Origin of the sequence: Streptomyces sp. CB02414, from assembly GCF_001905385.1 — a bacterium.
In the GTDB taxonomy this organism is placed as follows: domain Bacteria; phylum Actinomycetota; class Actinomycetes; order Streptomycetales; family Streptomycetaceae; genus Streptomyces.
The window spans coordinates 1,088,578-1,143,684 of record NZ_LIPF01000001.1; the positions used below are offsets into that span (position 1 = coordinate 1,088,578).

Below are 55,107 nucleotides of genomic sequence, written 5' to 3' on the forward strand. Positions count from 1 at the left end.
CGGCGTCGCGCGGTGGCGCTGTGCGCGCCCGCTCAGCCCGCCAGGTGTCCCAAGTCGTTCCAGCTCTCCAGAGCCGGTTCCCCGTACGCCCACCCCAGCACCGACAGCGATGTCGGGTTCAGCCGTATCCGGGCCGCGAAGTCCAGCGGCAGGCCCAGCCACCGCGCGCCGATCGACCGCAGGATGTGCCCGTGGGCGAAGACCAGGACGTCCCGGTCCGCCTCCCGCGCCCAGGCGACGACCTCGTCCGCACGCGCGGTGACGTCCGCGAGGCTCTCCCCCTGCGGCACCCCGTCCCGCCAGATCAGCCAACCGGGCCGGACGGCCTGGATCTCGGCCGGCGTCATGCCCTCGTACGCCCCGTAGTCCCACTCCATCAGCGTGTCCCAGGTCCCGGCCCGCTCGCCGAAGCCGGCGAGTTCGCAGGTCTCACGCGCGCGGGAGAGCGGACTGGTGCGCACCTCGACGCCGGGCAGTCCCTCCAGCGGAGCCCGGTGCAGCCGCTCGCCGAGCAGTTTCGCGCCGCGCCGGCCCTCCTCGAGGAGCGGCACATCGGTCCTGCCGGTGTGCTTGCCGGACAGCGACCACTCGGTCTGTCCGTGCCGGGCCAGCAGGATGCGCGGTGCCATGAAGGGGGCCTTTCCGGGAGAAATGTCTGAGCGGACACCTCCATCATCGCGCACGCCCCGTACGGGCAACCCGGGGGGCGATGCCCGCGTCTATCAGGGCCGAGGGCGCTCCGTGAAGCGGGCGCGCGCAGGCCGTAGAGTGGCACGTCCGTGTCAACGAGGCGCAAGCGAGAACGAAGGGGGAGGGCGATCGGATTGCCGCACACCGAGGCACCGGGCACCGAGGCGACCCCGGCGACCCCGAAAACTCGGCTGCGCTGGTGGACCGAGCTGCCGCTCATCCTCCTGGTCTACGCCTGCTACTCCGCGGGCCGTCTCCTCGTGCGGGGCGACGTCTCCGACGCCGTCGACCACGGCCTGGCCATCCTGCGCATAGAGAAGGCGCTGTACCTCAACGCGGAGCACCCGCTCAACCGTCTCTTCACCAGCGAGCCCTGGATCGGCATTCCGGCGGACTTCTGGTACGCGTCGCTGCACTACCTGGTCACCCCGGCGCTCCTGGTCTGGATCTTCCGCTCCCGCGCGGTGCGCTACCGGGCCGCCCGGACCTGGCTGATGACGTCCACGTTCATCGGTCTCATCGGCTTCACGCTCCTGCCGACCTGCCCGCCCCGGCTGCTGGAGGCGAGCCACGGGTTCGTCGACACGATGGCCCAGTACAGCTCGTACGGCTGGTGGGGCGGCGAGGCGAGCGCGCCGCGCGGTCTGGGCGGGATGACCAACCAGTACGCGGCCATGCCGAGCCTGCACGTGGGCTGGTCGCTGTGGTGCGGGGTGATGCTGTGGCGCCACGGCGGCACGCGCGCGGCCAAGGTGGCCGGCGTCGTCTATCCGCTGGTGACCACGATCGTGGTGATGGGCACCGCCAACCACTACTTCCTCGACGCGGTCGCGGGCGCTGCCGTGATGGGCGCGGGGCTGCTGCTGACGCCGTTCGTGATGCGGACCTCGGACCGGGCGCGGGCCCTGTTCGCGGCACGCTTCGCGACGCGCACCGGGGCCGGCTCGGCGGCCGCGCCCGACGCGCCCGGCTCTGCCGACGCACCGGTCACCGAGGGCGCGGGTTCCCCGATTGTCAGTGGTGGATGCCAGACTTCCGCGGGTGAGCGATTTCCACGGCAGCGCGAGCAGCGGCCGGCACGAGGAGCCGAGCCGGACCCCTCCCCCTCGGACGCGGGGGACGAGACTCCGGCACCGGCTCGCTGAGCTGCGCGGCCCGGACGTACCGGCCAAGGCGCTCGACGCACGGGCGCTGGCCGCCCTCGCCGCCAACCCGGGGTGCCGGCGGCGGGCGATCCTCGACGGTGCCGGGGTGGACAAGGCCTCGCTGGCGAGCGCGCTGGGGTCGCCGTCGGTCTTCGGGCAGTCGCAGTTCGCGTTCACGCGCGGCAACGCCTTCGAGGCGCGGGTCAAGGCGGACGGCGGCGCCGAGCTGCTGCGGCTGGTGCACGAGAAGCTCGACCGGGGCGCCGAGCCGCCCGCCGGCGCGCACGTGCCCGACCTGTCCGCGACCGGCCCCGAGGGCCGCGCCGCCCGTACGGCGCTGGCGCTGCGGGAGGCTACCGCCGGTTCGGTCGGCACGCCCGGCCTTCCCGGCACGTGGACACTCCTCGACCACCCGATGCTCGCCCTGGACGTCGCCGGCTCCCCCGCCTTCCTGGAGCCGGACGCCGTGGTGGTGCATCCGGACGGCAGCTGGACGGTCGTGGAGATCAAGTCCTTCCCCATGCTGGACGGCTCCGCCGATCCGGCGAAGGTGGGCGCCGCCGCGCGGCAGGCCGCGGTGTACGTGCTGGCCCTGGAGCGGGTCGCCGCCCGGCTGGACCCCGCCCCGCGCGTGCGCCACCGTGTCCTCCTGGTCTGCCCGAAGGACTTCTCCAACCTGCCCACCGCCTCCGCCGTCGACGTGCGCAAGCAGCGCGCGGTCACCGGCCGGCAGCTGGCCCGGCTGACCCGCATCGAGGACATCGCGGACACGCTGCCCGAGGGCGTCTGCTTCTCCCCCGGGCTGCCGGCCGAGAAGCTGACGGCCGCCGTGGAGGCGGTCCCGGCGACGTACGCGCCCGAGTGCCTGTCCGCCTGCGAGCTGGCCTTCCACTGCCGGGCCCGGTCCCGTGAGGCCGGCGCGGTGACGTCGCTGGGCCGCCCGGTGCGGGCGGAGCTGGGCGGTCTGTCGACGGTCGAGGACGTGCTGGCGGCGGCCCGCGGCGAGGCCGGTGACCCGGACGACCCGGCGGTGGCCGCGCTGCGCAGGGCGGCGGAGCTGCGGTCGGAGGCCCTCGCGGCGGCCGGCGCCGGGACGCGGGAGGCGGCCCCGTGTCTCTGATCACCACCCTCGCCCGGCTGGAGGCCGTGCGCACCGGCCGCGCCCAGCCGGCCGCCACCGTCCGGCACCGGCACCTGTCCGACCGTCCGCTGGTCTTCGTGCCGCTGATCACCGCCGGTGAGGCCGGTGCCCCGCTCGGCGCCCTGGTCGGCGCCGACCGGGACGCGCCACACCTGCTGGTCGTGGCGCAGCCCCGCGACCGCGACCTGCGGTTCGCGTTCCTCGCCGAGCTGGCCGGCATCGTGCTGCCGCACGTCGAGGCGTACGCGGACAGCGTCGAGGCCGCCGAGCGCACCGAGACCGACCCGGAGACGGGCAAGCGGGTCAAGGTCGAGGTCGACCTGTGCGCGGACGCCGCGCAGCTGATCGTGCCGTCCCGCGCGGGCGTCGACTTCGTACGGCTGCTGGGCCGGTCGATGCGGTTCCGGCGTACGGCGGAGCAGGACCCCGAGACTCCGCACCCCGCGCCGCCGAGGGTGCCGCTGCTCGGCCGCTGGCTGACCCACTACGGCGAGCGGGCCCGGGTCCCCGGCTCCTCCCTGCTCCTCGCCATGACCGATCTGCTGGGCCGGCACTGGGCGACCGGCCAGTCCACGCTGGAGGACCAGCACCTGGGCGCGCTGCTCGCCTGGATCGCCCCGGACGGGGCGGGACGGACCGGCGCGGAGGCCGCCCGCCGGGCCGAGCTGGCCCGCGACGCCGACGGTCAGCTGCTGTGCCCGCCCGCGGGCCCGGCCACCGACCCGGCCTTCGACAACAAGCTGCTCGCCCCCGCCATCGAGCGCTACGACCGGGCCCGCACCGCGCTCGCCGCCGCCGAGGACGGTGTGGAGGCCGACGACCGGCTCGGTGCGCTCACCGCCGCCGAGCGGGAGATCCGCACGCTCGTCGAGAGCCGCACGCGGCCCACCTGGGACGCGGTGTGGCGGGGCCTGGACCTGCTGCGGGAGCTGCCGGCCGGCGCGCATGTCGAGGACCGGTGGACCCGCGACCGCTGGTCCTTCACCTCCCACCGCGACCGCATCCTGTCCGGCGAGCCCCCGCAGCCGCGCCGCGACGACGCGGTGACCGCGGCCAACAAGCTCGCCACGCGGGAGCGGGAGCAGGCCCGGCTGGAGGCCCAGGAGGCCCTGGACGATCCGCTGGTGATGGCCGGGCGGCGGCTGGCCGGGGAGGCGTTCGCCGGGGAGGTCACCGACGTCGTGATGGCGTACAGCGAGAGCAAGCGGCCGAGCCCGCGCCCGCTGGTGACGGTCCGCACGGACGACCGGCCGCACCTGGGCGAGCGTGTGAAGGTCTACCGGTCGCTGGGCGGCAAGCCGCAGACGGCCGAGTTCGTCGAGCAGGAGGAAGAGGGGGTCCTCGTGCTGCGTGTCGTGGACAAGATGGGGCGGGGCCGGGAGCCCGAGGCCGGTTCGGTGCCGGAGAAGGGCGACCGGGTCTGCTTCACCCTCTTCGAGCACGAGCAGCGGGGCGGGGCGAAGCTGCCCGACCCGGACCAGACCCCGTGGACGCACGGCGGGCCGCCCGGTGAGGCGGCCGCGGTGCCGGAAGCCGCGGACGCCCAGACGGAGGAGGACGTCCTGTGACCGCCGACACGGCCACCGCCCCCGCCGTCGCCCCGGCCTTCGACCCGGGTGCCGAGGCCGCCCGCGCGACCGCCGCGATCCTCCACGACACGCTGCACGGCACCGAGCGCGGCGTCGTCGTCGACTCCCCGCCCGGCGCCGGCAAGTCCACGCTCGTCGTGCGGGCCGCGTTGGAACTGGCGGAGGCGGGCCGCCCGCTGATGGTCGTGGCGCAGACCAACGCCCAGGTCGACGACCTCGTCCTGCGCCTCGCCGAGAAGAACCCGGACCTGCCGGTGGGCCGCCTGCACAGCAGCGACGCCGACCCGTACGACAAAGCGCTCGACGGCTTGGACAACGTACGCAAGTCGGCGAAGGCCGCCGATCTCGCCGGGCAGGCCGTCGTGCTGTCGACGGCGGCGAAGTGGGCGCACGTCAAGGTGGACGAGCCGTGGCGGCACGCGATCGTCGACGAGGCGTACCAGATGCGCTCCGACTCGCTGCTGGCGGTCGCCGGGCTGTTCGAGCGGGCGCTGTTCGTGGGCGACCCCGGTCAGCTGGACCCGTTCGCGACGGTCGGCAGTGAGCAGTGGGCGGGCCTGTCCTACGACCCGTCCGCCTCGGCCGTGACGACGCTGCTGGCCCACAATCCGGCCCTGCCGCAGCACCGGCTGCCGGTGTCGTGGCGGCTCCCGGCGTCGGCGGCGCCGCTGGTCTCCGACGCGTTCTACCCGTTCACGCCGTTCCGCAGCGGCACCGGTCACGGCGACCGGAGTCTCGCCTTCTCCGTCCCCTCGGACGGCTCGGGTCCCGACCAGGTGATCGACGAGGCCGCCCGCTCGGGCTGGGGCCTGCTGGAGCTGCCCGCGCGGCACACGCCGCGCACCGACCCGGAGGCGGTGCGGGCGGTGGCGGAGGTGGTCCGGCGGCTCCTCGACCGGGAGGGCGCGGCGACGTCCGAACGCGCGCCGGATCCCGTTCCCCTGACCGCCGGCCGCGTCGCCGTCGGCACGGCGCACCGCGACCAGGCGGCGGCGGTACGGGCGGCGCTGGCCGGCCTCGGGGTGACCGAGGTGACCGTCGACACGGCGAACCGGCTCCAGGGCCGCGAGTACGACGTGACGGTCGTCCTGCACCCGCTCTCGGGCCGCCCCGACGCCACCGCCTTCCACCTGGAGACCGGCCGCCTGTGCGTCCTGACCTCCCGGCACCGGCACGCGTGCGTCGTGGTGTGCCGGGAAGGGGTCGGCGAGCTGCTGGACGACTACCCGTCGACGGAGCCGGTCCAGCTGGGCACGCTGGTGAAGTTTCCGGACGGGTGGGAGGCGAACCACGCGGTGCTGGCGCACCTGGCGGAACACCGGGTGCCCTGGCGGGTCTGACCCCCGGAGGCGTCGTTTCCCTTAGGGCTAAGATTTCAACACCGAACACATGCCGCGAGGGGAAGACATGGCTCAGGGCAGGGCGGCGAAGCGGCCGGACGCCGTTGCGGGGATCGTCGAGGACTGGGCCCGGGAGCGGCCCGAGCTGGACACGTCGCCGTTGGAGGTGCTGGCCCGGCTGCACCGGTCGTACCTGCAGTACCAGTCGCGGATGACCTCGCGGCTCGACGAGCACGGCGTGTCCGTCGCCGGGTTCGACGTGCTCACCGCGCTGCGCCGGGCCGGCGCCCCGTACCGGCTGACCGCCGGGCAGCTCGCGGACTCCGGGCTGATCTCCTCGGCCGGAGTGACCCTGCGGCTGGACCGGCTGGAGAAAGACGGTCTGCTGGTGCGCGAGCGCGACGCCGGTGACCGGCGCGTGGTGTACTCGCGGCTCACCGAGGCCGGGCTGGCGAAGGTGGACGAGGTGTTCGCCGAGCACCTGGAGAACGAGCGCCGGATGCTCGGCGGGCTCTCACCCGCCGAGCGCCGTCAGCTGGGCCGGCTGCTGGGGAAGCTGGAGCGGTCCATCGTGGACTCCGACGATCTCCCGGCTCAGCGCGCCGCGACCGGCTGAGCCTTCGACTGCCGGCCGGCCTGGGCCTGGTAGAGGCGCCGCAGGCGGACCACGCCCAGGTCGTGCTGGTAGAGGTTCTCCCGCTGGTCGGCGTCGGCGGGCATGGCTTCGAGGATGACCCGGTCCTGCTCCAGGACCTCCCAGTGACGGGCCTCGATGAGCGTCTTGTAGAGGAACCGCCAGGTGTCGCGCTGCCAGTCGCTCACCTTGCGGTAGCGCCAGAAGAAGACGCCGGTGCGGCCCGCGTCGACGGGGCAGGCCATGCCGACGATGCCGAAGGGGCCGCCGGGGCCGGCCGACGGCGGGTAGGGGATGGACAGGTCCACCCAGTCGACGCCGGTGTGGCACAGCTCCACCCAGTCGAAGTTGACGCCCCGCTGGTCGGTCTTCTCGAAGAAGTAGCCCCGCTCGGTCTCCCGGATGCGGAACTTGGCCGTCGTGTCCCCGGCGAACATCGTGTGCGACTCGGAGTGCAGGAACGCGCCGTGCATCGGGTCGAGCAGGTTCTCCATGGCGAACCGCCACGGCACGTTCCACTCGGCGTAGCAGAGGAAGGCGGAGATCTCGTCGTCGGCGAGCGGCTCGGGGAGGGTCAGTTCCACCGGCTCCGGGTGCTCCTCGTCGCCGAAGTAGGCGAGGATCGCGCCGCCGACCTCGCGGACGGGCAGCGAGGTGACGAGGGTCTTGCCCTCCAGGTTGCAGCCGGGCAGGCCGGGGACGGAGGTGACCGTGCCGCCGCCGTCGATCTCGACGCCGTGGTACCAGCAGGCGACCCGGTCGCCGAGGTGCTTGCCGAGGGAGAGGGGCGCGCCGCGGTGGGGGCAGCGGTCGGCGAGCATGGAGAGGCCGCCGTCGGACTTGCGGAAGAGCAGCCAGTTCTCGCCGAGGGCGGTCACCCTGCGCATGCCGCCGGGCTCGACGAAGCTCGACGGTACGACGGGGTGCCACTGGTTGCGCAGGCCGTGGGCGTAGATGTGGTCGGCGGTGTCGCGGGTGGAGAGAGTGGTGGAGTGGGTCGTCATGTCAGGCTCCCAGGCGGTGCATCTCGGCGCGGAAGGACTCCTCGGTCCAGGGCTCGCCCGTGGGGGTGCGCAGCTGGCGGGAGTTGAGGCCGTCGATCACGTCGGGCAGTTCGTGGCCGTCCTTGGTGAAGATGTCCTCGAGGGTGCGCGCGAGCTTGATCTCGTACGGGGTGGGCTCGTGGTCGCGGGTCTGGTGGGGGGCCAGGTACGGCCAGGGGGTCTCGGGCACGGCGTTTCTCCGTAGGTGGTCAGAGGTTCAGGACGAGGCGGTCCGAGGCGCAGCGCGAGACGCAGATCATCATCGTCTCGCCGGTGGCGCGTTCGGCGTCGCTGAGCAGGAAGTCGCGGTGGTCGGGGGTGCCGGCCAGGACGCGGGTCTCGCAGGAGCCGCAGATGCCGTCCCGGCAGGAGGAGGCGACGGCGAGACCCGCGTTCTCGGCGGCCTCCAGGATGGAGGTGCCGGGGCCGACGTTCAGGGTCACGCCCGACGTACGGCATTCGACCTCGAAGGCGCTGTCGTCGCCGTCGTCGCGTGCGGTGGCCGGGGCGGCGAAGCGCTCGGTGCGCAGCCGCCCTTGAGGTGCCGCCTCCTCGACGGCCTTCAGCAGTGGCTCGGGACCGCAGCAGTACACGAGCGCGTCGGACGGAAGGTCCGCGAGGACGCCCGCCACGTCGATGTGCCCCTGCTCGTCCTGCGGTACGAGGGTCACCTCGCCGCCGCCGAGCGCGGCGAGTTCGCCGCCGAAGGCCATCGAGGCGCGAGTACGGCCGCCGTGGACCAGCCGGTACGGGGTGCCGTCCCGGTCGGCGCGGTGGGCCATCGCCAGGATCGGCGTGATGCCGATGCCGCCGGCGACGAAGAGGTAGGAGGCGGCCGGTTCGAGGGCGAAGTGGTTGCGCGGCCCGGCCACCCGCACAGTCTGGCCGGGCCGCACCTTGGTGTGCACGTGGCGCGAACCGCCCCGTGACGCCGGCTCGTTGAGGATGCCGAGCCGGTACACACCCGTCTCCTCCGGGTCGCCGCACAGGCTGTACTGGCGTACGTGGCCGCCCACGTGCAGGTCCAGGTGGGCGCCCGGTGTCCAGGCGGGCAGCGGTTTGCCGTCCGGGTGGACCAGTTCGACGGAGAGGACTCCGTCCGCCTCCCAGGTGGTGCGGTGGACGAGGAGGTCCAGTTCCTGCTCTTCGGTGGCGTTCATGTCGGCGGGCCTCCCTACCGGGCGGGGATCTTGACGGGCGGGGTGAACGGGTTCTTCATCGGGCCGAGCGCGGCCAGGTCGACCTCGACGAGGGTCGGCCCGTCGGAGGCGACGGCCGCGTCGATCACCTTCGCGGCCTCGCTCGCGTCGCCGATCCGCGCGTACGGGAGGGAGCAGGCGGCGGCGAGCTGGGCGAAGTCGGGCGTGAACAGGTCGACGCCGGAGCGGCGTTCGGTGTAGGTGGCCTGCATGTTGCGCAGCACGCCGTACCCGCCGTCGTTGAAGACGATGAGCGTCAGCCGGGGACGTTCCTGGGCGAGGGTGAGCAGTTCGCCGAGGTGGACGGCGAGCCCGCCGTCCCCGGCGATGACGACGGTGGGATCGTCGGGACGGGCGAGGGCGGCGCCGATGCCCATGGCGAGGCCCTGGCCGATGCCGCCGCCGCGCGGGAAGACGTTGGCCCGCGGATCGTGGATGGGCAGGAGGCGGTTGCCCCAGGCCGACGAGGGGATGGTCACGTCCCGCGCGACGACCGCGCCGCGCGGCAGGGCGGCGGCGAGGCCGTCGCAGATCGCGGCCTGCGGTCCGATGCCGTCATGCAGGGCGGCCCGCACCTGCTCCCGCACCTGCCGGACCCGGTCCGTCCACTCGGTGTCGGCCGGTACGGCGGCCTCCGTGAGGCGCGGCAGGACGGCCGCGGCGTCACCGTGGAGACCGTGGCGGGCGGGGTACACGCGGCCGAGGGCGGCGGCGTCGACGTCGATCTGGAGGTGCGCCTCGGGGAGCCGGAGGCCGTAGTCGGCGGTCTCGTTGGAGCGGAAGTGGGTGCCGACGGTGACCAGGACGTCGGCGTCCGCGAGGAGGGCGCGGGCGGCTGGCGTGGTGGCGAAGTTGCCGATGACCTGGCCGTGGTCCTCGGGCACGGAGCCCCGGCCGGAGTTGGAGGTGAGCAGACCGGCGCCGGTCGCCTCCAGCAGGGCGAGGAGCTGGTCGCGGGCGGTGTTGGCGCCGCCGCCGGCCCAGATCAGCGGGCGCCGGGCGGAGGCGAGCAGGTCGCGTGCCGCGGCCAGCCGGGACGCGTCCGGCACCGGGAGGCCGGCGACCGGGGCCTCGTCCCCCTCGTCCTCCTGGACCGCGTACTGCAGGTCGATCGGCCACTCCACGCTCGCGGGCCCGCCCGGCGCGGTGAGCGCGGCGGCGGACGCCTCGCGCAGGACGCGGCCCGCGTCCCGGGCGGAGGTGACGGTCGCGGCGTACGTGGAGACCGCGGCGAGCATGCCGAGCTGGTCCTTGGTCTCGTGGATGAAGCCGCGCCCGCTGCCCAGGTACGCCGACTCGACCTGCCCGGTGATGTGCAGCACCGCCGTCCCGGACGACAGGGCCTCGATCAGGGACCCGGCCGCGTTGCCCGCGCCGGTGCCGGTCGAGGTGAGCGCGCAGCCGATCGTGCCGCGGGCCCGGCCGTAGGCGTCGGCGGCGTTGACGGCGCTCGCCTCGTGGCGCACCGGCACGAACCGCAGCTCCGGGTCGGCGTCGACGGCCTCCACCAGCGGCAGGTTGTGCACGGACACGATGCCGAAGACGGTGTCGACGCCGAGGGACTTGAGGTGGGCGGCGAGGAGTCCGCCACCGTGGTCGTAACGCATGCGTACTCCTCAGAGGATGCCGCGGCCGACTCCGCCGCAGACGTCGATGCTGGTTCCGGTGATGTAGGAGGCGCGCGGGGAGAGCAGCGAGACGATCGCGTAGGCGACCTCCTCGGCGCGGCCGAGCCGCCCCAGTGCGATGCCCCGGTCGGCGGCGATCTCCGCCTGCCACTCCTCGTACGTCAGCCCACTGTCCGCCGCGGCGTGGCGGCGGGTCCACTGGCCGGTGTCGACCAGGCCGAGGCAGACGGAGTTGACGCGGATGCCCTCGGGGGCGAGTTCGCGGGCCAGGGAGGTGGAGAGGTTGAGGATGCCGGCGCGGGCGGCGCTCGTCGTGATCAGCCGGGTCTCGGGTTGCTTGGCGAGGACGGCGTTGACGTTGACGACGGCGGCGGCGTCGGAGACGCGGAGGTGGGCGCGGGCGGCGGCGAGGGGGTTGAGGACGCCCGCGAACTTCAGCTCCAGCTCGTCGCGCCAGTCGTCCTCGGTCGTCTCGTCGAGGGTCTTCATGCGGGACTGTCCGGCGTTGTTCACGAGCCCGTCGAGTCGTCCGCCGAAGCAAGCGGCGGCGCGCTCGGTGAAGTCCCGTACGGCGTCGGCGTCCCGGACGTCGCAGACGCCGGTGTACAGCCGGTCCGTACCGGCGCCGAGGCCCGCGGCGGCCTTGGCCAGCCGGTCGGCGTCCCGCCCGCAGGTCGCGACGCGGGCGCCTTCCGCGAGCAGGGCGCGGACCGTGGCCAGGCCGACGCCGGAGCTGCCGCCGGTGACCAGGACGGTGCGGTCGGCGAGGCCGAGGTCCATGAGTACTCCTAGGCGGTGGGGAGGTGGTTCAGTGCATGGTGAAGCCGCCGTTGACGGCGACCACCTGGCCGGTCAGGTAGCGCGACTCCTCGCCGAGCAGGTGGGAGACGAGCCCCACGAGGTCTTCGGGCCGCTGCGGCCGGGAGATCGCGCGCTGGGCGGCGTACAGGGCGTGCCGCTCGGCCGGTACGGTCTCGGTCGCCTCGACCTCGGTGAGGCCCGGCGCCACCGCGTTGACGGTGATGCCGCGCTCCCCCAGCTCGCGGGCCATCGCCCGGGTCAGGGCGATGACGGCGCCCTTGGAGGCGATGTAGTGGGCGAGGCGCGGGGAGCCGTAGAGGGCCGCGTCGGAGGCGATGTTGACGATCCGGCCCGGGCCGGACATCAGGGGCAGCAGGTGCTTGGCGACGAGCCAGGGGCCGCGCGCGTTGACGGTCATCAGCCGGTCCCAGGTCTCGACGTCGATGTCCTGGAACTCCCGGCCGCCCACGCCGTTGGCGAGGGCCGCGTTGTTGACCAGCCCGTACACCGGGCCGCCGGGTGCGACGCGGGCGGCCAGTGCCTCGACGGAGGCCGGGTCGGCGACGTCCAGCGGTACGAACTCCGCCGCGCCACCGGACTCCCGGATCGCCGCCGCCGTACGGGAGCCCCACTCCTCGTTCAGCTCGGCGACGACGACCCGGTACCCGTCGGCCGCCGCCCGGCGGGCCATGGCCTCCCCCAGGCCACGGCCCGCGCCGGTCACGACGACCGTGCGGCGCCCGGTCGCCGGGTCAGTCACGGGTGACGCCGTACAGCGGGGAGTACTCGGGGTAGGTCGGCACCTGCGGCTTCTGCGTGCCGATGATCACGCAGAACAGCGCGTCGGTGTCGCCCTCGTTCTTCAGCGACCGGGTCACGCCGGCCGGCACCACGATCATGTCGCGGTAGCCGAGGGTGCGGTACTCGGCCTCGTCGGGGCCGCGGTGGATGCCGACGCGGACCTCGCCCTCCAGGACGAAGAAGGCCTCCTCCACGTCGTGGTGGGTGTGGGCGGGGCCCTCGGCGCCGGGCGGCAGCAGCATGTTGGAGAAGGTGAAGCCGCCGGAGGGGAGGATGCGGCCGTCGTTCTCGTGGTTGCCGGTGGCGCCGGAACCGACGTAGCGGATCTGCGCCCGCTTGTACTGCGGGCCCGCCTTCTCCTGGAAGGACAGGGTGCCCCAGTCCGGCTCGCGGGAGGCCTTGGAGGCGATCAGGGAGTCGGTGTACTTGGCGAGGTCCCCGTTGTTGTCGTACTCGTCGGTGGTCAGCGGCATGGTGGTCAGCCCTTCGTGGTCGTGCGGGTGTTGGTGACGATGTGCAGGTGGGAGAGCAGCCAGGCGTTGAAGTGCTCGGGCTGTTCCTGGTTGGCCAGGTGACCGGCGTCCTTGACGATCACGTAGGCGGTCTTGTGGAGTCCGCCGGCCAGGACCTGTGAGGCTTCGGGGCCGGTGATCCGGTCCTTCTCACCGCACAGGACGAGGGTGGGCGCGGTGACCCGGTCGAGTTCGCCGCGCAGGTCGGTGCGGGCCATGGATTCGGCCGCCGACCGGTAGCCGGGCGACCGGACCGAGTCGGCCATGGTGTCGACGACCCGCCGCACCAGCTCGGGCGGCGCGTCCTCGGACAGCAGCCGGGGGCCGCGCTGCTCCGCGAAGGCGCGCGGGCCGAGGCTCTCCAGTTCCGGGACGCGGGCGCGCATCGCGGCGGCCTTCTCGGGGCTGGTGCCGGAGCCTGGGGTGGAGTCGGCGACGGTGAGGGAGGCGACGAGGTCCGGGTGTCGGGTGGCGAGCCGGAGCGCGATCACGCCGCCCCAGGAGACGCCGACGACGTGGGCGTCGGTGCCGCGGGCGCGGATGATCTCGGCGGCGGTGTCGGCGTAGTCGTCGAGGGTGAGGTCGTGGTCCGGGTCGGCCGACTTGGCGTAGCCCGGTGCGTCCCAGGCGACAACCCGGTGGCCGGCCGCGAGTGCCTCGGTCTGCGGGGCGAAGGCGGCGGACGAGGAGCCGATGCCGTGCAGGCACAGGACCAGCGGCCCGTCGTCGCCGTTCTCCTCCAGGTGCAGCCCGGCGGGGTCGTAGGCGGTCACAGGATCTGCCCCCGGCGTCCGGTCAGGGCCGCGAGCGAGCGCAGCACGGCGTACGGGACGACCCTGCTGGTGGCCGGGTTGGCGGCGTCGGGGACGTGGCGGACCTCGAAGCGGTACGAGCCCTGCGGGCCGCTCGCCTCGATCACGTGGGAGGTGTGCGCGGCCGCCGGGTCGGCGACGACGCGGACCCGTACGGCGTCGAGGTCGCCGACCGCGAGCGCGACCGAGGCGGCGACGTTCGTGGACTTGGGGAAGCTGACCGGTACGTCGCGTGCGGTGCCGGACATGACCTCGACGGGCGTGGTCGTGGTCCGCAGCCGGGCGAGCATCTCCTCGTCCATCCAGGGCTGTTCGAGGGTGGACGGCAGCTTGGTGGTGGTGAGCGTGACCTCGCCGAGCGGGCCCATGGCGCGTACGGCCTGGAGCAGGTCGAGGCCGCCGACCGCGCCGCCGGTGAAGTACACCCGGCCGGGCCCGGTCGCGAGGAGCCGCTTGGCCAGGTCCTCGTCGGTCAGTGCTCCGGTGGACGCCACGAGCAGGTCGGTGCCGGAGGCGAGGATCGTCTCGCCCCATTCCCGTACGACGCCCTGGCCCGCGGCCTCGACGATCAGGTCGCAGGAGGCGAGGGCCTGTTCCACGGTGAGCTGGGGGGCGGGGACGGCGTCGCCGAGCGGGCGGTTGTCGACGATGCCCGTCAGTTCGGCGCCGGGCACCTCGCCCGCGGCGAGCGCGGCGCCGACGGTGCGGCCGATGGCGCCCCAGCCGATGAGGGCGACCTTGCGGGTGTGGGTTTTGACGGCGCTGCTCATGCCGCTGCTCCTTCCGGGCCGGTGACGGCGTCCACGGGCGGGGCGACGGGGCTGCCGTCGGGCGTGCCCGTCATGTGGGCGCGGATCCGCTGCGACGGCGGGCCGGCGGTCCCCCACAGGTCGGACAGCTCGGGCGTGCGCCGCCACACCTTGCAGATCCAGGTGTCCTCGACGATCTGGGCGACCTCGGTGGTGTACTCGCAGACCAGGCCGGTCGGGTCGGTGAAGTAGGAGAAGGTGTTGTTGCCGGGGCCGTGCCGGCCGGGCCCCCACTCGGGGTTGATCCCGTGGTGCCGGAGCCGGCCGAGGCCGCGCATGAAGTGGTCGATCGAGGTCATCTCGTAGGCGACGTGGTTGAGGGAGACCCAGGGCGCCTGGTTGAAGGCGACGCAGTGGTGGTCGGTGCCGCAGCGCATGAAGGCCATCTGGTGCTCGGACCAGTCGGAGACGCGCATGCCGAGGACGTCGCGGTAGAAGGCGACGGAGGCGTCGATGTCGGGGGTGTTGAGGACGGCGTGGGTGACGCCGACCGGCAGGGCCGCGTCCCGGCTGCGTTCGGTGACCGCCCAGGTGTCGGCGGACAGTTCGACCAGCCGCCCGTCGAGGTCGTGGAAGCGCAGGCCGTAGCCGCCGCCGACCTGGTCGAGAGGGCCGGGTTCGGTGACGAGCGGGATGCCGCGGGCGCTGAGGCGGCGGGCGGCCTCGTCGATCTCGGCGGGGGTGGCGAGGGCGAAGACGAGGCGGCCGAGGCCGATCCGGTCGGAGCGGGTCAGGCGCAGGGCGTGGTGCTCCTCGCCGGTGCCGCGCAGCCAGCTCGCGCTGTGCTCGGCCTCGACGACCTGGAGGCCCCAGACCTCCTCGTAGAAGTCGACGGCGTCGGCGAAGTTCGGGGTGAGCAGCTCGACGGAGCGCAGGGCGCGCAGCCGGCCGATCGGGGGGTGGGTCGCGGCGGAACCGGTCGGGGGGTGAGTCATGGCGGAATCTCCCGGGGTGGTGGGTCAGTTGGCCCAGGGCAGGGGCGCGGTGTCGATGCCCCAGTACAGGGACTTCTGCCGCTGGTAGGCGCGGATCAGGTCGCGGCCCTTCTCGGTGCCGAGCCCGGAGTCCTTCATCCCGCCGAAGGGGGTGGAGATGGAGAACTGCTTGTACGTGTTGATCCACACGGTCCCGGCCTCGATCCGCCGTCCGAGCCGCCAGGCGGCCCGCGCGTCGCGGGTCCAGATGCCGCAGGCGAGGCCGTAGACGGAGTCGTTGGCCTGGGCGACGAGTTCGTCCTCGTCGTCGTAGGGGAGGGCGACGAGGACCGGGCCGAAGATCTCCTCCTGGCAGACGCGGGCCGAGTTGGGCAGGGAGTCGATGACGGTCGGCAGGTAGTAGGCGCCGTTCGCGTACGGCTCGCCCTCGGGCGCGGATCCGCCGCACAGCACCCGGCCGCCCTCCGCGCGGGCGAGGTCGACGGCTGCGGCGACGGTGTCGCGGTGGGCGTGGTGGACGAGCGGGGCGACCTGGGTGTCGGGGGACGTGCCCGGTCCGACGCGCAGCTTCCGGACCCGCTCGACGAGTTCGCCGACGAAGGAGTCGTAGCGCGAGGCGTGCACGAAGAGCCGCGAACCGGCGATGCAGGACTGGCCGCTGGAGGAGAAGATCCCGTACATGACGCCCGCGAGGGCCTGTTCGGTGTCGGCGTCCTCGCGGACGATCGTCGGTGACTTGCCGCCGAGTTCGAGTGAGGCGGGAACGAGCTTGTCGGCGGCGGCGCGGGCGATGGCGCGTCCGGTGGCGGTGCCGCCGGTGAAGCCGATCCGGCCGACGAGCGGATGCCGGACGATGGCGTCACCCACGATCCGGCCTTTGCCCGGCAGGACGGCGAGCAGCGCGGTGGGCAGCCCCTCCTCGGTGAGGACCTGGTGGACGAGGCGCCCGAAGGCCAGGGAGACCAGCGGGGTCCACTCGGCGGGCTTGAGCAGGACCGCGTTGCCGCCGGCCAGCGCGGGGGCGACCTTCTGGGCGTCGGAGGCGATCGGCGAGTTCCAGGGGTTGATCGCCCCGACGACGCCGATCGGTTCGTACGTGCTCATCGTGACGTAGGGGCCGCGCGAGGGGGTGAGCGCGTCCTCGGCGGTCTCCAGGGCGGCGGCCGTGTACCGGAAGGTGGCGGCGGCGCTGAGCGCGAGGGCGCGGGTCTCGCCGAGGGTCTTGCCGGTGTCGGCGGTCTGGAGGGCGGACAGGGCGTCGGCGTGCTCCTCGATCAGGTCGCCGATCCGGTGCAGGACGCGGGCCCGCCGGTGCGGCGGCAGGTCCCGCCACTCGGGTGCGGCGGCCGCCGCGGCGGCGGCGTGCGCGGCCTCCTCCACGTCGTCCGGCGAGGCGGCTTGGACGGTGGTGATGACGCTGCCGTCGGCGGGGTCCACCGTGCGGATCGGCAGCCCGCCGCCGCGCCGCCAGTGCCCCGCGATGAGGATCTCGTCGACTGGAACGCGCGGCATGGGGGCCTCCGGAAAGGGACGGTGCGGGAACTCGCGGACACGGCGGGGGCGTTGCCCGAACCGCCATGTCTAGGCGCTAGAAATCTAAGCGCTTAACTAATTACCCCGCAAGGGACCGGCCGCGACGAATTTTTCGCGACGTCAGGACTAAGGCTTGCCTAACCTCCACCGACTACCGATAGAACTTAAGCCCTGAGACATTCAGCGCCTACATAAGTGGCCCGTCTCGTCCTCGCCGCACCTCTCCAGCCCTCATCGCCGCCCGGCACGCGGTTGCTCCGCCGTGCCGTGCGTCCCGAACCGGAGACCACACCCATGACGATCGACGCAGCCCGGGCCACCCCGGGCCCACAGGGCGACTCGGCCGCGCTCGCGGCCGCCATCGGCGCCCGGTTCGAACGCCTGCCGCTGTGCCGCTGGCAGGTGATGGTCCGGCTCGTCGTCGGCGCCGTCACCTTCTTCGAGGCCTTCGACCAGCTCCTGATCGCGTACGCCCTCCCCGAACTGCGCGACGAGTGGCACCTCGGCACGACGCAGGTCACCGCCCTGATGACGGTCGGCTCGATCGGCATGCTGATCGGCGCGCTGGCCTCGGGCAGGCTCGCGGACCGGATCGGCCGGGTGAAGGTCATCGCCGGCTGCATCGCACTGTCCGGCGTCTGCAACCTGGCCCTGACCCTGTGCACCTCCCCCGAGCCCTTCATGGCGATCCGGTTCGTCCAGGGCATGGCCATCGGCGGCGAGGTACCGATCGCGGCGACGTTCATCGCCGAGATCACCCGCGCCCACCAGCGTGGCCGCTTCGTCCTCCTGTACGAACTGGTCTTCCCGGCCGGCCTGACCGCGGGCGCCCTCCTCGCCGCGTGGCTGGTGCCGGTGCTCGGCTGGCGCTGGGTCTTCGGCCTGGCGGCGATCCCCGGCCTGCTCTGCTTCGCCCTCGCCCGCTGGGTACCGGAGTCACCCCGCTGGCTCGCCGACCACGGCAGGCACGACGAGGCCCTGGCGACGATGGCGTCGATCGAGGAGAAGGTCGAGCGGATCACCGGCACCCCGCTGCCCGAACCCGCCCCGGCGCGCCCCGCCCCGCCCGCACCTGCGAAGAGCGGCCTGCGCGAACTCCTGACCGGCAGGTACGGCAAACGCACCCTCGTGATCGGCCTGCTGTGGTTCACCGGCTACTTCGCGAACTACGGCATCACGTCCTGGCTGCCGACCATCTACGAGGACCACTTCGACCTCGACCTGTCCACGGCGCTCCTCTACTCGACGGTGACGAGCTGCGCGGGTCTGGCCGGCTGCCTGATCGTCGCCCTCACCGTCGACCGGGTCGGCCGCCGCAACACGGTGATCTGGTGCATGGCGGCGGCCGCGCTCTGCCTGCTCCTCCTCGGCCTGGCGGGCGGCGACTCGGCGACGGGCGTCCTGGCCTGGACCTCCCTGGCCGCGGTCTTCCTCTTCGGCTCCAACATCTGCCTCTACCTCTACACGCCGGAGCTCTTCCCCACCCGGATCAGGGCCCTGGGCTCCAGCGTGGGCGGCGCGATGAACCGCCTGGGCGTCATCCTCGGCCCGATCGTCGTGGGCGCCATCTACGCGGGAGGCGCCATCGGCACGGTGTTCGTGACCCTGGCGGCCGTCGCCCTCGCGGGTTCCCTGTCGGCGGCCGTCGGCGCCGAGGAGACGAGCGGCCGGACGCTGGAGGACGTCGCGCCGTAGGGCAGCCGCGGGGCCGGGAGGGCGGGGGCCTTCCGGCACGGCGAGGACGGAGTGAGGGAATCTGCCCTCCGGGGGCTCATATGAGCGACGGGATGACAGACGCGGCCGCGGTGTTCACGGCAGCGAGTGGTGGGCGTGGGCGATGCGGGTCGCGAGCCGGTGCACGAGCCGTCGGGCCGCCTCCGGTTCCACGACCTCGATGTGGTCGCTGAACTGAAGCAGTTGCCGCACGCCGTCCAGGTGGCCGTACGCCACGGTGATCTCGACCCGCCCGCCGTCGTCCGGCCGGTCACCCACCGTCCGGAGCCGGGCCCCCAGGATGCGGCGGGCCAGGTCGATGCTCCCGGCGTCGACCCGCGCCGTCACGACGACGTCCTGCCTGCTCTCCAACACCTCGCCCAGCTGCCGCGCCGTGCCGACGAGGTCGGCGCCGGGCCGAAGCCGCCGCTCGGCGTCCAGCACCTGCCAGCCCCCCAGACGAGTGAGGGCGAACAGACGCGGACACCCGTCACGATCGCCCACGAGATACCACCGCCCGGCCCGCTCCACCAGCCCGTAGGGGTCGACCACGAAGTCCTCGGCGACCGCCGCACCGCTGCGCCGGTAGCCGATCCGCAACCGCCTCCCCGTACGCAGGTCCCGCACCAGCGCCGCGACGTCGGGCAGGGGCGCGGCCTCCCCGAACCAGGGCCGGTTGTCGATGGCGATCACGTCCGCCAGGGACAGCGGCAGCTCCTCCCGGGCGGGCGACGGTGGCGACCGGCGCGGCGTCAGCTTGCGCAGCGCCGACCGGGCGGCCGCCTCCCCGCCGACACGCCGGGCCCGCTCGGGATCGAGCCCGACGGCCCGCAGCAGGTCCGCCTCGCCGGTCGTCAGCTTCGACAGGTCGGCCTGATCACCGGGCAGCAGGCTGATGCCGCCGTACTTGCCCCGCTCGGTGAAGACGGGAATGCCCGCGTCGACCAGCGCCCGCACGTCCCGCAGCACCGTCCGCGTCGAGACCCCCAGCTCCCGGGCGAGCGCGTCGGCGGTGGTCCGCGGGTGCGCCTGCAACGCAGCCAACAGCTCGATCAAACGCTGCGGTCGTCCCACGCGAAGCCCCTCCTCACCTGAACAGGACAGGTTCTGTCATGTTCCCACGCGAGGCTGACACCGACGGCCGGAACCGCCCGGCCCGAAAGGAGCCAGCCACCCATGTCCGCACCCAACCTCTTCCTCGTCTACGTCACCGACACCGAGCGCTCGACCGCCTTCTACTCGGACCTGTTCGACATGAAGCCGGTCATGGTCACCCCGCGCTACATCCCGTTCGAGGTCGCACCCGGAGTCGTGTTCGCCCTCTGGAGCGGCCAGACCGACCAGCTCCACCCCCAGACGCCGCGCACCTCGGAGATCGGCCTGATGCTCCCGGGCCCCGCCTCCGCCATCGACGCCCTCCACACCACGTGGACCGCCAAGGGCGCCACCGTCGTCGAACCCCCGCACGACGAGGTCTTCGGCCGCACCTTCGTCGTCGCGGACCCCGATGGCAACCTGATCCGGGTGGCGCCGGTCGACTAGGCGCACGGGCGATCAGGCACTTGCCCTCAACCAAACTCGAGGTCCTACGGTCTCCGCATGACCACGCGGCACGGACTCCGTGCCCGACGCACCAGGAGAGGACCCTCCATGACGACCCAGCAGCTCTCCGAGGCCGAACTCGCCGCACAGCCCGCGGCCTACTGGACCGGTGTCGCCTACGAGGCGCTCATCGCGTACACCCGGGCCCGGCAGGCCGAGAAGGGCTACACCCAGCCCCAGTTCTGGCTGCTGCGCAACCTGTCGGCGAACGACATCTCGCCCGACGGCGCGGGAATGACACTGCCCGAGCTGCGGGCGGCGATGGCCTCCTACGCCCGACCCGAGGACGACCTGGCGGCGGAGGCCGAGGTACTCCTGGAACGCGGCTGGCTGACCCGGGACACCGGGGACCGGCTGTGGCTCACCGAGGAGGGCGAACAGGCCCGCGTCGACCTCGCGCGCAACGCCCCCGCGATCCGCGCCGCCCTCCACGAGGGCATCGACGACGCGGACTACGTCACCACGGTGAGGGTGCTCCAGCGACTGATCCGCAACGCGGGCGGGAGCAACTGACAGCCCGGCCGGCGCGTCAGGCCGTACGTCTCGCCGCCAACTCGCACCATACGTACTTGCCCCGGTTGCCCTCACGGGACAGCGGCTGCCACCCCCACACGTCGGCACAGGCCCGGACCATCGCCAGCCCCCGCCCGCCCTCCCGGTCCACCACCCGGTCGAACGGCTGCGGCGGCTCGGGCGGCGACGGGTCCGCGTCCCAGGCCCCGATCCGCAACACGCCCGCCGCCCAGCGCACCCGCAGGGCGGCGGGCCCCTTGGTGTGCCGTACGGCGTTGGAGACCAACTCCGTCGCCAGCAGTTCCGCGAGGTCCACCAGCCGGATCAGTCCGTGCATGGTGAGGATCAGTCGGAGCGTACGGCGGCAGACAGTGACGGCTCTCGGGTCGTTCGGGATGTAGAGGGAGTACTCCCACGGTTCGCTTTCGGGCATGCGGGTTCCTTCGGAGACGTAGGGGATGAGGTGAGTGGGGCGCGGTGGCAGTGCCGCAGCCGCCGTGGCAGGGCGGCGCGGTGCGCTTCCGGTACCCGGTGTGGCGCAGTGTGTGCGCTGCATCACCGACGGTAGACCTTAGTTTTAAAGTCCGGCAAGCCCATCGCGTAATCTGACACCCGAACGAGCAAAGACGCCATGCGCGTTGAGCGAAGGGGCAGGGATGGGAACCAAGCGCGAAGCGACAGCACGACAGTTGCGCTTGGCGGCCGAACTGCGCAGGCTGCGTGAGGCGTCCGCCCTCAGCGCTCGCGAGGCGGCGGCACTGCTCGGCGTGAACTCCGTCCAGGTCAGTCAGATCGAGTCCGCCACTACGGGCGTCAGCGAGCAGCGGCTACGCCGCCTGACCACTCACTACGACTGCACGGACGCGGAGTTCGTTGACGCTCTGGTGACGATGGCGACCGACCGAACACGCGGCTGGTGGGAGGAGTACCGGACTCACCTGCCCACGTCCTTCCTGGACCTGTCCGAGCTGGAGTACCACGCCACCTTCCGCTGGGACGTGGATTTCCTGCACGTCCCTGGCCTTCTCCAGGTGGAGGAGTACGCACGGGCTCTCTTCTCCCGTCGAGTACCCGAACTCCCGGAAGAGGACCTGGAGATGCGAGTGCGGCATCGGATGCAGCGGCGCATGATCATCGATGGCGAGCGGGCGATCCCATACGAGGCACTGATTCACGAAGCCGCGTTGCGCATCCGAGTAGGTGGCCGCAGCACCTCGCGCGCTCAACTCGCCCACATCGTGGAACTTTCCGAGGCGGAACATGTGACGGTGCGCGTCATCCCGTTCGATCTGGAGGAGTTCGCCGACGTCACAGCCGCCATGGTCTACGCCGGTGGCGCCGTTCCGAAGCTGGACACCGTGGTGCGAGACGGCCCGCACGGCACTCTCTTCATCGACTCAGAGCCACAGCTGGGCGTCTTTCGAACACTCTTCCGTAGAGTGAAGGCGGTATCGCTCACTCCCGAGCGTTCGCGTGACTTCATCCACAGGCTGGTAAAGGAACTGTGAGGCATCCGGTGACCACCCCCGACAACTGGCGGAAGTCTTCTTACTCCGGCAGTGGCGACGGCAACGCCTGCGTGGAGATCGCCCACCGCCACTCCCACATAGCCGTCCGCGACTCCAAAACCCCCACCCGAGCCACCCTCACCTTCCCCACCCCCGCCTTCACCGCCTTCCTCACCTCCCTCAAGACCCCCGCCGGGGAATAACCGGAGACCGCCTCCTGTTACGTCGCGCAGCGAACGACACCGAACGTGACACCCGGGAGGCACCCCACCATGGCCCCAGACGCCGCAGACACCGCAGAGGAGATCCAGGGCACCGCCCACGGCACCGCCCCCGTCCCCCTCTCCGTGCTGGACCTGGTGACCGTCGGCGCCGGCCGTACCGCGACCGACGCCCTGCGGACCAGCGTGGACATCGCCCGCCTCGCAGAGAACCGCGGCTTCCACCGGTACTGGGTCGCCGAGCACCACTCGATGCCCGGCGTCGCCTCCTCCTCCCCCGCCGTGATCCTGGCCCACCTGGCCGCCCACACCGACCGCATCCGGCTCGGCTCGGGCGGCGTCATGCTGCCGAACCACGCCCCGCTCGTCATCGCGGAGCAGTTCGGCACGCTGGAGGCGATGGCCCCGGGCCGCGTCGACCTCGGCCTCGGCCGGGCCCCCGGCACCGACGGCGCCACCGCCGCCGCCCTGCGCCGCACCGACCGCCTCAACGAAGGCGCCGACGACTTCCCGCAGCAGCTCGCCGAGCTGATCCGCTTCCTGGACGACGACTTCCCCGACGGGCATCCGTACCGCCGCATCCACGCCGTGCCCGGCCCCGTGCAGGCCACCTCCCCCGGCGGCGTGCAGTCGGCGCACCGGCCGCCGGTGTGGCTGCTCGGTTCCTCCGGCTTCAGCGCCCGGCTGGCCGGCACCCTGGGTCTGCCCTTCGCCTTCGCGCACCACTTCTCCGCGCAGAACACGGTCCCCGCGCTGGACCTGTACCGGGAGTCCTTCCGGCCCTCCGCCGTCCTGGACGCGCCCTACGCCCTGATCGGCGTCTCCGCGCTCGCCACCGACGACGAGAAGGAGGCCCGCCGGCAGGTGCTGGCCGCCGCGCTGAACATGGTCCGGCTGCGCACCGGGCGCCCCGGGCTCGTACCGACGCCGGAGGAGGCGGAGGCGTACGAGTTCAGCCCGATGGAGGAGGAGTTCGTCGCGTCCTGGAACTCCAACGTCATCCACGGCACCCCCGACGAGGTGCGGTCCGGCCTCGACGATCTTCAAAAGCGCACCGGCGCCGACGAGCTGATGCTCACCGCCAACGCCCACGGCGGCGACGTGCGCCTGCGCTCCTACGAGCTGATCGCCGACGCCTACGGCTTGCCGGCGCCCGCCTGAACCCCGGCCGCGCCGGGCCCGGCGGAGCCCAGCAGGGCGGAGATGCGGTCCGGCGCGACCGGCCGGGAGTAGAGCCAGCCCTGACCGGTGTCGCAGCCGATGCGGCGCAGCCGGGTCGCCTGGTCCGAGGTCTCCACGCACTCGGCGGTGACGGTGAGGCCGAGGCGGTGGGCGAGCTGGACCATCGCCTCGACGATGACCTCGTCGGCGGGGCTGGCCGCCGAGGCGTCCGCGTCCGGCGCGGCCGCCCCGCCCCGGATTCCGGCGGTGCCGCCACCGTCGTACTGGAAGCCCCGTACGAACGCCCCGTCCAGCTTCAGCACCGAGACCGGCAGCCGGCTGAGGTAGGCCAGGTTCGAGTAGCCGGTGCCGAAGTCGTCGATGGCGATGTGGACGCCCATGTCGCTGAGCGCCTTGAGGGCCTGCAGCGGGCGGCCCGCGGAGCCCATGACCGCCGACTCGGTCAGCTCCAGCTGGAGCAGGTGCGGGGCCAGGCCCGTCTCCTCCAGGGTCGCCGCCACGTCCGCCACCAGGTCGGAGTCCCAGACCTGGCGGACGGCCACGTTGACGCTGACGAAGATCGGCGGTTCGTCCGGGTGGGCGAGCTGCCAGCGGCGGGCCTGGAGGCAGGCCGTGCGCAGGATCCACCGGCCCAGGGGAACGATCGATCCGTCCTCCTCCGCCAGTGCGATGAACCGATTCGGCGCCAGTACGCCGAACTGAGGATGATTCCAGCGGATGAGCGCCTCGACCCCGCGCACCCGGCCGTCCTCCATGCCCACCAGCGGCTGGTACTCCAGCGCGAACTCGCCGCGGTCGATGGCGGGGCGGAGGGTGGCGGCGAGTGCCTGGCGGGTCATGCGGCTGGCGTTGCGTTCGGGGTCGAACAGGGTCCAGCGGGCCCTGCCGTCGGCCTTGGCCCAGTACAGGGTCGTGTCGGCGGCCTGCATCAGGGCGGTGGGCGTGGTGCCGGCGGTGTGGCGTTCGACGACGCCGACGGAGGCGGTGACCGAGAGGCGGCGGTCGGCGACCTCGAAGGGCGCCTGGAGGGCCGCCAGCACGGATTCGGCCAGGTCGGCGAGCTGGTCGGTGCCGGTGGAGTCCTCGACGAGGAGGGCGAACTCGTCGCCGCCGAGGCGGGCGACCAGCGGGGCGCCGGAGCGGGCGTGCGCGGCCTCCTCGGCGCAGCGCGTGAGACGTTCGGCGACGGCGGCGAGCAGCCGGTCGCCGACGCGGTGGCCGAGGGTGTCGTTGACGGCCTTGAAGCCGTCCAGGTCCAGGTAGCAGAGGCCGATCCGGCCGGTCCCGCCGCCGTGTTCGTACGACTCCGCCTCCAGGGCCGCCGTCAGCCGTTCGAAGAACAGGGCTCGGTTGGGCAGCCGGGTCACCGGGTCGTGCATCTGGAGGTGGCGCAGCCGGGCCTGGAGCTCGCGCCGGGCGCTGATGTCGGCGACCGACAGCAGCAGCCCCGGTGCGTCCTCGCCCTCGGTCCCGGCCAGCGGCTCGACCGTCACCTGCACCCACAGGGAACGTCCGTCGGCCCCCTTCAGGCGCCGGGTGCAGCGCAGCCGGGCCCGGCGGCCGGACAGCACCTCGCGGTACGCCTGCCAGGTGCCGGAGTCGGCGGCGAGGTCGACGAGGTCGGCCGCCGCACGGCCGGTCAGCGCGTTCGGGCCGGTGCCGAGGAGGGTGCCCAGCGTGTCGTTGGCGCCGATCACCAGGCCGTCGGTGTCGACGACGGCCATGGCGAGGGGCGCGGCCACGAACGCCGACCGGTAGGCCGGGGGCCCCGCGCACGGCGCACGAGGAGCCAGGCCGACGTCACCCTCTGTGACGATCGGCCGGTCGAAGTCTGCCACGGGCGCCGGCCCTTCGGAGGTTCCGTTCACCGCTCGCTCCCGCAGTGCCTCGATCTCTGTTCGTGCTCTGTTCGTGCAGGAAAGTGTGCCGATCATAGAGGCTGCCACGGAGCCCTTCCAGCCGCCGCCCCGCACTCCCGACCGGCCGAACCCCGCGCCAGATCGTTTCTGCTCGCGCCTGGACGAGTTCGTCACGCCCCCGACCAGTTGTGACGTTCTGTAAGTGACTCACGGTTGCCGGTCCGGTGACATCCGTCGAAATTCCGGCCGGCTCACCCATCCGGTGCAGGCGAACAGGACGTAGTACGACAATCACCCACAAGCTGGGTGCGGTGTCCCGTCAACCGCACCCGGAGGTCCATGTGCCGCGCCAGCTCCCCCTGAGGCGACTTCCGCGGGAGGCTCTCAAGGGGCTCGGTGCGGGCCGCGGCGTGGCGGGGGCGCCCCGCTCCAGGCTGCGCAGTACGGCGGCGGTGTGCACCACGATGTCCGCGCTCGCCGCGACCTCCCTGATCACCGCGCCGTCGGCCGCCGAGCCCTTCTCCCCGGAGCCCTGCGCCCTCCAGCGCACCGAGGTGCACCACTCCGAGGGCCTGAGCACCTGGAACGCCGCCTACCCGAAGCCCGTACGGACCCTGGACGCGGTGATGGTCTTCCTGTCCTTCCCCGACTCCCGGCCGCTGACCGCGCCGGCCGAGCTCGCCGCCGACCACTTCCCCGCCACCACCCGCTTCTTCCAGCGCGCCTCCTACGGCAGGTTCACGCTGCGCCCGCACCCGCTGCCCGGCTGGATCCCCATGCCGCGCCCGTCGACGGCGTACGACATACGGCGTGACTGGAGCCCCCGGCACCGGGCCGCCTACCTGCGCGACGCCCTCGACGCCGCCGACCGGCACGTCGACTTCTCCCGCTACGACATCGTGTACTTCGTCGCCGACCCGGACGCGCCCGGCGTGGACTCCGACGCGACGAAGGTCGTCAACTTCGACACCCCCCTGCGGGCCGACGGCACCGACATCCGGCGGGTCGTCACCGTCTTCGAGAACCATCCGCCGGACCGGCTGGTCCTGGCCCACGAGACGGGGCACGTCTTCGACCTGCCCGACCTGTACCACCGGCCCGAGGACGACGAGGGCGACTGGGACACCCACGTCGGCGACTGGGACCTCATGGGCAGCCAGTTCGGACTGGCCCCGGACCTCTTCGGCTGGCACAAGTGGAAGCTGGGCTGGCTGGAGCCCCGGCAGGTGGCGTGCGTGCGCGGCGGTGAGCCGGTCCGGCTGACGCTGGAGCCGCTGGGGGCGGGGCCGGGGGTGCCGGTGACCGGCGCGGCGGGAGCGCCCGCCTTCGGCCTCGGCCGCGGTACGAAGCTGGCGGTGGTGCGGACGGGGGCGGACACCGTGCTCGCCTTCGAGGCCCGGGGATCGGTCGGCAACGACGCCGCCGCCTGCCGGGCGGGGATCCTCGTCTACCGGGTGCACAGCGGGGCCCGGTCCGGGGACGGGCCGATCGAGGTGGTCGACGCCCACCCGGACACCGAGGCGTGCTGGGAGGACTCCGTCTACCCGCCCCTCGCCGACGCCCCGGTCGCCCTCGGCGAGAGCTTCACGGTGCCGGGCGACGGCGTACGGGTCCAGGTACAGGGGCGGACGGTGTCGGGGGCGTGGACGGTGCAGGTCACGCCGGGGTGAGCCGCTCACGCCGGGCGACCGAGTGCGGGGGGTGCGGGTGGCGGAGCCCCCGCCGCGCGCGGCGCAGCCGCGCAGAAACAACGATGGCGAGGCCCGTTCGCGCTTTCCGCGAACATGCCTCGCCATCGACAACGTGCGCCGCCAGGGACTCGAACCCCGGACCCGCTGATTAAGAGTCAGCTGCTCTAACCAACTGAGCTAGCGGCGCCTGCTGACGTCGTAGACATTAGCATCCTGGTCGGCGGAGGGAAAAATCGAAATCCGCACCGCCGCGCGAGCGGCCCGCACCGCCGCCCACAGCAGCACCTCCGGGCCCGGCAGCCAGGGCATACGCGTGTCCGGTGCCACCAGCCAGCGGGAGCCGGTGCGGGCGGGTCCGCCGGCCGGGGCCGGGACCGTCACCGCGTCTCCGGCGCCGTGGCACAGCAGCGGCGGCACCGTGCCCGTACGGCCGCCCTCCCGGCCCCGCGCGCCCCACTCCTCCCACTCCAGCAGCGACGGCAGCCGCTGGGCGGTGCCGGGCGCGGCGAACAGGAGCATCCGTCCCCGGAACTCCGCCACGGGGCCCGAACCGGGGCCCTCCTCCCACAGCCGGTCCAGCATCCGGCGGCCGAAGACCGTGGGAGCGCTCACCACGTCGAAGGCGGAGCCGCAGGGCAGGACGACCGGGGCCGCGGGCCGCTCCTCCCAGAGCGCGAGCGTGCTGCGCGGGTACGTGCCCGCCGAGGCCAGCCAGGCGGCGCCGTCGGCGGTGACGTCCGAGGCGTGGGGGGCGGCGTTGAGGGTGACGTTGCGCGTGCTGCTGCTCATGACGCATACATCTACCCGGCGTGAGGGCCCGGCTCCGGTGGGTTGCGGGAAACCGGGACAGGACGGCGCGGTGAGGAGTATCTTGCCCACCCGCTCGGCATATGCGGCTGTGCTAGTCGGCACCGGCCGTGCTACTCGGAGTGAGTGCCGCCGCGCATCAGGTCCCGCCCGAACTCCACCATCTTCTTGGCGTAGTCCTCGGTCCACTCGGCCCGCTCGGCGATGTCCGCGGCCGTCAGCCGGTCGAAGCGGCGCGGGTCGGCCAGCTGGGCCGCCGCGATCGCCTGGAACTCCATCGCCCGGTCGGCCGCCGCGCGGAACGCCTGGGTCAGTTCGGTCGCCCGGTCGAGGAGCGCCCGGGGGTCGTCGATCGACTCGAGGTCGAAGAAGTGCTCCGGGTCGGCGGACGCCTCCGCCGGCTCGAAGAGCAGGGGCGCGGGGCGTAGCCGCGGTTCGTTCCGACGCGGCGTGGGCTCCGCCATGTCTTCTCCTCCTCGTACGGTGCGACGGCCCTCCCCGCGTGGACGGGGGCACCCCGGTGGAGTGGGCCACCGTCCATTGTCCCGCGCCCGCGCAAGTGGGCGTCCGGCCCGGCGGGTGCCGGACCGGACGCGGAGGAGGAGAGGACGCGACGCCGCTAACCGGCGTAGGTCTCGAACTCGGCGACCTTCGGGGTGCCCGAGGCGCCGGTGATCTGGAAGGTGATCTTCTCCAGGGATACCGCCGGGAAGGTGATGACGCCCGCTCCGCTGCCGGAGGCCAGGACGGCGCCGGTGTCGTGGTTCACGACCCGGTAGGAGCCGATGGTGCCCTCGGAGCCGGCTGCCTCCCGGATGTTGATCTTCGAGACGGTGGTGGCGTCGCCCCACTTGACCGAGACGGAGCCGGTGGTGCCGTCCGGCGACCAGTAGGTGCTCGGGTCACCGTCGCGGACGTCGCCGTAGCTGGTGCCGTCGGCCTTGGAGGAGCCGTCGGAGCCGGCGCCGATGCTGAGGTTGGTGCCGGTAGGCGGGTCGGTCGGGTCCGGCGTGGGGTCCGTCGGGTCCGGTGTGGGGTCGGTGGGGTCCGGCGTCGGGTCGGTCGGGTCGGGCGTCTGCGGCGTGCAGTTGCCGTCGGAGACCTTCAGGCCCTTGTTCGCGCCGGCCGTGCTGTTCACCACGCCGGGCACGCAGGAGGCGTCGTCGAGGGTGAAGGCGTACGGGACGGAGACCGTGGTGTTGGACTGCGGGTCGGGGCCGGCCGGGTTGTTGTCCCCCTCCGGCTCGGACCAGGTGACGTTGTCGTAGATGTTGCCGCTGACCTGCCAGGAGCCGGCCTGGTCGGTGTAGAAGGTGCCGAGGACGTCCTTGGAGTCCTCGAAGTAGTTGTGGTCCACCTTGGCCTTGGCGCCGGCCCGGGAGTTGATGCCGGACTCGTTCAGGCTCTTGTAGTGGTTGTTGTACATGTGGGCGATCCCGCCGCGCAGGAGGGGGGCGCGGGAGTCGATGTTCTCGTACAGGTTGTGGTGGAAGGTGACGTAGCCGTTGGAGCGGTCGGACTCGCTGGAGCCGATCAGGCCGCCGCGGCCGGAGTTGCGCAGGGTGCTGTAGGACAGGGTCACGTACTGGGTGTTGTCCTTCATGTCGAAGAGGCCGTCGTAGCCCTCCGACTCCCCGCCCGATGCCTCCAGGGTGGTGTGGTCGACCCAGACGTTGCGAACGTCGCTCTCCATGCCGATGGCGTCGCCGCCGTTGGAGGTGGGCGAGCCGGACTTCTTGACGTTCCGGACCGTCACGTTCTGGATGATGATGTTGCTGGACTCCCGGATGTGGATGCCCAGTTGGTCGAAGACGGCGCCGCTGCCGACGCCGACGATGGTGACGTTGCTGATCTGCTTGAGCTCGATCTTGTCGGCCGCGGTGCTGCAGCTGTCGCCGGACACCTTGGTGGTGTTGCCGTGGTTGATGGTGCCCTCGACCTCGATGGTGATCGGGGTGCTGCTGCTGGCGCGGCCGCACAGGGCCTCGTGGATCTGGGTTCCGGTGGTCGCCCGGACCGTCTGGCCGCCCGCGCCGCCGGTCGTGCCGCCGTTCTGGGTCGCGTACCCGGTGGCGCCGCCGGCCGCCGCCGCGGCCTCGGGCATGGACAGCACCACACCGGTCGCCGCCGCGACGGCCAACGTGGCCAGCGCGGCGTGGAGTCGCAGCGCGACTGGTCGTCTCATCCTCGTCTTCCCTTCGTTTTCACATGACAGAACGACAATACTGTCGTGATCATGTCAATCAGACAGTTGGGAAAGCGCTTTCTGAGCGTGAGAATAGGGTGCACCCCAACACCTGACAAGGGTTCAGTTGATTTCAGGTAGCCGCACAGTGGATACATACATGAACCACACCACCACCGATGTGCGCCCCGAACGCAGCTGCGGTACGCTCAAGCTGCCTGATCACGGGGTCAACCCCCAAGAACCGGCAGTGCGTTGGTGGTCCAAGGAAAGACGCCCCACTTCCCGTGGGGAAATGCAGGTGCAAGGCCTGCCCAGCGCTCCAGGGAGAAGCCCGGTTCCGCAGCTGCGGAACCGGGCTTCTCGCGTGTCACGGGCCTCTCAGGCCTGCACCACCGGCTCCCGCGTGAACAGCGCGCCCAGCTCGGGGGCGTTGACCCGGCGGTCCGCCAGGCGCAGGCCCTCCCAGACGGTGACCTGGTTGGCCGTGAGGACCGGCTTGCCCAGCTCCTTCTCCAGGGCCGGGATGTGGGCCACCGAGTGCAGGGCCGTGTCCGGGAGGAGGACCGCCTCGGCGTCCGGGCGGTCGGCGGAGCGGGCCAGGGCCAGCACCTCCGGCTCGCCCCAGGTGCCGACCTCCGCCGCCGTGATGATCCCGGAGCTGACGACGTCGGTCACCCCGATGCCGGCGGCGCCGAGGAAGTCCGCGAAGAGCCGCGCCACGTCGTCCGGGTAGGTCGCGCCGATCGCGACCCGCCCGAGCCCCAGCTCCTTCGCCGCGTGCACGAAGGCGAAGGAGGTCGAGGAGGCCGGGAGGCCCGCCGACTGGGCCAGCGCGCGCACCTGCTCCCGGGCGCCATCCCAGCCGTGCACGAAACTGCCGCTGGTGCAGGCCCACACCACCGCGTCGGCGCCCGACAGCCGCAGCTCCTCCACGCCGGCCGCCAGCCGCCGCGGTGAGCCCATCTCCAGCAGGGCGTCCACCCGGTGCGCGTCCTCGCCGATGTCCGTGTGCACCAGGTCCACCCGGATGTCGCTGCCCAGGAGCTGCTCGATGCGTGGATAGTCGTCCTCGCCGGAGTGGCCCGGGTACAGGAATCCCAGTGCTGTCATGTCCACCCTTCCTGCTGCTGATCCGTGTCCGGGCCGTCCGAGACGCCCGGCATGTCCGCCACCGCCGGTCCGACCGAACCCGCCACCGCGGGACCGGCCGGTCCCGGCACCACGGGACCGGTGCGCGCCGACGGGTCGGTCAGCGCCTGGTACGGCCCCACCGCAGGGGTACCCAGCCGGCGCAGCGCCGCCCACATCGTCACTTGGTTGGCCGAGATCACCGGGATCCGCAGCTCGGCCTCCAGCTGCGGGATGACGTCGTACGTGGGGAGGTTGGTGCAGGAGATGAACAGGGCGTCGGCCGACCCCTCGGCCGGTACCGCCTGGCGCGCCATGTCGGCCACGTCGCGGTACGGGACCTTCCAGATGTGCCGGGTCAGGCCCATGAAGGCGCAGCCGGTGACGGCGACGCCGGCCTCGGCGACGTACGCCTCCAGCGCCCGGGTCACCGAGACGGTGTACGGCGTCACCAGCGCGACCCGGCGTACGCCCAGCTCGGCCAGCGCGTCCAGGAGCGCGCCGGAGGTGGTCACGGACGGGACCGCGCCCGCCCAGGTCATCGCCTCGCACATCGCGCGTTCACCGGCGATGCCGCCGACGAAGCTGCCCGAGGTGCAGGCGTAGGCGACGACCTCGGGGGCGATGGCGTTGAGGGTGCGCACCGCCTCGCCGAGCGTCTCGTGTTCGCTGACCATGCGCGCGAGGTCCAGACTGACCTCGACGGGCACAAAAGGGGTTCGGGTCATGTGGAGCGAGACCTCGTCGGGCACCCATCGCCACAGCTCGCGATCGAGTGCGAAGTCGAACGGGGCGACCACGCCGACCCCGCGTTGCGGAGCTGGTCCGCCCAGAAAGGAGATGTCCATGGCACGCACCGACCTCACACTGTGAGAGGAGACGACAACGCACCGTACGCACGGCCGTGTTGACGAAGGTAGGTTCTGGTGCGAGCGTGGTCAATCCGCCCGCGTCATTCCCAGGTCAACAGCCGGTTCCGTCCCCCGTCAACCCGTTCCGAGCACCCGTGCGACGCGCTCTCGCGACCGCCGTGCGACGCACCGGTGCGCCCTCCCGTGCGACCCCCGGAGACAGACCCGCCGATGACCACGTCCACACCCCCCACGCACCCGTCCGCGCTCACGTCCGCGCCCACCCTCCTCGTGCTCGACGCCGAGCCGCTCCCCCGGCTGGGCCGGCTCACCGGCCGGGCGCGGATCGAGCACGCCGACGAGTCGACGCTCGCCGAGCGGCTGCCGCACGCCGACGTGCTGCTCGTGTGGGACTTCACCTCGCACGCCGTGCGGAAGGCGTGGCCGGGGGACGCCCCGCGCCCGCGCTGGGTGCACACCGCGAGCGCCGGCGTGGACCACCTGATGTGCCCGGAGCTGGCCGCGTCGGACACGGTGGTGACCAACGCGCGCGGCGTCTTCGACCAGCCGATCGCCGAGTACGTCGCCGCACTCGTCCTGGCGATGGCCAAGGACCTGCCCACCACGCTGCGGTTGCAGGGCGAGCGCACCTGGCGGCACCGCGAGACGCTGCGGGTGGCCGGAACCCGCGCCTGCGTGGTCGGTTCGGGGCCGATCGGGCGGGCGATCGCGCAGACGCTGAAGGCGCTCGGCATCACGGTCGCGCTGGTCGGCCGCACCGCCCGTCCCGGTGTCCACGGGCCGGGCGAGCTGGACCGGCTGCTGACCCGCGCCGACTGGGTGGTCGCGGCGGCGCCGCTGACCGACGACACGCGCGGCATGTTCGACGCCCGGCGGTTCGGCGTGATGCAGCCGTCCGCGCGGTTCGTGAACGTGGGGCGCGGTCAGCTGGTCGTCGAGGACGATCTCGCCGAGGCGCTGACCAGCCGCTGGATCGCGGGCGCCGCCCTGGACGTGCTGAGCCACGAGCCGCTCGCCGCCGACAGCCCGCTGTGGGACGTACCCGATCTGATCGTCTCGCCGCACATGAGCGGGGACGTGATCGGCTGGCGGGACGAACTCGGGGCGCAGTTCGTGGAGTTGTTCGAGAGCTGGGCGGCCGGCGAGCCACTGGCGAACGTGGTCGACAAGAAGCGTGGATACGTGCCCGGACACTGACGTCCCTGGAAACGGGAGGGTGCATGACCGACCTCACGGAGCTGACCGCCGTACAGCTCGTCGACGGCTACCGCAAGGGTGATTTCAGCCCGGTGGATGTCACCCGTTCGGCCCTGGAGCGGGCCGAACGGATCCAGCCGGAGCTGAACGCGTTCGTCCGGCTGACCGGCGAGGAGGCGCTGGAGCAGGCCCGGCGGTCCGAGGAGCGGTGGCGGCGCGGGGAGCCGGGCGGGCGGCTGGACGGGGTGCCGGTCACCGTGAAGGACATCCTGCTCACGCGGGGGCACCCGACCCTGCGCGGCTCCCGGGCGGTCTCCCCGGACGGTCCGTGGGACGAGGACGCGCCCTCCGTCGCCCGGCTGCGCGAGCACGGCGCCGTGTTCATCGGCAAGACGACGACGCCCGAGTACGGCTGGAAGGGCGTGACGGACTCGCCGCTGTCCGGCGTGACCCGCAACCCGCACGACCCGAGCCGCACGGCGGGCGGCTCCAGCGGGGGCGCGGGGGCGGCCGTCGCGCGCGGGGCGGGTCCGCTGGCGCTCGGCACGGACGGCGGGGGCAGCGTGCGCATCCCCGCCTCCTTCTGCGGGATCTTCGGCCTGAAACCGACGTACGGCAGGGTGCCGCTCTACCCGGCGAGCGCGTTCGGCACCCTCGCGCACGTCGGCCCGATGACCCGGGACGCGGCGGACGCGGCGCTGATGCTGGACGTGATCGGCACGCCCGACGCCCGGGACTGGTCGGCGCTGGGCCCGGCGCCCGGGTCGTACACGGACGCGCTCGCCGAAGGGGTGCGGGGCCTGCGGGTGGCGTACTCGCCCTCGCTCGGCGGGCAGGTGGCGGTGCGTCCCGCGGTGGCTCGCGCGGTGCGGCGCGGCGTGGAGCGGCTGGCGGAGCTGGGCGCGTACGTGACGGAGAGCGACCCGGACTTCACGGACCCGGTGGACGCCTTCCACACCCTGTGGTTCAGCGGGGCGGCCCGCGTGGTGCAGCACCTGAGGGCGGGACAGCGGGAGCTGCTCGACCCGGGGCTGCGGGACGTCGTCGGCGCGGGGGCGCGGTACTCGGCACTGGACTACCTGGCCGCGGTGGACATCCGGATGGAGCTGGGCCGGCGGATGGGCCGCTTCCACGAGGCGTACGACCTGCTGGTCACGCCGACACTGCCCATCACGGCGTTCGAGGCGGGAGCCGAGGTCCCCAAGGGCTCGGGGCACCGGCGGTGGACGGGGTGGACGCCGTTCACCTACCCGTTCAACCTGACCCAGCAGCCCGCGGCGACCGTGCCGGTGGGGAGCGACGGGGACGGGCTGCCGATCGGTCTGCAACTGGTGGCGGCCCGCCACCGGGACGACCTGGTCCTGCGGGCCGCACACGCGCTGTACGAGTCGGGCCCGCCCGCCTCGCGTCCGGCTTCGCCTACGCCCGCCGGAAGCTGAGGGTCTCCCCCGCCGCTCCCGTGCGCCACAGGTCGTTACAGGCCTCGGCCATCGCGTCGAGGCCCTCGGTGACACGGCCCCAGACGGTGCCGGGCACCCAGCCGACGTCTCCGTTCAGGAGCAGGTTGTTGCGCTCGTAGAAAAGGGCGAGGTCGACGAGGGTGGTGCCCGGCCGGACCTCGCGGTCGTAGCCGTACGCCTTGGTTCCCAACTCGGCACCCGCGAAGGCGAAATAGCACAGGTCGCCCGGAATGGGCGTCACGGTGGGGTTCTCCAGCGGTGGTTCGGATGCCGCGAAGGGTTGAAAGAGGGCGTAGATCTCGTTACGGGCGTATTTGGCGTGATACACGTCGCCGCCCAGGGGGAGCGCGTCCCAGACCGCCGCGCAGGTGATCGGGGCCCGGTCGTCCAGCAGTTGGGCCCGGCAGGTGATTCCGCGTTTGACCAGCGAGACTTCGATGTAGCGATCAGCCATGCCCTCCATGGCAGTGCCCCGGGGCGCCGCGGTCAAGGGCGCCGGGCCGAGGTATCGGACTGAAAAAGATCGGCATAACCGGCCCGGCTTCGGGTAGCTGCGCGCCCATGGCTCCACCACACAGAACCCCTCTACGGGGTATATCCGACCAAAGGTCCACAACAGCCGGACCCACTCGCCGGTCGCTGCTCGCGGGGGTCGCGGCGCTCGGCGCGCTGGGAGCGGCCGGCTGCTCACGGGTGGCCGCCGGGTCCGGCGTGGAAGGCGGTGACCTTCTCGACCGGCTCAAGGCACAGGGCGTGGCCCGGCTCGGCATCGCGGGCGAGATCCCCTTCGGGTACATCGACAAGAACGGTGAGCTGACCGGCGAGGCGCCGGAGCTGGCGAAGGTCATCTTCAAGCGGCTCGGAGTGGACCGGGTGCAGCCGGTGCCGACGGAGTTCGGCTCCCTCATCCCGGGTCTGGCGTCGCAGCAGTTCGACGTGGTGGCGGCCGGGATGTACATCAACCCCGACCGCTGCCAGCAGGTCATCTTCTCGGACCCCGACTACCAGATGCTCGACGCGTACATCGTGCGCAAGGGCAATCCGCTCGGGCTGCACAACTACAAGGACGTCTTCGAGAAGAAGGCCAAGTTCGCGACCGGCACCGGCTACGCCGAGATCGCCTACGCGGTGGAGCACGGCATCAAGGAGGACGACATCCTGATCGTCCCCGACCAGGTGGCCGGACTCAACGCCGTCGAGTCCGGGCGCGTGGACGTCTTCGCGGGTACGGCGCTGACCGTCCGCGAGGTGGTGAAGAAGTCCACCAAGGCCGAGGCGACCGAGCCCTTCTCGCCGATCATCGACGGCAAGCCGAAGGTCGACGGCGGCGGCTTCGCCTTCCGGCCCAACGAGACCAACCTGCGGGACGCCTTCAACGTCGAGCTGCAGAAGCTCAAGAAGAGCGGCGAACTGCTGCGCATCCTCAAGCCCTTCGGTTTCACCGAGAACGAGATGACCGATCTGACCGCGAAGGAGCTCTGCGGCGGATGACCTCGGGACTGTGGGAACTCGTACTCCAGGGCGTCTGGGTCACCGTCCAGCTGCTCTTCTTCAGCGCGCTGCTGGCCACCGCCGTCTCCTTCGTGATCGGCGTCGGCCGCACCCACCGGCTGTGGGTCGTCCGCTTCCTGTCGGGCCTCTACACCGAGGTGTTCCGCGGGACCTCGGCGCTGGTGATGATCTTCTGGGTGTTCTTCGTGCTGCCGCCGGCCTTCGGCTGGCAGCTGGTGCCGATGTGGGCGGGCACGCTGGCGCTGGGCCTGACCTACGGGGCGTACGGCTCCGAGATCGTGCGCGGCGCGCTCGCCGCGGTCGACCCGGCGCAGAAGGAGGGCGGCATCGCCCTCAGCTTCACGCCCTGGCAGCGGATGCGGCTGATCCTGCTGCCGCAGGCGGTGCCGGAGATGATCCCGCCCTTCTCCAACCTGCTGATCGAGCTGCTCAAGGGCACCGCCCTGGTGTCGATCATGGGCATGGGCGACCTGGCGTTCAGCGGCAACCTGGTGCGCCTCGCGCTGCAGGAGAGCGCGGAGATCTACACGTACATCCTGCTTATCTACTTCGTGATCGCGTTCCTGCTCACGCGGGTGATGCGCGGTCTGGAGAAGAAGCTGAAGGCGGGCGTCGGGAAGGCACCCGTACGCAAGCCCGACACCGAACTGAAGCGCCCTGAGGCGACCAACGTGGGGGGTGCCGTCTGATGAAGTGGGACTGGAGCGCGGTCTCCGACTTCATGCCGCACTTCTGGGACGGTCTGCTGGTCACCCTGCAGATCCTGGTCCTGGGGTCGGCGGTGTCGTTCGCCCTCGGACTGGTGTGGGCGCTGCTGATGCGGGTGCCGTCCCGCTTCGTGACCTGGCCCGTCGGGGTGGTCACCGAGTTCGTGCGCAACACCCCGCTGCTGGTGCAGCTGTTCTTCCTCTTCTACGTGCTGCCCGAGTGGGGGGTGACCGCCTCGGCGCTCACCACCGGTGTGATCGCCATCGGCCTGCACTACTCGACGTACACGATGCAGGTCTACCGGGCCGGCATCGAGGCGGTGCCGGTCGGCCAGTGGGAGGCCGCGACGGCGCTGAACCTGCCGGTGGGGCGGACCTGGACGGCCGTGATCCTGCCGCAGGCGATCCGCCGTGTGGTGCCCGCCCTCGGCAACTACGTGATCTCCATGCTGAAGGACACGCCGCTGCTGATGGCGATCACGGTGCTGGAGATGCTCGGCGAGGCGCGGCTGTTCTCGCAGCAGAACTTCCAGTTCACCGAGCCCCTGACGGTGATCGGCGTGGCCTTCATCGTCATCTCCTACCTGGCCTCCCTTGCCCTGCGAGCCCTGGAGCGACGCCTTGCCCACTGACACTCTCCCCAACCCCGAGAAGAGCCCCGAGCGCAGCTCCGGCGAGCTGATACGCCTGGAGCAGGTCACCAAGCGGTTCGGGGAGAACACCGTCCTCGACCACCTGGACTTCTCCGTCGACGCCGGCAAGCACGTCACCCTGATCGGCCCCTCCGGGTCGGGCAAGACGACGATCCTGCGGCTGCTGATGACGCTCCTCAAGCCCGACGAGGGCACGATCACCGTGGACGGGCAGAAGCTCTTCCCGGCGACCGAGAAGGAGCGGCGCGAGGTCCGCAAGCAGATCGGGATGGTGTTCCAGCAGTTCAACCTGTTCCCGAACATGAGCGTCCTGCGCAACATCACCGAGGCGCCGGTCACGGTCCTCGGGATGTCCAAGGACGAGGCGGTCGAGCGGGCCAAGGGGCTGCTCGACATGGTGGGCCTGGCCGACAAGTGCGACGCGCGTCCCGCCCAGCTCTCCGGCGGCCAGCAGCAGCGCGTGGCGATCGCCCGGGCACTGGCGATGCGCCCGAAGGTGCTCCTCCTCGACGAGGTGACCTCGGCGCTCGACCCCGAGCTGGTCGCGGGCGTCCTCGACCTGCTGCGGGACATCGCCCGCACCACGGACATCACCATGCTGTGCGTGACCCACGAGATGAACTTCGCCCGCGACATCTCGGACCAGGTCCTGATGTTCGACTCGGGCCGGGTCATCGAGGCCGGTCCGCCGGAGAAGATCTTCAGCGAGCCGGAGCACGACCGGACACGGGAGTTCCTCAGCGCGGTGCTGTGACGCCCTGATGGCACGGCGGCGTGCCCCAACACCCGAGGTCGGGACGTTGGGGCACGCCGCTGGCATATACCAGCGGGCCAGCGCCGCAGACCAGGGCGGCGGAACTTCCCCAACACCCCCTCACACCAGCCCTTTTGGCGGCTATCGTGAAAGGGATCCGCTGTCCGGTCGGGGGCACAGGCAGGGACAGGGGCAGGGGCCTACCAGCGAAGCGCAGGGGGAGACCACCGTGGCGCTGCAGCACAAGCCGACCGCGCCGCACCACTCGGCCCAGGACGCCCTGCGCCCTGGAGACGGTGGCGCGGCACACCACCGGGGTCACCGACTCCGAGATCGCCCGGCAGACCGGCCTGGACCGGGAGCGGCTGGTCCCCCTCCTGCGCATGCTGCGCCGCGAGGGCTACGTCGAGCAGAGCGCCGACGGGGCGTACGTCACCGGGGAGGCGCTGGCCCTCCTGGGCTCGGCCCACGGCCGCGAGGAGGCCCTGCGCGAGCAGCTCCAGCACACCCTGGACCGGCTGCGCGACTCGGTGGGCGCGGCCGTCTACATCAGCCGGTACGTGGACGGCGAGGTCAGCGTCACCCAGTACGCGGACAGCCCGGCCACGCCCAAGGTGAACGAGTGGGTGGACTTCCGAGTCTCGGCGCACGCCACCGCGGTCGGCAAGAGCCTGCTGACCCAGCTGGACCACGCGGGCCGCCGCGACCACCTGGCCCGGCACAAGATGGCCCGCCTGACCTCGCGCACCATCACCAGCGACCGCCTGCTGCTGTCCCGGCTGGAGTCCCAGCCGCCCACCGTGCCCGTCCTCGACCTCCAGGAGTACGCGGTGGGCACGGTCTGCGCGGCCGTGCCGATCACGGCCGGTTCCGCCGTGGGCTGTCTCGCGCTGTCCCTGCCCATCGAGCACGCCCACCGGCTGCGGCGGGCCGCCGACGAGCTGAACCGGAGCGCGGCACCGGTGCTGCTGTCGCTGGCGATCTAGTATCTGTCCGGCCCTGGGACCCGGCTCACACCCCGGTGGTCACGAGCACCCCCGGGGACCGGGTAGTATTTTTCTCGTCGCCGGCCGCGGGAAGCGGACGGCGGGAGTCATGCGCCGCTAGCTCAGTTGGTTAGAGCAGCTGACTCTTAATCAGCGGGTCCGGGGTTCGAGTCCCTGGCGGCGCACAGCATGAAGGCCCCCTCGCCCAGGCGAGGGGGCCTTCGCGCGTTGCCGGGCCGGCCCCGGTCAGAAGGTCACGTCCGAGCACGCGTAGAACGCGTTGCCCGTGTCGGCGACCGTCCACACCGCGAGGATCACGTGGTGCCCGCTCAGCCCGGACGGCAGCCTGCCGGTGTGGGAGAGCGTGGCCGGCGGCTGCTTGCCGCCGTAGGGCACCGTGAAGAACGGGGTGAGGTTGAGGTCGGACCGGGACAGGTTGTGGTTCTGGTTCCAGCCCGGCTTGGTGACGTAGTACCGGAAGTCGGTCGTGGCGTGCCGGGCGGTGAACTGCCAGCGGAAGGTGTAGCTCTGTCCGCCGTTCACCCTGGTGGTCGGCCACGCCTGTCCGTTCGGCGTCTTCGGGCTGTCGAGCTGGGAGAACCGGCCGTTGTTCGCGGAACAGATCCGGCCGTCGGCCGGTCCGCCCGCCGGGAAGCCCTTGGGCCCCTCGACGCTCTGCGGTTCCCACTGGATGGCGCCGCAGTTGCTGACGCCGCCGTTCTGGCAGAGCTTCTGCCGGCTGACCGGCAGGTCGGTGTAGCCGTGGCCGCTGGCGCCGCCGGACGAGAGCACGAGGGCTCCGGTGGTCGCCATGCCCACCGCGGCGGCATACAACTTGGTCCTTGTGCGCATGCTGCTGCTCCTGTGACGTGGGGGAGGTTCAGTGAGCCGTGCAGGTCTAGACCAAGTCTCAGATTATTGCCGTTAGTTGAACATGTCCATACCAATTACGGAACCCGGCCCCGGGCCCTGCGGGCGCCTCAGTCCCCCGCCTCCCCCCGCCCGGCGCAGAACGCCACCGTCAGGTCCTTCACCAGCACCTTGCGCTCGTAGTCGTCGAGTTCGACCAGCCCGCGCATGGTCAGCCGGGTCACCGTGTCCTCCACCGAGTCCACGACCGAGGTGAGCACGCTGGCCCGCTGGGCCGCGTCCAGCGCGGCGAGCCGGCGCCGGTGCATCGCGGCGGCGACCTCGGGGGCGTACTCCGCCCGGACCGGCCGCACCGAGAACACCTCCAGGCCGACCGGCGCCGCGTCCGCCGCGACCAGCCGGGTCAGCGTCTCGCCCGCCACGTCGGCCGAGCTGCGGACCGTGCCGAGCGGCTCCACCGGGACGCGGGCCAGCGCCGCCTCGACGCACTCGCGCAGATACGCCTCGTGGTCCTCGACGCCCAGCGTGGCCTTCGCGGTGTCCCGCACCCGCCACACCACCAGCGTCACCGCCCTCAGCGCCACCCCGTTGGCGTCGGCCGCGGGCATCGGCTCGCTGCGCCAGTGCCGCAGCCGCACGTCCACCCGGCGGCGCAGCAGCAGCGGGTTGACCCACATCAGACCGGTGCGCCGCACCGTCCCCCGGTAACGGCCGAACAGACCGAGCACCCAGGCCCGCCCGGTCCGCCCCCGGGCCAGCCCGCCGAACCCGAACAGCCCCAGCGCCCCGGCGGCCGCGTACGCCGCCCACTGCGCGGGCCCGAGCCCGGCACCGGCGTGCGCCGGCAGCCCCAGCGCCTGGGCTGCGAGCGGCGGCACCAGCCCCGCCCACCAGGAGGTGACCGCGCAGCCCGCCGCTCCGCAGGCACCGGCGGCCACGCCCGCCGCGCCGGGCAGCACCCGCGCCGGACGCTCCGTCAGCTCCGGGTCGGTCCGCACCGCCGGCACCGTGCGCGCGGCGACCTGGCGGCGGGTGCGGGGCTGCTCTCCCGTGCCCTGCCGGCGGCCGACGACCGCGGGCCGCAGGGGCACCGGCGCCGGGGCGGGATCGTCGCGGAAGAGGAGGTGGACGGGGATCTCGGTGGTGGCCTCGTTGTGGATGAGCCGGACGGACCGCTGACCGGTCTCCGCCGGGCCGCCACGGCCGCCCGTGTCCGGGTTCGTGGAAGAGGTCGTACTCATGCGTGCTCCAGCCTCCGCGCCAGATGCGTCATGAACGGGTGATCACCGCGGCGGGCGGTCAGGAGAAGAGCCGCCGCCAGGTCTCCGGGCCCGGGTAGCCGTCCGCCGCGCCCCCGCGCCAGCCCTGGGCGCGCTGGAAGGCCTCGACGCCCCGCCGGTCCGCCTCGCCCCAGCGCGGACCCGGCCCGGTCGCGTAGTGGGTGCCGAATCCCTTCTTCACCAGCTGCCTGCCCAGCCGGGTGACGTACGGGTTCTCCGCGCCCGGCCGGAACATCGCCCGCCCCGGGTATCCGGCCACGCCGTGCGAGGCGGGGACCGGTACCTGCGCCTCGGCCCCGGCGGTGGCCGCGGTGACCCCCTTGTAGCGGTACGGCAGGTACTTGGCCGAGTCGCTCCAGTAGGCGTAGGGCGTGGACTGCTTCCGGGTGTGCGGCGGGGTCTGCTCGTAGGCGAGGTACGAGGTGTGCGTGGAGTCCGTCCAGCCGCCGAAGATCACCACGTGGGAGCCCTTCTGGGGGTCGGCCGCGTTGTGGAAGAGCAGGATGTCGCCGGGCTGGAGTTCCTCCTTGGTGATGCGGTCGGCGAAGGTGCCGAGGCTGCCGGTCCATTCGTTGGTGGGCAGTTTCCAGGCCATCGAGACATAGCCCGAGCAGTCCTGCCGGTAACCGTCGGACCAGTAGGCGGTCATGCTGTAGGGCACCTTCGCGGTGACCCAGGTCTGGGCCCGTTCGATGATCTCCGTACGGGTGATCGCGGCCGGGGCCGTGCCCGCCGGGGGCACCGACGGCAGTCCGGCCGGGCCGTGCAGCGGCGCCCGCGGCCCCTGCGGGGTGTCGGGCACGTCGTCCGCCGCGACGCCGGGCCGGTGGGCCGCGTGGGCGGCGGCCGGGACCGCCGCCCAGGCGCCCGTGCCGAGTGCGGAGGCCGCGGCGGTGGCCACGATCAGCGCACGGCGGGCCGCCGGATGGGCGCCGGCGCGGCCGGTCCGGGAGTGCGGCAGGACCCGGTGCCAGTGACGGCAGCCGGCACAGTCGCAGTCGTCCGCGGGATCGAATTCCTCGAACACGGGAGCAGTCTCCATGCGATTCCCTCACACTCCCGGCGAAAATGTCCGCGAAGGTACACATCGGTACATGCCGGACAGTTTCTCAACTGTCCTCCTCGCGCGCATGCTGACGGTCCGAATGATGTACACGGGCGCCGGGGCGCTCACGCCGGGGCCCTTCGGGCGGTCCGGAGCACCGGCCGGCATCGGGTAGAGTTGTGCAGGTCAGCAGGCGCCGCTAGCTCAGTTGGTTAGAGCAGCTGACTCTTAATCAGCGGGTCCGGGGTTCGAGTCCCTGGCGGCGCACAGACGACCGAAGGCCCCCCGCAGCACGCGGGGGGCCTTCGGCGTACCCGGCCTCCGGGCATCTTGCGATCATGGTGAACACCGTAGAACCCTGGTCCGGTTGGGGGGCCGGGTGCCGAGGGAATGCCGAGGGGGGCATCATGCAACCGGGGGTCGCTGTTCCATGTCTATAAGGTGTGGATGCCGTGGTGACCGCAACCCACCACTGTTACGTCCGTGAAGGTCGAGGGGGACCCGAGCGGGCGATGGAAGCGACGAAACACGCGTGACGCGCGTGTGGGGGGATGACTCATGACGTCGACGCCGACGGGCGCCGGGCAGGACCACGACCCGTCCCAGACCACGCAGCTCAGGGTGCCTGCGCATCGGAACTGGAACACCGGCTCTTTCCGCCGGATAAAAAAGGCCCTGCCGAGGTACGACTACGAGCACTACAGCCGGCTCGCGGGGCCCCTCACCCAGCCGGACCCGCACAAACCGTACAAGGTCCAGTACCGCTCGCTGATCTCGCAGGAGCCGCACCGCATCCGGGTCGCCCTGATGCTGGCCGCCGCCCCGCTGCTGTCGGTGGTGCTGCTGGTCTGGCTGCTCCAGCCCACGCACTGGACCGAGCGCGACTACCCGGCCTTCGACTGGCTGCCCACGCTCGACATTGTGATGCTGGTGTCGATCGGCCTGATCGAGCTGTTCCGCTGCCTGAACGTGCTGTCGAACGCGCACGCGACCCTGGTCGCCCGGGACCCGATCCCGGTGGTGCCCGAGACCGGCACCCGCGTCGCCTTCCTCACCTCCTTCGTGCCCGGCAAGGAGCCGCTGGAGATGGTGACGAAGACCCTGGAGGCGGCCGTCAAGATCCGCCACCGCGGTCTGATGCACGTCTGGCTCCTCGACGAGGGCGACGACCCCGAGGTGAAGGCGGTCTGCGAGCGCCTGGGCGTGCACCACTTCTCCCGCAAGGGCGTCGCGAAGTGGAACATGCCCAAGGGCCCGCACCGCGCCAAGACCAAGCACGGCAACTACAACGCCTGGCTGGACGCGCACGGCGACGACTACGACTTCTTCGCCTCCGTCGACACCGACCACGTGCCGCTGCCGAACTACCTGGAGCGGATGCTCGGCTTCTTCCGCGACCCGGACGTCGGCTTCGTCATCGGCCCGCAGGTCTACGGCAACTACGACAACCCGATCACCAAGGCCGCCGAGTCCCAGCAGTTCCTCTTCCACGCCCTGATCCAGCGCGCCGGCAACCGCTACGGCTCCCCTATGTTCGTGGGCACGTCGAACGCGGTGCGCATCAAGGCGCTCAAGCAGATCGGCGGTCTGTACGACTCGATCACCGAGGACATGGCGACCGGCTTCGAGATCCACCGCCACAAGAACCCGGCCACCGGCCGCAAGTGGCGCTCGGTCTACACCCCGGACGTACTCGCCGTCGGCGAGGGCCCGAACGCCTGGACGGACTTCTTCACCCAGCAGATGCGCTGGTCCCGGGGGACCTACGAGACGATCCTCAAGCAGTACTGGAAGGGCTGGTACTCGCTCCCGCCGAGCAAGCTCTTCAACTACACGATGATGATCATCTTCTACCCGATGTCGGCCCTGAACTGGATCCTGGCGGCGATCAGCTGCGCCCTGTTCCTGGGCCTGGGCGCCTCGGGCGTCAACATCGACCCGGCCGTCTGGCTGATGCTCTACGGCAACGCCTCCGCGCTCCAGATCGGCCTGTACGTCTGGAACCGCCGCCACAACGTCTCGCCGCACGAGCCGGAGGGTTCCGGCGGTGTGGCCGGCATGGTGATGTCCGCGCTGTCCGCGCCGCTGTACGCGAAGGCGCTCATTGACTCGATGCTGCGCCGCAAGAGCAAGTTCGTGGTGACCCCGAAGGGCGACTCGGCCAGCCCGGACACCCTGTTCGGCACCTTCCGGTACCACTGGTACTTCATCGTGATCTTCGGCGCCTCGATCACCGCCGGTTTCGTCTTCGGCCACGCGCACCCCGCGATGATCATCTGGGCGACGTTCGCGCTGCTGATCACCGCCTCGCCTATGTTCGCGTGGCGCCACGAACTCCGGAAGGCGAAGAAGCAACCGCCGGTCGTGGCGGCGGAGCCCGAGCCCCGGGTTCCGTCGCAGCAGCCGGCGCCGGAGCAGGCGTACGCGCCGCACGCACCGCATGCCTCGCACGCGCCGCAGCAGAAGCCCAGCTGGGCAGCCTCCGCCGACGGGGGCAACGACCAGACCATGCAGATCGCCCTTGGTGGACTTGGGGGACGTAAGGAATGAAGGACCGTGCCGGCCGCCGCCGGGCCCGTCGCTTCGCGATAGGCACGGCGGTGGTAGTCGCGCTGGCCGGGATGAACGGGCCGTGGCTCTACCGCTTCGGAACCGAGAAATACCACCAGTACAAGATCAATCAGCCGGAGTACAAGGCCGCCAACGGCAAGTGGGAGATCGTCGAGTTCCCCGAGGAGTACCGGCAGAACACCATCCACGCGGCGCTGCTGCGCACCGGCAAGGTGCTGCTCGTCGCGGGGTCGGGCAACAACCAGGACAACTTCGACGCGAAGCAGTACGACACCCGGATCTGGGACCCGGTCAAGGGCACCATCAAGAAGGTGCCGACGCCGACCGACCTGTTCTGCACCGGCCACACCCAGCTCGCCAACGGCAACCTGCTGATCGCGGGCGGCACCAAGCGGTACGAGAAGCTCAAGGGTGACGTCACCAAGGCCGGCGGCCTGATGATCGTCCACAACGAGAACCCGGACAAGCCGATCACCCTCCCGGCGGGCACCAAGTTCACCGGCAAGGAGAACGGCAAGACGTTCGTCTCCAAGGACCCGGTGCTGGTGCCGCGCGCCGAGAAGGTCTTCGACGAGGAGACCGGCAAGTTCCTGCGCAACGACCCGGGCCTCGGCCGGATCTACGTCGAGGCGGAGAAGAGCGGCCGGAAGTACCAGACGGGCACCCAGGACAACTACACCGTCCAGGGCCTGTCGGGCGACGACGCGCGCAACACGTACGGCATCGCCGAGAAGCTCGCCCTCGACAAGAAGGACTTCCAGGGCATCCGGGACGCCTTCGAGTTCGACCCGGTCGCCGAGAAGTACATCAAGGTCGACCCGATGAACGAGGCCCGCTGGTACCCGACGCTCACCACGCTGAGCGACGGCAGGATCCTCAGCGTCTCCGGCCTCGACGAGATCGGCCAGATCGTCCCGGGCAAGAGCGAGGTCTACGATCCCGAGACCAAGACGTGGGAGTACACCGGCAAGGTCCGCCAGTTCCCGACGTACCCGGCGCTGTTCCTGATGCAGAACGGCAAGATCTTCTACTCGGGTGCGAACGCCGGCTACGGACCCGCCGACGTGGGCCGCGACCCGGGCATCTGGGACCTGAAGACCAACAAGTTCACCGAGGTCCCCGGCATGAGCGACCCCGACATGCTGGAGACCGCCAACACCGTGCTGCTGCCGCCGGCGCAGGACGAGAAGTACATGGTGATCGGCGGCGGCGGCGTCGGCGAGTCCAAGAAGGCCAGCGAGAAGACCCGGATCGCCGACCTCAAGGCCGACGACCCGAAGTTCGTCGACGGACCGTCACTGGGGAAGGGCACGCGCTACCCGCAGGCCTCGGTCCTGCCCGACGACAGCGTGCTGGTCTCCGGCGGCTCGGAGGACTACCGGGGCCGCAGCGCCTCCAACATCCTCGAGGCCCGGCTGTACCACCCGGACACGAACGAGTTCGAGCGGATCGCCGACCCGCTGGTGGGCCGGAACTACCACTCCGGTTCGATCCTGCTGCCCGACGGGCGCGTGATGTTCTTCGGCTCGGACTCGCTCTACGCCGACAAGGCGAACACCAAGCCGGGCAAGTTCGAGCAGCGCATCGAGATCTACACGCCGCCGTATCTCTACCGGGACTCCCGTCCGGATCTTTCCGGGGGGCCGAAGACCATCGAGCGTGGTGAGTCGGGGACGTTCACGTCCCGGGCGGCGGAGTCGATCAAGAAGGTGCGGCTGATCCGGCCGAGCGCGTCGACGCATGTCACCGACGTGGATCAGCGGTCGATCGCGCTGGACTTCAAGGCGGACGGGGATCAGTTGACGGTGACGGTGCCGGAGAACAAGAACCTGGTTCAGTCGGGGTGGTACATGATGTTCGTGACTGACGGGGAGGGGACGCCTTCCAAGGCGGAGTGGGTGCACGTGCCGTAGCGCTCCCGCGGGTTGTGACTAGGGGTGCGGGAGCGCTGTGGCTTGTCGCGCGCACGCGGCGGTAGCCGCAAATGTCACAGCCCCGCGCCCCTAGGGGCGTTTAGCCTTGCGCCAGTTTCAGGGCGTACTCGGGCCACCACTCGCCCGCCTTCGGGCCGCCCTTGCATTCGCCGTCCGACTCTCCTGGGCGCTTGACCCAGAGGTAGGCGTCGACCAGGGGGTCGGCGGTCTTCGTGGTCGGGGTTTCGCCGAGGGCCCGGCCCGGCGGGTTGCACCAGCGTTCGCCCGGGTCGCCCTCCGTGTAGGGGCCGTTGCCGTTGCGGCTGGTGTCGATGACGAAGTGCTTGCCGCCGACCTTGGCGGAGAGCTGCTTGCCGTAGGCGATGGAGTCCTCGGTGGTGTAGAAGTTCGAGACGTTGACCGAGAAGCCGTCCGCCTGGTCGATGCCCGCCCACTTCAGCGGCTCGAAGATCTGGTCGGGGTGGCCCCAGCCGGCGTTGCCCGCGTCCAGGTAGACCTTGGTGTCCTTCAGCGCGGAGAGCTTGGCGATGGCGCCCTTGAGGAGGTCGTAGCGCTCCTCGTGGAACTGCTCCGGGGTGCAGCCGTCCACCAGGTGGAGCACCGCGTCCGGCTCGAGTATGACCGTGGCGGAGCGGTCGCCGATGCCCTTGGCGACGCCGTCGATGAAGTCGCGGTAGGCGTTGCCGTCGGCGGCACCGCCGCCCGAGTACTGGCCGCAGTCGCGGTGCGGGATGTTGTAAAGGACGAGCAGCGCGGTGCGGCCGGCCTCTTCGGCGGCCTCGGTGAAGCCGCGGGCCTGCTCCTCGGGGTTCTCCGGACTGATCCACTCGCCGGTCGGCTGCTGGGCGATCTTGCGGATCTGCGCGGCCTGGTCCTTCTTGCCGGACTCCTGCAGCGCCGCCAGCTGCTGGGCCGCGTTGCCGTCCGGGTTGACCCAGAACGGGTCCGCCTCCTTCGGCTGCTGCGTGATCCCGGCCCCCGCGTCCTTGGCCTTGTCCTTGCCCTTGTCGTCCCCGTCTCCCGACGAGGAGCAGCCCGCGAGCAGCAGCGCCGCCCCCAGCACCACCGCGGACGCCCGCCTCGTGGACATCGTTCCGGCCCCCCTGCTGCCGTACATCCAACCCCCCTGGGTGCACTATTTGGAGGCTCAATCCTGACATACGCCTCCGGCACCCACGAGGGACCCGGGGCAGCCCCTACGTGCCACCCGTCCCGGTGAGGTACGCCGAGACCACCACGTTGGCCGTGTAGCTGTTCGTGGCGCGGTCGAAGGTCCCGCCGCAGGTGATCAGGCGGAGCTCGGCGCGGCCGGTGTCGCGCGGGCCGTAGGCCTGCTGGGCGTCGAAGCCGTCGCGGGTGAGGACCTGGACGTCGTCGACGGTGAACTCGGCGACCCGGGCGTCCTCGCGGACCACGCGGATCGTCTCGCCGGGTTCCAGGGTGCTCACCTCGTAGAAGACGGCGGGCTTCGTCTCGGTGTCGACGTGGCCGACCATGAGCGCGGTCCCGGCCGCTCCCGGTGTCACCCCGTCCGCGTACCAGCCGACGGAGCCGGGGTGGTCGAAGGGCGGTGCTTCGATGGCGCCCTTGGTGTCGAGGCCGCTGGCCAGGACGGGGGCGCTGATGCCGAGCCCGGGGATGTCGAGGCGCTGCGGCGGGGCGTCGCCGAGGGGCGCGTGGGCGGGGGGCAGCGGTATGTCGGGGGGCCGGCCGGCCGCCGCCATGTCGCCGGTGGCCGGTACGGAGATGCCCTCGCGCACGTCGGTGGCCTCGCGGCCCCACAGCCACAGCCCGAGCAGCAGCACCGTCCAGGCGATGCCGGTCACCAGGCGGCCGCCGGGGCCGACGGAACCGACGAGGCGTCGCTGGTCCTGTTCGTCCGTTTCGGACATGGTCAGTCCGTCCCGCGGCTCCGGCTGCGGACCCCGCGCAGCGCGACGGCGACGGCGGCGATGCCGGCGAGGACCAGGCCGGTCACGGTGTGCGCCGTGCCGGGGGGCTCGGGCCGGGCCTCGTCGCGGCTCTCGGAGGCGGCGAGCTGTGCGGTGCCGCCACCGCCCGCATCGACGGGGGCGACGGGCGAGGCGGGTGCGGCCCGGCGCTCCCGCTCGGCGACGGTGACGGTGCCCTTGCGCGCGTCGTCACCGCACTTGACCTGGACGACGTACGCGCCGGCCGCCATGGTGGAGCGGACCGTGCCGGCCCCGACCAGGACGCCGTCCTGCGCGGCCAGGGTGAGCTTGGCGTCCGAGACGAACGCCGCCGACACGGCGACGGCCGTCTTCTCGGTGCAGTCCGCCACGCGGAGCTCGACGTCGCTGCCGGGGGCCGGGGTGGACGGTGACACCGAGACGCCGCCCGAGTCCACCGCGTACGCGGTGGGTGCGACCGCGATCGGGGCGAGCACGGCGGTCGCCGCAGCCGCCGCGGCTCCGGTACAGAGAGTGACTTTCAGTGAGCCCATCGTGCACCTCCAGTTACCTGGAGACTCCCCCGCGGGAGGGGCCCCCGCATCCTGCGCGGGGGCCCGGCTGCTCCGAACGGGTTACAGCGGGGGCGGGCGGGTTTACCGGCGCTTCACGGTTCTCAGACCCGTTCGACCAGGTCCGCGATGGAGTCGACCACCTTGGACGGGCGGTACGGGAAGTCCTCCACCTGCTCCGGCCGGGTCAGGCCGGTGAGGACCAGGAAGGTCTGCATCCCGGCCTCCATGCCCGCCAGTACGTCGGTGTCCATGCGGTCGCCGATCATCGCGCTGGTCTCGGAGTGGGCGCCGATCGCGTTGAGTCCGGTGCGCATCATCAGCGGGTTGGGCTTGCCCGCGAAGTACGGCTGCTTGCCGGTCGCCTTGGTGATCAGCGCCGCCACCGCGCCGGTCGCCGGGAGCGGCCCCTCGGTGGAGGGGCCGGTCTCGTCGGGGTTGGTGCAGATGAAACGGGCGCCGGCGTTGATCAGCCGGACCGCCTTCGTCATGGCCTCGAAGGAGTAGGTGCGGGTCTCGCCGAGGACGACGTAGTCGGGGTCGTGGTCGGTGAGGATGTAGCCGATGTCGTGCAGGGCGGTGGTCAGGCCGGCCTCGCCGATGACGTACGCCGAGCCGCCGGGCCGCTGGTCGTCCAGGAACTTGGCGGTGGCCAGCGCCGACGTCCAGATCGACTCGATCGGCACCTCCAGGCCCATGCGGCGCAGCCGTGCGTGCAGGTCGCGCGGGGTGTAGATGGAGTTGTTGGTGAGGACCAGGAAGGGCTTGCCGGACTCCCGGAGCCGCTTGATGAAGGCGTCGGCGCCGGGGATCGGCACACCCTCGTGGATGAGGACCCCGTCCATATCGGTGAGCCACGACTCGATGGGCTTGCGGTCTGCCATGTCCGGGATCTCCTGCCTGCGTGGTCCGGCGTGCGCCCCAGCCTAGACAGCGCGGGATCTTGTGGGAACGCCCGTCTCAGCTTCCGGAGACTTCTCGGCTTCCGGCGGCCTCTCAGCTCCCGGTGGCTTCCTTCCAGGCGTCGATGTAGGAGGTGAGGTTCTTCTCGATGTCGTCCCAGTCGGGTTCGAAGACCTCGACGCCGTCCATCAGCTTGGTCAGGGCGATGGCGTTGGCGTCGGTGGCCTTGACGTCCTGGCGGGCCGCTCGCCGCCGAAGTCGTGCTTGGCCTTGATGAGATGGGGGTGCCGTCGCAGGAGGCGGGAGGCATACCCCCGCAGGGGTGCCCTGCTGGTATGAGGGTCGAGGCGCGGTTGGGCTTTCATCTCCGATCGGGACAAAGGTTCGCTTGCCGCATGCGTGACCCATGCCAGGTCTGTTCGTTGGGTCTGATGAGGGCGCCTCGCGACCGGCCGGGAGGGGGCGGTGGAATGCCGAAGGTTGCGGAGCCGTTCGTCGTGCCGAATCCGTCGGGAGTGGCGGTCCGTACCCGGCTCAAGCAGCTCACCGCCGCCGATGTGGAGGTGCTGCGGCGAGTGGGTGCGCATTTGGGCGCGCTGGCCTCGCGCGACCTGAAGGCGCGCTGTCGTATCGGTCTTGGGCACGACACTGAGGCGTGGGCGGTGCGCAAGCGGGCGCTGACACCCGATTCGTCGGCTCGGTGGGCGAGTGCCATCACCAAAGCCACGCATGATCAGTGGGCGCTGGCCCGCCGCTGCGCGCTCGCGCACCTCCAGTCGCTGGAGGCGGGGGCCCGGACGCTGCGACACCGGTTGGCGCTCCCCGTCGGTTCGAAGGGCAGCAAGCGCGCTCCGGGTGGGTATCGCAGTCGGCGGGAGTGGCATGCCAAGGCCCGGCGCCTACGAGTGCTGGAGGACCGGCTTCAACGGGCACGCGCGGACTGGACCGCCGGGCGAGTGCACGTCGTGCGGGGCGGCAAGCGGCTCGCCCGCACCCGGCACCACCTGCCCGACGCCGGGCTTACCGAGACCGCATGGCGTGAGCGATGGGAAGCCGAACGATGGTTCCTGCAAGCCGACGGGGAGTCCGGGAAACGCTTCGGGAACGAGACGGTCCGCATCAGCCCGGACGGTGAGGTCAGCATCCGCCTCCCCGCCCCGCTCGCCCATCTGGCCAACGCGGCGCACTGCCGGTACGTCCTCACCGGCCGGGTCCGGTTCGCGCACCGGGGGCAGGAGTGGGCCGACCGCGTTGCCGCGCACCGGGCGGTCGCCTACCGCATCCATCACGACGTCCAGCGTGGCCGCTGGTACGTCACCGCCTCGTGGCAGAAACCCGCCACCCCCACCGTCCCCCTGGCTGCGGCGCTGGCGGAGGGGGTGGTCGGGGTCGACATGAACGCCGACCACCTCGCCGCCTGGCACCTCGACACCCACGGCAACCCGACCGGCAACCCGCACCGCTTCTTCTACGACCTCACCGGACCGGCGGACCATCGTGACGCGCAGGTCCGCCATGCCCTCAGCCGGCTCCTGCGCTGGGCCCGGACATGCGGTGTGAAGGGGATCGCGGTCGAGGATCTGGACTTCGCCGCCGAGAAGACCCGCGAGAAGCACGGTGGCCGGAAGCGGTTCCGGCAGCTGGTCTCCGGCATGCCTACCGGACGGCTGCGGGCCCGTCTGACCTCCATGGCCGACGCCACCGGCATCACCGTCATCGCCGTCGACCCCGCCTACACCAGCAAGTGGGGCGCCCAGCACTGGCAGAAACCACTCACCACCTCCACCCGTAAGACCACCCGGCACGATGCGGCGAGCATCGCGATCGGGCGACGCGCCCAGGGCTTTCCGGTCCGGCGTCGGACGGCACCGCCCCGCACCCACCGGAGTGATGGATGCGGGCATCGGACCGTCCAGGCCGACCGGAAGGCCCTGGGGCGTGAGGGACCCCGCCCCCGTATTCCCGGACCATGGACACGATCCGTGCCGCCGGACACGGAGCGAACGCGGGCGACCAGGACACCCAACACCGTTCGGGGTGCCCGCAGTGCACAGGCATGGGTCCAAGACCCACTCCTGCACACTGAATAGGAACGGTGGAGTACTGGAGCTTGCCTCCTCTCCGACGGTGCACTACACCATCTCGCCGGAGCAGGTCGTCATAGAGACGGCGAGCAGCCCTCAAGGACGGCTGTTGCCTGGAATTTTCAGGGCGCCTGGAATCCGCGCCGGTCAGCGGCGCCGGCGGGCCAGCAGCACCGCCGCGCCACCGGCGGCGACGAGCAGTGCGGTGGCACCCAGGGCGGCGTCGACCCGGCCGATTCCGGTACCGGCGAGTTCGTCGGCGAAGGGCGGGGCGGTGACCTGGTCGTCCGGGGTGGTGAGGGTGGCGGGGGCGGAGGGGGTGGCGGGGTCGGTGCTCGGGCCGGTGGACGACTCGCCGTCGGGGGCCGTGGGCGAGGGGCCGGCCGGTTCGCCGTCGCGGATGCGGAAGCGGTAGTCGTTCGACTGGCCGATCCACTCGCCGTCGCCGCCACGGCGCTGGACGACGGCGGCGTTGGCGGTGACCTCGTCGGCCTCGGCGTCCGAGGTGAGCGCGAGCCGCACCTTGACGGTGAGGGTCTCGCCGGGGCCGACGGTGAAGCCGGGGAAGCCCTCGCTCCCACCCTCGTCCCCACCCTCGGCCCCGCTCTCGCCGAAGGCCCCGACCAGCTCGTCCCGGTCGGTCGGCTCGAAGGCGACGGGGTGCGTCCGGCCCCCGTCGTAGAACTCCAGGCGGGGCTGCGACGGCTCCAGCGTCCGCTTCCCGTCGACCAGGACGACGACCGGGTGGATGCCCTCACAGGTACGGGAGGTCGTGTTGGTGAGGTCCAGGTACCAGGTGCCGTAGCCGCCGCCGGCCTCGTAGGCGGCGGGGCCGCCGTGGACGCGGGTGGTGAGGGGGAAGGTGTGGTCGTCCGGGGCCGTGCAGGCGGGCAGCGGGGCCTGCGGGTCCGCGTGCGCGGGGGTGGCGGGCGCGGAGGCGACGAGGAGGGCGGCTGCCGCCATCAGGCAGGGGGACACGGGCGTGAACAGTCGCATAAACACATGAGCGTGCCGGTGGATCGCGGTCGCGGACACCGCCATTCGGGCCAGGACGCCCGGATGGCGGACGGACACCCCTCGACCGGCGGCAGCGTCCGGCGGGGCGCCCGGCACCGTTTGCGCCAGACGGCGCGAAAGTGGCGCGATCGCGTGTTGCCGCGCCGCTTCACGAGCCCCAGCCTGAGGGGCGGGAGCGCTCCCATACCCCGAGAGGACCCCCATGCCCCCTTGTCATATACATGACCCCCGTGACCGCCGTCCCTTGCGACCGGGGCGCCGTCTGGCGCTACTCCTGAGCACCCTCCTCCTGGCCGTCCCGGCCCTCCTCCTGACGACCCTCACCCCGCAGCCCGCCGCAGCCGCGAGCGCGGCCGCGCCGCCGGTTCCCCTCCCCTCCCTCAGCGCGACCACCACCCAGGTCGCCTCCGGGCTGAGACGGCCCACCGCCCTCGTCGCCCCCGACGACGGCACGGACCGGCTCTTCATCGCCGAGAAGTCCGGCCGGGTCCGCGTCTACCACCCGGACACCGGCCTGGCCTCCGCCCCGCTCCTCGACATCACCTCGTCCGTGGACGAGTCGGGCAACGAGCGCGGCCTGCTCGGCATCGCCCTCCCGCCGGACTTCGCCGACAGCCGGGACCTGTACCTGGCGTACACCGCGCTGCCCGACGGCGCGGTCACCCTCGCCCGCTACCGGCTCGACGCGTCCCGCCTGGAGCCCCTGCTCGCGCAGCCGCACGCCGAGTACAGCAATCACAACGGCGGCCAGCTCGCCTTCGGCCCCGACGGCAACCTGTACTGGAGCATCGGCGACGGCGGCGGCTCCGGGGACCCGTTCCGCTCGGGCCAGCGGCTGGACACCCTGCTGGGCAAGATCATGCGCATCGACGTGAGCCGCGCCTGCGCTCCGCTCGCGTACTGCGTCCCCGACGACAACCCCTTCGTCGACACCCCCGGGGCCCGCCCGGAGATCTGGCTGTACGGCCTGCGCAACCCGTGGCGCTTCTCCTTCGACCGCGCCGACGGCTCGATGTGGATCGGCGACGTCGGCCAGGGCCGCTGGGAGGAGATCGACCACCTCCCCGCCGGACAGGGCGGGCTGAACCTGGGCTGGTCCTGCTACGAGGGCCTGGAGAGGTTCGAGGGCGGCGACTGCGCGCCCGGCGGACAGTACACCGAGCCGGTATTCACCTACTCCCCGTACACCGGGGGCTGTTCGGTCATCGGGGGGCACGTCTACCGGGGCCGGGAGTACGCCGATCTGGTCGGCGGCGTGTACATCGCCACCGACTACTGCTCGTCCACCGTGTGGGCGCTGCGTCCCGACGGCCTGGGCGGCTACGAGCAGGCCGAGATCGGGGAGATGCCCACGCAGGTGACGTCGGTCGGTACGACCGTCGACGGGGAGTTCTACGTGGTCAACGACCTGCCGGGCGGCCTGCACCGCGTGTCGTTCGCACGGGAGGAGCCGACCTGCCGGGTGGACCGGACGGTGACCTCATGGGGTACCGGCACGACGGTCGACCTCACCGTCACCAACACGGGCGACACCCCGGTCAGCGGCTGGACGCTCGCGTTCCCGCTGCCCCTCGGGCAGACCGTCGTCTCCGACTGGAACACGGAGCTGACCCAGGGCAGCAACACGGTCTCGGCGGCCAACGCCCCGCACAACGCGGCGATCGCGCCGGGCGCGAGCGTCACGCTGGGCTACCTGGCGGAGCACACCGGGGACGCGTCGCCGCCACCGCGGTTCACGCTCAACGGGGACGCGTGC

Annotated in this window: 51 protein-coding genes, 3 tRNA genes and 2 pseudogenes (1 of these 56 only partly in view); 25 read left to right on the top strand and 31 right to left on the bottom strand. The window is 72.0% G+C overall.

What is annotated here, in order from left to right:
- Window positions 1-32: 32 nt before the first annotated feature.
- Window positions 33-629, bottom strand: coding sequence for a histidine phosphatase family protein (locus AMK11_RS04885; RefSeq protein ID WP_073723344.1), 597 nt, complete (start codon window positions 627-629; stop codon window positions 33-35).
- A 195-nt stretch (window positions 630-824) separates the two neighbouring features.
- Between AMK11_RS04885 and AMK11_RS04890 the strand changes: the two genes are divergently transcribed.
- The 5 genes from AMK11_RS04890 (at window position 825) to AMK11_RS04910 (ending at window position 6,521) form a co-directional block, all read left to right on the top strand.
- A complete protein-coding gene (locus AMK11_RS04890; protein ID WP_073723346.1) occupies window positions 825-1,835 on the top strand; it encodes a phosphatase PAP2 family protein in 1,011 nt (336 codons plus the stop codon).
- A complete protein-coding gene (locus tag AMK11_RS04895; RefSeq protein ID WP_443333921.1) occupies window positions 1,732-2,955 on the top strand; it encodes a hypothetical protein in 1,224 nt (407 codons plus the stop codon). Before AMK11_RS04890 ends, AMK11_RS04895 begins: the two co-directional genes overlap by 104 nt.
- A complete protein-coding gene (locus tag AMK11_RS04900; protein ID WP_073723348.1) occupies window positions 2,946-4,544 on the top strand; it encodes a hypothetical protein in 1,599 nt (532 codons plus the stop codon). Before AMK11_RS04895 ends, AMK11_RS04900 begins: the two co-directional genes overlap by 10 nt.
- Entirely contained in the window at window positions 4,541-5,905 is a 1,365-nt protein-coding gene (locus AMK11_RS04905) for an AAA family ATPase (RefSeq protein ID WP_073723350.1), read from the top strand. Before AMK11_RS04900 ends, AMK11_RS04905 begins: the two co-directional genes overlap by 4 nt.
- 67 nt (window positions 5,906-5,972) lie before the next feature.
- Entirely contained in the window at window positions 5,973-6,521 is a 549-nt protein-coding gene (locus AMK11_RS04910; RefSeq protein ID WP_073723352.1) for a MarR family winged helix-turn-helix transcriptional regulator, read from the top strand.
- Here the strand turns inward: AMK11_RS04910 and AMK11_RS04915 are convergent.
- The 11 genes from AMK11_RS04915 to AMK11_RS04965 are packed head-to-tail and all read right to left on the bottom strand — an operon-like array spanning window position 6,500 to window position 16,591.
- Entirely contained in the window at window positions 6,500-7,543 is a 1,044-nt protein-coding gene (locus AMK11_RS04915) for an aromatic ring-hydroxylating oxygenase subunit alpha (RefSeq protein ID WP_073723354.1), read from the bottom strand. The two genes, AMK11_RS04910 and AMK11_RS04915, sit on opposite strands and share 22 nt — an antisense overlap.
- A gap of 1 nt (window position 7,544) precedes the next feature.
- On the bottom strand, window positions 7,545-7,772 hold the full coding sequence (locus AMK11_RS04920; RefSeq protein WP_073723356.1) for a recombinase-like helix-turn-helix domain-containing protein: 228 nt from the start codon (window positions 7,770-7,772) through the stop codon (window positions 7,545-7,547).
- A gap of 19 nt (window positions 7,773-7,791) precedes the next feature.
- The gene (locus tag AMK11_RS04925; RefSeq protein ID WP_073723358.1) at window positions 7,792-8,742 is read right to left on the bottom strand and encodes a PDR/VanB family oxidoreductase; all 951 of its coding nucleotides are present in this window, start codon (window positions 8,740-8,742) and stop codon (window positions 7,792-7,794) included.
- Window positions 8,743-8,756: 14 nt separating this feature from the next.
- Entirely contained in the window at window positions 8,757-10,388 is a 1,632-nt protein-coding gene (locus AMK11_RS04930; RefSeq protein WP_073723359.1) for a thiamine pyrophosphate-binding protein, read from the bottom strand.
- 9 nt (window positions 10,389-10,397) lie between these two features.
- Entirely contained in the window at window positions 10,398-11,189 is a 792-nt protein-coding gene (locus tag AMK11_RS04935) for an SDR family oxidoreductase (protein ID WP_073723361.1), read from the bottom strand.
- A gap of 28 nt (window positions 11,190-11,217) precedes the next feature.
- Window positions 11,218-11,970: an SDR family oxidoreductase gene (locus AMK11_RS04940; protein ID WP_073723363.1), complete on the bottom strand. Its 753-nt coding sequence runs from the start codon at window positions 11,968-11,970 to the stop codon at window positions 11,218-11,220.
- Window positions 11,963-12,484, bottom strand: a complete 522-nt coding sequence (locus tag AMK11_RS04945) for a cupin domain-containing protein (RefSeq protein WP_073723365.1) — start codon at window positions 12,482-12,484, stop codon at window positions 11,963-11,965. The genes AMK11_RS04940 and AMK11_RS04945 overlap by 8 nt, the downstream gene beginning before the upstream one ends.
- Window positions 12,485-12,489: 5 nt before the next feature.
- Entirely contained in the window at window positions 12,490-13,296 is an 807-nt protein-coding gene (locus tag AMK11_RS04950) for an alpha/beta fold hydrolase (protein WP_073723367.1), read from the bottom strand.
- Window positions 13,293-14,105, bottom strand: a complete 813-nt coding sequence (locus AMK11_RS04955; protein ID WP_073723369.1) for an aspartate dehydrogenase domain-containing protein — start codon at window positions 14,103-14,105, stop codon at window positions 13,293-13,295. Before AMK11_RS04955 ends, AMK11_RS04950 begins: the two co-directional genes overlap by 4 nt.
- On the bottom strand, window positions 14,102-15,079 hold the full coding sequence (locus tag AMK11_RS04960) for a VOC family protein (RefSeq protein WP_073723371.1): 978 nt from the start codon (window positions 15,077-15,079) through the stop codon (window positions 14,102-14,104). The genes AMK11_RS04955 and AMK11_RS04960 overlap by 4 nt, the downstream gene beginning before the upstream one ends.
- Window positions 15,080-15,103: 24 nt before the next feature.
- Window positions 15,104-16,591, bottom strand: coding sequence for an aldehyde dehydrogenase (locus AMK11_RS04965; protein WP_073723373.1), 1,488 nt, complete (start codon window positions 16,589-16,591; stop codon window positions 15,104-15,106).
- 315 nt (window positions 16,592-16,906) lie between these two features.
- On the opposite strand from AMK11_RS04965, the gene AMK11_RS04970 reads away from it, so the two are divergent.
- Complete coding sequence (locus tag AMK11_RS04970; protein ID WP_073723375.1) at window positions 16,907-18,307, top strand: MFS transporter; 1,401 nt, start codon at window positions 16,907-16,909, stop codon at window positions 18,305-18,307.
- A gap of 114 nt (window positions 18,308-18,421) precedes the next feature.
- On the opposite strand, the gene AMK11_RS04975 is transcribed toward AMK11_RS04970, so the two are convergent.
- A complete protein-coding gene (locus AMK11_RS04975; protein WP_073723377.1) occupies window positions 18,422-19,399 on the bottom strand; it encodes a helix-turn-helix transcriptional regulator in 978 nt (325 codons plus the stop codon).
- Window positions 19,400-19,501: 102 nt separating this feature from the next.
- Between AMK11_RS04975 and AMK11_RS04980 the strand changes: the two genes are divergently transcribed.
- Both AMK11_RS04980 and AMK11_RS04985 read left to right on the top strand, forming a co-directional pair.
- On the top strand, window positions 19,502-19,867 hold the full coding sequence (locus tag AMK11_RS04980) for a VOC family protein (RefSeq protein ID WP_073723379.1): 366 nt from the start codon (window positions 19,502-19,504) through the stop codon (window positions 19,865-19,867).
- Between the two features lie 108 nt (window positions 19,868-19,975).
- On the top strand, window positions 19,976-20,440 hold the full coding sequence (locus tag AMK11_RS04985; protein WP_073723381.1) for a MarR family winged helix-turn-helix transcriptional regulator: 465 nt from the start codon (window positions 19,976-19,978) through the stop codon (window positions 20,438-20,440).
- Between the two features lie 16 nt (window positions 20,441-20,456).
- On the opposite strand, the gene AMK11_RS04990 is transcribed toward AMK11_RS04985, so the two are convergent.
- On the bottom strand, window positions 20,457-20,873 hold the full coding sequence (locus AMK11_RS04990; RefSeq protein WP_073723383.1) for an ATP-binding protein: 417 nt from the start codon (window positions 20,871-20,873) through the stop codon (window positions 20,457-20,459).
- A gap of 223 nt (window positions 20,874-21,096) precedes the next feature.
- Between AMK11_RS04990 and AMK11_RS04995 the strand changes: the two genes are divergently transcribed.
- From AMK11_RS04995 to AMK11_RS05005, 3 genes are all read left to right on the top strand, one after another.
- On the top strand, window positions 21,097-21,948 hold the full coding sequence (locus AMK11_RS04995; protein WP_073723385.1) for a helix-turn-helix domain-containing protein: 852 nt from the start codon (window positions 21,097-21,099) through the stop codon (window positions 21,946-21,948).
- Window positions 21,949-21,956: 8 nt separating this feature from the next.
- Window positions 21,957-22,151, top strand: a complete 195-nt coding sequence (locus AMK11_RS05000) for a DUF397 domain-containing protein (protein ID WP_073723387.1) — start codon at window positions 21,957-21,959, stop codon at window positions 22,149-22,151.
- A 69-nt stretch (window positions 22,152-22,220) separates the two neighbouring features.
- A complete protein-coding gene (locus AMK11_RS05005) occupies window positions 22,221-23,330 on the top strand; it encodes an LLM class flavin-dependent oxidoreductase (protein WP_073723389.1) in 1,110 nt (369 codons plus the stop codon).
- Here AMK11_RS05005 and AMK11_RS05010 read toward each other — a convergent pair.
- Window positions 23,306-25,219 (bottom strand): putative bifunctional diguanylate cyclase/phosphodiesterase, encoded by a 1,914-nt coding sequence (locus tag AMK11_RS05010; RefSeq protein WP_073723391.1) that lies wholly within the window; start codon window positions 25,217-25,219, stop codon window positions 23,306-23,308. The genes AMK11_RS05005 and AMK11_RS05010 overlap by 25 nt on opposite strands.
- Window positions 25,220-25,521: 302 nt before the next feature.
- On the opposite strand from AMK11_RS05010, the gene AMK11_RS05015 reads away from it, so the two are divergent.
- Window positions 25,522-26,880, top strand: coding sequence for a M6 family metalloprotease domain-containing protein (locus AMK11_RS05015; RefSeq protein ID WP_198941292.1), 1,359 nt, complete (start codon window positions 25,522-25,524; stop codon window positions 26,878-26,880).
- Between the two features lie 134 nt (window positions 26,881-27,014).
- On the opposite strand, the gene AMK11_RS05020 is transcribed toward AMK11_RS05015, so the two are convergent.
- The 6 genes from AMK11_RS05020 to AMK11_RS05045 form a co-directional block, all read right to left on the bottom strand.
- Window positions 27,015-27,088 (bottom strand) — tRNA-Lys (locus AMK11_RS05020).
- Window positions 27,079-27,690, bottom strand: a complete 612-nt coding sequence (locus AMK11_RS05025; RefSeq protein ID WP_073723395.1) for a bifunctional DNA primase/polymerase — start codon at window positions 27,688-27,690, stop codon at window positions 27,079-27,081. Before AMK11_RS05025 ends, AMK11_RS05020 begins: the two co-directional genes overlap by 10 nt.
- A 131-nt stretch (window positions 27,691-27,821) precedes the next feature.
- On the bottom strand, window positions 27,822-28,172 hold the full coding sequence (locus AMK11_RS05030) for a hypothetical protein (protein ID WP_073723397.1): 351 nt from the start codon (window positions 28,170-28,172) through the stop codon (window positions 27,822-27,824).
- Between the two features lie 155 nt (window positions 28,173-28,327).
- A complete protein-coding gene (locus tag AMK11_RS05035) occupies window positions 28,328-29,893 on the bottom strand; it encodes a pectate lyase family protein (RefSeq protein ID WP_073723399.1) in 1,566 nt (521 codons plus the stop codon).
- Window positions 29,894-30,274: 381 nt separating this feature from the next.
- Window positions 30,275-31,006, bottom strand: a complete 732-nt coding sequence (locus AMK11_RS05040) for a maleate cis-trans isomerase family protein (protein WP_073723401.1) — start codon at window positions 31,004-31,006, stop codon at window positions 30,275-30,277.
- A complete protein-coding gene (locus AMK11_RS05045; RefSeq protein ID WP_073723403.1) occupies window positions 31,003-31,872 on the bottom strand; it encodes a maleate cis-trans isomerase family protein in 870 nt (289 codons plus the stop codon). Before AMK11_RS05045 ends, AMK11_RS05040 begins: the two co-directional genes overlap by 4 nt.
- Window positions 31,873-32,106: 234 nt before the next feature.
- On the opposite strand from AMK11_RS05045, the gene AMK11_RS05050 reads away from it, so the two are divergent.
- Window positions 32,107-33,093, top strand: a complete 987-nt coding sequence (locus AMK11_RS05050; protein ID WP_073723405.1) for a D-2-hydroxyacid dehydrogenase — start codon at window positions 32,107-32,109, stop codon at window positions 33,091-33,093.
- A 23-nt stretch (window positions 33,094-33,116) separates the two neighbouring features.
- Window positions 33,117-34,532, top strand: a complete 1,416-nt coding sequence (locus AMK11_RS05055; protein ID WP_073723407.1) for an amidase — start codon at window positions 33,117-33,119, stop codon at window positions 34,530-34,532.
- Here AMK11_RS05055 and AMK11_RS05060 read toward each other — a convergent pair.
- Window positions 34,513-35,007, bottom strand: a complete 495-nt coding sequence (locus AMK11_RS05060) for a DUF3830 family protein (RefSeq protein ID WP_073723409.1) — start codon at window positions 35,005-35,007, stop codon at window positions 34,513-34,515. The genes AMK11_RS05055 and AMK11_RS05060 overlap by 20 nt on opposite strands.
- A 107-nt stretch (window positions 35,008-35,114) precedes the next feature.
- On the opposite strand from AMK11_RS05060, the gene ehuB reads away from it, so the two are divergent.
- The 6 genes and pseudogenes from ehuB (at window position 35,115) to AMK11_RS05090 (ending at window position 39,350) form a co-directional block, all read left to right on the top strand.
- A complete protein-coding gene (ehuB, locus tag AMK11_RS05065) occupies window positions 35,115-36,044 on the top strand; it encodes an ectoine/hydroxyectoine ABC transporter substrate-binding protein EhuB (protein WP_073723443.1) in 930 nt (309 codons plus the stop codon).
- Entirely contained in the window at window positions 36,041-36,754 is a 714-nt protein-coding gene (gene ehuC, locus AMK11_RS05070; RefSeq protein ID WP_073723445.1) for an ectoine/hydroxyectoine ABC transporter permease subunit EhuC, read from the top strand. Before ehuB ends, ehuC begins: the two co-directional genes overlap by 4 nt.
- Window positions 36,754-37,404: an ectoine/hydroxyectoine ABC transporter permease subunit EhuD gene (ehuD, locus tag AMK11_RS05075; protein ID WP_073723447.1), complete on the top strand. Its 651-nt coding sequence runs from the start codon at window positions 36,754-36,756 to the stop codon at window positions 37,402-37,404. The genes ehuC and ehuD overlap by 1 nt, the downstream gene beginning before the upstream one ends.
- Window positions 37,394-38,179 (top strand): ectoine/hydroxyectoine ABC transporter ATP-binding protein EhuA, encoded by a 786-nt coding sequence (ehuA, locus tag AMK11_RS05080; RefSeq protein ID WP_073723449.1) that lies wholly within the window; start codon window positions 37,394-37,396, stop codon window positions 38,177-38,179. The genes ehuD and ehuA overlap by 11 nt, the downstream gene beginning before the upstream one ends.
- Window positions 38,180-38,408: 229 nt before the next feature.
- A pseudogene (locus AMK11_RS05085) lies at window positions 38,409-39,165 on the top strand (IclR family transcriptional regulator).
- Between the two features lie 111 nt (window positions 39,166-39,276).
- Window positions 39,277-39,350: transfer RNA gene (locus AMK11_RS05090), tRNA-Lys, on the top strand.
- A gap of 61 nt (window positions 39,351-39,411) precedes the next feature.
- On the opposite strand, the gene AMK11_RS05095 is transcribed toward AMK11_RS05090, so the two are convergent.
- The 3 genes from AMK11_RS05095 to AMK11_RS05105 all read right to left on the bottom strand — a co-directional run bounded on the left by AMK11_RS05095 (window position 39,412) and on the right by AMK11_RS05105 (window position 42,357).
- Window positions 39,412-40,017, bottom strand: coding sequence for a lytic polysaccharide monooxygenase auxiliary activity family 9 protein (locus AMK11_RS05095; protein WP_073723451.1), 606 nt, complete (start codon window positions 40,015-40,017; stop codon window positions 39,412-39,414).
- A 128-nt stretch (window positions 40,018-40,145) separates the two neighbouring features.
- Entirely contained in the window at window positions 40,146-41,276 is a 1,131-nt protein-coding gene (locus AMK11_RS05100; protein ID WP_073723453.1) for an SPFH domain-containing protein, read from the bottom strand.
- Window positions 41,277-41,334: 58 nt separating this feature from the next.
- Entirely contained in the window at window positions 41,335-42,357 is a 1,023-nt protein-coding gene (locus AMK11_RS05105; protein WP_073723455.1) for a peptidoglycan-binding protein, read from the bottom strand.
- Between the two features lie 196 nt (window positions 42,358-42,553).
- Between AMK11_RS05105 and AMK11_RS05110 the strand changes: the two genes are divergently transcribed.
- The 3 genes from AMK11_RS05110 to AMK11_RS05120 all read left to right on the top strand — a co-directional run bounded on the left by AMK11_RS05110 (window position 42,554) and on the right by AMK11_RS05120 (window position 46,844).
- Window positions 42,554-42,627, top strand: a tRNA-Lys gene (locus AMK11_RS05110).
- Between the two features lie 291 nt (window positions 42,628-42,918).
- A complete protein-coding gene (locus AMK11_RS05115) occupies window positions 42,919-44,910 on the top strand; it encodes a glycosyltransferase family 2 protein (protein WP_073723457.1) in 1,992 nt (663 codons plus the stop codon).
- A complete protein-coding gene (locus AMK11_RS05120; RefSeq protein WP_073723459.1) occupies window positions 44,907-46,844 on the top strand; it encodes a kelch motif-containing protein in 1,938 nt (645 codons plus the stop codon). The genes AMK11_RS05115 and AMK11_RS05120 overlap by 4 nt, the downstream gene beginning before the upstream one ends.
- Before the next feature lie 100 nt (window positions 46,845-46,944).
- Here AMK11_RS05120 and AMK11_RS05125 read toward each other — a convergent pair whose 3' ends face one another.
- The 5 genes and pseudogenes from AMK11_RS05125 to AMK11_RS37760 form a co-directional block, all read right to left on the bottom strand.
- Window positions 46,945-47,982, bottom strand: a complete 1,038-nt coding sequence (locus AMK11_RS05125; protein ID WP_073723461.1) for a glycoside hydrolase family 6 protein — start codon at window positions 47,980-47,982, stop codon at window positions 46,945-46,947.
- Window positions 47,983-48,061: 79 nt separating this feature from the next.
- A complete protein-coding gene (locus AMK11_RS05130; RefSeq protein WP_073723463.1) occupies window positions 48,062-48,757 on the bottom strand; it encodes a class F sortase in 696 nt (231 codons plus the stop codon).
- Between the two features lie 2 nt (window positions 48,758-48,759).
- Window positions 48,760-49,329, bottom strand: a complete 570-nt coding sequence (locus AMK11_RS05135) for a hypothetical protein (RefSeq protein ID WP_073723465.1) — start codon at window positions 49,327-49,329, stop codon at window positions 48,760-48,762.
- A 122-nt stretch (window positions 49,330-49,451) separates the two neighbouring features.
- Complete coding sequence (locus tag AMK11_RS05140; RefSeq protein WP_073723466.1) at window positions 49,452-50,231, bottom strand: HAD-IIA family hydrolase; 780 nt, start codon at window positions 50,229-50,231, stop codon at window positions 49,452-49,454.
- A 112-nt stretch (window positions 50,232-50,343) separates the two neighbouring features.
- Window positions 50,344-50,496 (bottom strand): annotated as a pseudogene (locus AMK11_RS37760) (2-aminoethylphosphonate ABC transporter substrate-binding protein); the annotation flags it as partial.
- A 224-nt stretch (window positions 50,497-50,720) separates the two neighbouring features.
- On the opposite strand from AMK11_RS37760, the gene AMK11_RS05150 reads away from it, so the two are divergent.
- Entirely contained in the window at window positions 50,721-52,340 is a 1,620-nt protein-coding gene (locus tag AMK11_RS05150; protein WP_107429639.1) for an IS200/IS605 family element transposase accessory protein TnpB, read from the top strand.
- Window positions 52,341-52,481: 141 nt separating this feature from the next.
- Here the strand turns inward: AMK11_RS05150 and AMK11_RS05155 are convergent, their stop codons facing one another.
- Window positions 52,482-53,330, bottom strand: coding sequence for a hypothetical protein (locus tag AMK11_RS05155; protein ID WP_073723471.1), 849 nt, complete (start codon window positions 53,328-53,330; stop codon window positions 52,482-52,484).
- A gap of 265 nt (window positions 53,331-53,595) precedes the next feature.
- Between AMK11_RS05155 and AMK11_RS05160 the strand changes: the two genes are divergently transcribed.
- Window positions 53,596-55,107, top strand: the 5' portion of a protein-coding gene (locus AMK11_RS05160; RefSeq protein ID WP_073723473.1) for a PQQ-dependent sugar dehydrogenase. It continues 15 nt past the right edge of the window; the window shows 1,512 of its 1,527 coding nt (coding positions 1-1,512); its start codon is at window positions 53,596-53,598; its stop codon lies beyond the right edge, outside the window.

Excerpts from the sequence above, each read along its gene's own strand:
- AMK11_RS05060 (WP_073723409.1), bottom strand. The coding sequence starts at position 35,007 with ATGGCTGATCGCTACATCGAAGTCTCGCTGGTCAAACGCGGAATCACC.
- AMK11_RS04930 (WP_073723359.1), bottom strand. The coding sequence starts at position 10,388 with ATGCGTTACGACCACGGTGGCGGACTCCTCGCCGCCCACCTCAAGTCC.
- AMK11_RS04980 (WP_073723379.1), top strand. The coding sequence starts at position 19,502 with ATGTCCGCACCCAACCTCTTCCTCGTCTACGTCACCGACACCGAGCGC.
- AMK11_RS05150 (WP_107429639.1), top strand. The coding sequence starts at position 50,721 with ATGCCGAAGGTTGCGGAGCCGTTCGTCGTGCCGAATCCGTCGGGAGTG.
- AMK11_RS05130 (WP_073723463.1), bottom strand. The coding sequence starts at position 48,757 with ATGTCCGAAACGGACGAACAGGACCAGCGACGCCTCGTCGGTTCCGTC.
- AMK11_RS05005 (WP_073723389.1), top strand. The coding sequence starts at position 22,221 with ATGGCCCCAGACGCCGCAGACACCGCAGAGGAGATCCAGGGCACCGCC.
- AMK11_RS04955 (WP_073723369.1), bottom strand. The coding sequence starts at position 14,105 with ATGAGCAGCGCCGTCAAAACCCACACCCGCAAGGTCGCCCTCATCGGC.
- AMK11_RS05055 (WP_073723407.1), top strand. The coding sequence starts at position 33,117 with ATGACCGACCTCACGGAGCTGACCGCCGTACAGCTCGTCGACGGCTAC.
- AMK11_RS05135 (WP_073723465.1), bottom strand. The coding sequence starts at position 49,329 with ATGGGCTCACTGAAAGTCACTCTCTGTACCGGAGCCGCGGCGGCTGCG.
- AMK11_RS04945 (WP_073723365.1), bottom strand. The coding sequence starts at position 12,484 with ATGCCGCTGACCACCGACGAGTACGACAACAACGGGGACCTCGCCAAG.
- AMK11_RS04910 (WP_073723352.1), top strand. The coding sequence starts at position 5,973 with ATGGCTCAGGGCAGGGCGGCGAAGCGGCCGGACGCCGTTGCGGGGATC.
- AMK11_RS04990 (WP_073723383.1), bottom strand. The coding sequence starts at position 20,873 with ATGCCCGAAAGCGAACCGTGGGAGTACTCCCTCTACATCCCGAACGAC.
- AMK11_RS04995 (WP_073723385.1), top strand. The coding sequence starts at position 21,097 with ATGGGAACCAAGCGCGAAGCGACAGCACGACAGTTGCGCTTGGCGGCC.
- AMK11_RS05100 (WP_073723453.1), bottom strand. The coding sequence starts at position 41,276 with ATGAGTACGACCTCTTCCACGAACCCGGACACGGGCGGCCGTGGCGGC.
- AMK11_RS04925 (WP_073723358.1), bottom strand. The coding sequence starts at position 8,742 with ATGAACGCCACCGAAGAGCAGGAACTGGACCTCCTCGTCCACCGCACC.
- AMK11_RS04965 (WP_073723373.1), bottom strand. The coding sequence starts at position 16,591 with ATGCCGCGCGTTCCAGTCGACGAGATCCTCATCGCGGGGCACTGGCGG.
- AMK11_RS04970 (WP_073723375.1), top strand. The coding sequence starts at position 16,907 with ATGACGATCGACGCAGCCCGGGCCACCCCGGGCCCACAGGGCGACTCG.
- AMK11_RS04935 (WP_073723361.1), bottom strand. The coding sequence starts at position 11,189 with ATGGACCTCGGCCTCGCCGACCGCACCGTCCTGGTCACCGGCGGCAGC.
- ehuC (WP_073723445.1), top strand. The coding sequence starts at position 36,041 with ATGACCTCGGGACTGTGGGAACTCGTACTCCAGGGCGTCTGGGTCACC.
- AMK11_RS05125 (WP_073723461.1), bottom strand. The coding sequence starts at position 47,982 with ATGTACGGCAGCAGGGGGGCCGGAACGATGTCCACGAGGCGGGCGTCC.
- AMK11_RS04885 (WP_073723344.1), bottom strand. The coding sequence starts at position 629 with ATGGCACCGCGCATCCTGCTGGCCCGGCACGGACAGACCGAGTGGTCG.
- AMK11_RS05040 (WP_073723401.1), bottom strand. The coding sequence starts at position 31,006 with ATGACAGCACTGGGATTCCTGTACCCGGGCCACTCCGGCGAGGACGAC.
- AMK11_RS05155 (WP_073723471.1), bottom strand. The coding sequence starts at position 53,330 with ATGCGACTGTTCACGCCCGTGTCCCCCTGCCTGATGGCGGCAGCCGCC.
- AMK11_RS05105 (WP_073723455.1), bottom strand. The coding sequence starts at position 42,357 with ATGGAGACTGCTCCCGTGTTCGAGGAATTCGATCCCGCGGACGACTGC.
- AMK11_RS05140 (WP_073723466.1), bottom strand. The coding sequence starts at position 50,231 with ATGGCAGACCGCAAGCCCATCGAGTCGTGGCTCACCGATATGGACGGG.
- AMK11_RS04985 (WP_073723381.1), top strand. The coding sequence starts at position 19,976 with ATGACGACCCAGCAGCTCTCCGAGGCCGAACTCGCCGCACAGCCCGCG.
- ehuD (WP_073723447.1), top strand. The coding sequence starts at position 36,754 with ATGAAGTGGGACTGGAGCGCGGTCTCCGACTTCATGCCGCACTTCTGG.
- AMK11_RS04960 (WP_073723371.1), bottom strand. The coding sequence starts at position 15,079 with ATGACTCACCCCCCGACCGGTTCCGCCGCGACCCACCCCCCGATCGGC.
- AMK11_RS05025 (WP_073723395.1), bottom strand. The coding sequence starts at position 27,690 with ATGAGCAGCAGCACGCGCAACGTCACCCTCAACGCCGCCCCCCACGCC.
- AMK11_RS04915 (WP_073723354.1), bottom strand. The coding sequence starts at position 7,543 with ATGACGACCCACTCCACCACTCTCTCCACCCGCGACACCGCCGACCAC.
- ehuB (WP_073723443.1), top strand. The coding sequence starts at position 35,115 with ATGGCTCCACCACACAGAACCCCTCTACGGGGTATATCCGACCAAAGG.
- AMK11_RS05095 (WP_073723451.1), bottom strand. The coding sequence starts at position 40,017 with ATGCGCACAAGGACCAAGTTGTATGCCGCCGCGGTGGGCATGGCGACC.
- AMK11_RS05045 (WP_073723403.1), bottom strand. The coding sequence starts at position 31,872 with ATGGACATCTCCTTTCTGGGCGGACCAGCTCCGCAACGCGGGGTCGGC.
- AMK11_RS05120 (WP_073723459.1), top strand. The coding sequence starts at position 44,907 with ATGAAGGACCGTGCCGGCCGCCGCCGGGCCCGTCGCTTCGCGATAGGC.
- AMK11_RS05115 (WP_073723457.1), top strand. The coding sequence starts at position 42,919 with ATGACGTCGACGCCGACGGGCGCCGGGCAGGACCACGACCCGTCCCAG.
- AMK11_RS05050 (WP_073723405.1), top strand. The coding sequence starts at position 32,107 with ATGACCACGTCCACACCCCCCACGCACCCGTCCGCGCTCACGTCCGCG.
- AMK11_RS05035 (WP_073723399.1), bottom strand. The coding sequence starts at position 29,893 with ATGAGACGACCAGTCGCGCTGCGACTCCACGCCGCGCTGGCCACGTTG.
- AMK11_RS05030 (WP_073723397.1), bottom strand. The coding sequence starts at position 28,172 with ATGGCGGAGCCCACGCCGCGTCGGAACGAACCGCGGCTACGCCCCGCG.